The sequence below is a fragment of the Curtobacterium sp. MCLR17_040 genome (assembly GCF_003234735.1).
Taxonomy (GTDB): domain Bacteria; phylum Actinomycetota; class Actinomycetes; order Actinomycetales; family Microbacteriaceae; genus Curtobacterium; species Curtobacterium flaccumfaciens.
In genome coordinates, this window is sequence record NZ_QKTE01000005.1 from 57,335 (window position 1) to 112,676 (window position 55,342).

A 55,342-nucleotide genomic window follows, 5' to 3' on the forward strand; every position below is an offset into this window, starting at 1 on the left:
CTCGGGCCGCATCGCCTCGCGCAGCTTGCCCATGACGCGGGCCCGCAGGTCGTCTTCGGCGTAGCCGTCCGTCGCGCCGACCGGGGAGAACCCGAGCGCTCCCGAGCGGGAGGCGAGGAACTCCGCGCCGATGTTCGACGTCATGATGACGACCGTGTTCCGGAAGTCGACCGTCCGCCCCTGCCCGTCAGTGAGCCGGCCGTCGTCGAGCACCTGCAGCAGCAGGTTGAAGACGTCCGGGTGGGCCTTCTCGACCTCGTCGAGCAGGATCACCGAGTACGGGTTGCGGCGGACACGCTCGGTGAGCTGGCCGGCCTCGTCGTAGCCGACGTACCCGGGAGGGGCACCGACCAGGCGGGACACGGTGTGGCGTTCGCCGAACTCGCTCATGTCGAAGCGGAGCATGGCGGACTCGTCACCGAACAGCGACGACGCCAGGGCCTTCGCGAGTTCGGTCTTGCCGACACCCGTCGGGCCGAGGAACAGGAAACTGCCCACCGGACGACGCGGGTCGCCCATGCCGGTCCGGCTGCGCCGTACCGCCTTCGCGATCGCCCGCACGGCGTCGTCCTGGCCGACGACTCGGTCGTGCAGCTCGGACTCGAGCGCGGCGAGCCGCGTCTTGTCGGCCGAGCCGAGGCGGGTCACCGGGATCCCGGTGGCGCGGGACACCACGGCGGCGATGTCGGCCTCCGTGATCGACGTGTCCGCGGATTCCGGACTGGAGGGGCGGCTGGCGTCCGCCGACGAGGCGGCGGTGATCCGGGCCTCCAGTCCGACGATCTCGTCGCGCAGGTCGGACGCTTCCTCGTAGTGCTCCTCGGCGACCGCGCGGTCCTTGCGGGCCGTCAGGTCGGCGACCTGGGCACGCAGTGCCTCGACGTCGACGTCGCCCGACAGGGCGAGGCGGCGGCGTGCACCGGCCTGGTCGATGAGGTCGATGGCCTTGTCCGGCAGGTGCCGGTCGGTCACGTAGCGGTGCGAGAGCTCGACGGCGGCGCGGAGTGCCTCGGGCGTGTAGCCGACGCCGTGGTGCTCCTCGTAGCGCGGGGCGAGGCCGGTCAGGATCGCGACGGCGTCCTCGACGTTCGGCTCCCCCACCGTGACGGGCTGGAACCGGCGCTCGAGCGCGGCGTCCTTCTCGATCCGGCGGTACTCGTTGAGTGTCGTCGCGCCGACCAGGTGCAGGTCGCCGCGGGCGAGTCGGGGCTTGAGGATGTTGCCGGCGTCCATCGAGCCGCCCTCGCCGCCGCCACCGGCGCCGACGACGGTGTGGAGCTCGTCGACGAAGACGATGAGCTCGTCGGCGTGCGCCGCGATCTCGTCCATCGCCGTGGTGAGGCGCTCCTCGAAGTCGCCGCGGTAGCGGGTGCCGGAGAGCATGCCGGGCAGGTCGAGCGCGACGACCCGCTTGCCCTGCAGCAGGGCGGGGACGTCACCGTCGACGATGCGCTGGGCGAGGCCCTCGACGATCGCGGTCTTGCCGACGCCGGGCTCACCGATCAGCACCGGGTTGTTCTTGGTGCGACGGAGCAGGATCTCGACGGTCTGCTCGATCTCGTCGGCGCGGCCGATCACCGGGTCGACGTGTCCGTCACGGGCGCGCCCGGTGAGGTCGGTGCCGAACTGATCGAGCGTCGGGGTGTCGCTGTCGGAACCGGACTCGGCCGTTCCGATCGTCGCACCGGTTCCTGGCATGGGGAGCCCCTCTCGTGCTGCTGCCGCGGCCTGCTGGGCGTAGTCCTGCATGACCTGCGGGGTGATCCCGGCGCTGGCGAGCAGCTGGCCGGTCACGGTCTCCTGGTCCATCACGAGCGCGAAGAAGACGTGCTCGGGGTCGGTGTAGGTGCTGCCGAAGCCCCGCGCGGCCTGCGTCGCCTCGACGAGGATGCGCTGGGCGGTGCCGGTCAGTGCCGGGCGGCCGGTCTGCTCGGCCAGCGGCTCGTGCGCCATCGGCAGGCGCTGCTCGATCTCCTCGGCGAGTCGCTGGGGGTCGACCCCGGCGGAACGCACGACGGCGTCGAACGGTTCGGTGCGGACGAGCACGTGCAGGATGTGCAGTGCGTCGATCTCGCGCTGCCCCTGCGCGACCGCGTACTCGGCGGTGTGCTGGAGCAGCTCGTGGGTCCGGCGGCTGAGCAGCCGGGTGATGTCGACCGGTCGACCGAACGCGCGGACGCGCTGCTGGTCACCGGTGCGCTGTGCCGCGAGCAGGCGGGCGAGGAACTCGTCGAACGAGTCGTTGCTACCGGTCGGGCCGAACGTCTCTGGCAAAGGGACCTCCTGGGGAACTTGAGTGCCTTCGACTCAATGCAACGCAGGAGGGTCCGGGTCATTCCCGGGTGCCGAAAAAACTTGCGGCGACTCGACTCAGGTCCGCGCGATGGGTGCGGCGACCGCCTCGGTGATCCGTGCGAGGTCGGTCGGTGCCACCTCGACGTCGAATCCGCGACGTCCGCCGGACACGAAGATGCTCGCGTACGACAGCGCCGACTCGTCGAGCACGGTGCGGAGCCGGGTCTTCTGGCCGACCGGGCTGATCCCGCCGACCACGTAGCCCGTGCGCTTCTCGGCGAGGGCGGGATCGGCCAGCGTCGCCTTCTTGCCCCCGACGGCTGCGGCGATCGCCTTGAGGTCGAGCCGGTTCGCCACCGGCACGATCGCGACGGCGAGGGTGCCGTCGACGGAGACGACGAGGGTCTTGAAGACCTGCTCCTCGCGCAGCCCGAGGGCGGCGGCCGCCTCTTCTCCGAAGTTGGTGGCGCTCTCGTGGTGCTCGTACACGTGTGGCGTGTACGAGACCCCGGCCGCCTCGAGCGCGACGGTCGCTGGGGTGCTCGGCGAACCTGCGGTCATGCCGTGATCCTCCCCCGCCGCACCTTCCGGTCCTCGACGGCACGCGGGCGTTACGCTGAACGGACCATGACCGCCGTCCTGCTGCTGCTCCGCGCCACCGCCGCGCTGGTGCTCGGCGACCCGGCCGCCGGGGTGCTGCCCCTGCTGGCCGTGGCGGCACTCGGGCTGACCGCGGTCGCCGTGACCGTCGTCGTCGCCCGGCTGCTCGTCGCGGTGCTGGCAGCCGTCCTCGGGGTCGGATCGGCGTCCGTGTCGGACCGGTCGGCGGTACCCGACCTGGTCACCCGGATCGGGTGGAGCCACCCCGACGCCGACGGCCACGTCCGCTCACGGGCACCGGGGGTCGCGACCCCGGCCTGACCACCGACCGGTGGCCGGGCCGCTCGCGCACCTCGCTGACCCACCACCGATCGGAACCGTCATGGACCTGTCCACCCTGCCCCTCGTCGGCCCGCTGCTGCACGGCGGCGCGGACCTCGTCACCGCCCTCACCGCGGCGCTCTCCCCCGTCGCCGGCTCGTTCGCCGCGGCGATCGCCGTCGTGCTCCTCACCCTGGCCGTCCGCCTGGTGCTCGTCCCGCTGTCCGTGCTGCAGGTGCGGGCCGAGCGGGACCGCCGGCGCCTCGCACCACAGCTCGCGGCGCTCCGGAAGCGCCACGGCCGCGACACCCAGCGGCTGCAGCGAGCAGTGCAGCAGCTGTACACCGACGAGAAGGTCTCGCCGCTGGCCGGCTGCCTGCCCGTCCTGGCGCAGGCACCCGTCGTGTCGCTCGTCTCCGCCCTGTTCACGCACGCCTCGATCGGCGGCACCACGAACGCCCTGCTGGAGGCGACGCTCGTCGGGGTCCCGCTCGGCCACTCGCTCGTCGTCACCCTGACGTCGCCGCTGTGGGTGCACGCCTGGGTGGTGCTGGTCCTGCTGGCGGTGCTCGCGGTCGTCGTCGAGCTCAGCCGCCGGTCGAACGCGCACTGGAACCCGGTGCCGGCACCGGAGCCGGGCGTCCACGGCGCCGCCGCGACCGCCGCCGTGGGTCGGTACGTGCCGTTCATCACGGTCGTCTTCGCGGCGATCGCACCGCTCGCCGCCGCGCTCTACGTCGTGACGAGTGCGGCCTGGACGTACGGCGAACGCGCCGTGCTGCGCCGGGTGGTCCGTTAGCCGCCCTGGCCCTCCTGCTGCGGTCCCTGGTCGACCGGGTCGTACTCGGTGCCGCGGCCCTGCTCCTCGTCGGCGGTCGGCACGTGGCGTTCCGTGCCGGCACCGCCGGGGCTGGTCGCGACGTAGTCGGCCTCGCCGGACTGGGTGTCGTGGCTCAGCGGCTCGAGGGTCTCGGCGTCGGCGTCGTGCTGCGGCATGGGGTCGGTGCTCATGCACCACGCCTACTCCCTCGTTCTGGGTGCGCGCGCACGGCTGTGCGGTGCCACGATGGACCTGTCCACGCGACCGGCAGAGCGGGAGTGCGCATGGCCCACGACGACGTGGCAGCGGAACGGGCACGGCTCGAGGCCGTCGCCTGGGGAGCAGGATCGAGCCCGGCGGACGCGGCGCGCGCCCGGATCGCACTGCAGGACCTGGAACGCGGACGACGGCCCCGCACACGTGCGGTCGCGACGGCACGGGATCCGCTGCCGGGAGGCCCGGGTCCAGTCCGGACGTCCGTCCCGTCCGTGACGCGGTCGGGTCCAGGGCCCGTGCCCGTTGACGCGGTGCCCGTGTCCTTCCCCGCCAGCGCGGCGGCGGTGCCTGCCGGAGCCGACGTGTCGGAGGTGACCGACGGCGGTGGAGGCGACCACGCCGACGACGCGCGGGGCGGCGGCGGGGACGAGCCGGGCCTCCAGGCCGAGCCGACCGGACGGACCCGGTGGCGGCGGTGGTTGTGGACGGAGCGACCACGCGCCTGGATCGCGGGCGGCGCGGCTGCGGCGGTGGGCGTCGCGTTCGCCACCGGGACGCTCGTCGGGACCGCGCGACCGGACGTCGCCGCAGCGCCGAGCGTCACGCCGACAGCGGGGACGATCACGCTCGAACAGCTGCTCGACGTCCCGCAGACGTACGCCGACCAGTTGCCGGGGCCGGTCGCTGCGCCGGTGAGCCTGCACACGACGCGACTGGTCTTCACGAACCGGGCGCTCGACGGCGGGACCGCCGAGACCCCCTGGAACGTCTGGGCCGGGATCGGGACGGACCGGTCGACGATCTGCCTGGTGGCGACGGCGGACCGCATCGAGTCGTCGACGGCGTGCTTCCCGCGGCAGGCGGCGCTGCACGGATCGGTGTCCATGTCGGCGCAGTCCAGGAGCGGCACGTTGACGATCGAGCTGCGCGGCGGCGGGGTCCAGGGCCGGGTGACGAACGAGTACTGAGCGGGCGATCAGTACCTGAGTGTTTCGTTGGAGCGCTCCGATGTATTTGCTGGATGCCCTCGCGAGAGTCGTTCCATCGTGCAACACTGGATGAGCGCACTCGTCGTGGAGTCGTACCCACATCATCCACATCCGCCAGCGAGCGCGCCCCGCAGACCCTCCCGGTCACCGCCGTCAGAACGATCGGCATCGTCGCGCGCTCCACCGTGCCTCGGAGGAGGTCAGCAGCGTGTCCACCAACACCACCACCTCGGCCGTGTCGACCCACACGCGGCCGATCACCGTCACCAGCCAGTCGATCGTCGGCATCGCCGTGCTCGGACTGGCCACGTTCTTCGCCATCACCACCGAGCTCATGCCCGTCGGGCTGCTCGGCACGATGAGCGCCGACCTCGGCGTGACCGAGGCCACCATGGGCATCGTCATCACCGTGTACGCCGCGGCCGTCGCGCTCCTCGCGCTGCCGCTCACCGCGTTCACCGCGAAGCTGCCCCGCAAGACCGTGCTCGTCGCCACGCTCGTCGGCTACACCGTGTCGAACCTGATGGTCGCGCTCGCGCCGTCGTTCGCCGTGGTCTGCGCCGGACGCGTCGTCGGCGGCATCGCGCACGCACTGTTCTTCTCGGTCGCCTCGGCGTACGCCACCCGGATCGTCCCGCCGCGGCTGGCGGGACGGGCGATCGCGTTCGTGTACTCGGGCAGCTCGCTCGGGTTCGTGCTCGGTGTGCCCGTCGCGACCTGGGTGGCGCAGCACATCGGCTGGCGCCAGGCCGTGTTCTCCGTCGGTGTCGCCGCAGCGGCACTCGCGGTCGTCGCCCTGTTGTTCCTGCCCGCCGTCCGCGGTGCCTCGTCGCCGCACATCGGGTCGCCGAAGGCCTGGGCGCGCACCGGGCTGCTGTCCGTCGTGATCGCCGACATGCTGTTGTTCGGCGGGCACTACGTCGTCTACACCTACATCGGGCCGTACGCGATCGACGCCGGGCTCGACGCCGGCATGGTCAGCGGGGCGCTGCTCGTGCTCGGTGGCACCGGTGTCGTCGGGCTCTGGCTCGCCGGCATGTTCGTCGACCGTGCGCCCCGGCAGACGCTGATCGCCTCGGTCGCCGTGATGGCCGTGGCCTTCGCGACGATGCCGTTCGTGCACGGCTCCCTGATCGGGACGATGGTCGTCGCCGGGGTCTGGATGGCCGCGAACGGCACGACCGGCACGCTCTTCATGGCCGCGGCGATCCGTGCCGGTGGCGTCTCCCCCGACATCGCCGGCGCGCTGGTCAACGGCGCGTCGAACATCGGCATCGCCGGTGGCGCGGCGTTCGGCGGGCAGGCGCTCGGGATCGTCGGGCTGCAGTACCTGCCGTTCGCCGGTGCCGCGGTGCTGGTCGGGGCGCTCGGGGTCGTCGTGCTGGCGCGCCGCGGGTTCCCGGTGCACTCGCACACGCAGGAGCACCTGTCGACCTCGTCCATCGAGGCGATCACGTCGTCGCTCGCGGTCGTCACCACGTCGGTGCCGGTCGTCGGGCGGGCGATCCAGACGGTCACGGGGTCGATCGGTGTCGTCACGGGTTCGGTGCGGCGGCCGCGGACGCGGTAGGGGCGGGCGCGGGGCGGGGCCGCGGGGGCTTGGCCCCGAGTGGTCACGACATGCCGTTGGTGGGGCGTCGGGGTCGCTCGAACTGTCGTCTGGCGGGTCGGCGGGCGACGGTTTCTGACCCCTCGGCGGACGCGGGCGGCGTGTTGTGCGACTGCCGCGGAGGCGGAAAGCCCGGCCTCGAGTGGTCACGACATGCCGTTGGTCGGGCGTCGAGGTCGCACGAACTGTCGTCTGACGGGTCGGCGGGCGACGGTTCGTGGCCCCTCGGCTGACGCGTGCGACGTGTCGTGCGGCTGCGGGGACGCGCGCGGTGCCCGGGCCTCGAGTGGTCACGACATGCCGTTGGTGGGGCGTCGGGGTCGCTCGAACTGTCGTCTGACGGGTCGGCGGGCGACGGTTCGTGGCCCCTCGGCGGCCGCGGGCGGCGTGTTGTGCGACCGCGACCGCTGCGGCCGCCACCACCGCGGCCGCAGCCCGGTCAGTCCTGCAAGTGGTCCGTGCGGCGGCGGTTGCGCACCGCGCGGTAGGTCAGCAGCGCCGCACCGAGCAGCACGAGCACCCCGGCGGCGATGAGCCCCGGCCCGAGGTCCGCCCCCGTGTACGCCAACGGTCCACCGTCCCCCGCGTCGCCCTGGCCCGACACCGGTGCCGAGCCTGAGCCGGCAGCGGGGCCGGTCGGAGCCGCCGAAGGAGAGCCACTCGGCGACGGCGACGGCGACGGAGCAGGAGCCGGCGCCGGACCCGCCGCGGCCCGCACCACGAACGCCAGCGGTGTCGCGGCCCCGGACTCCGGGGTGACGACGGTCGCCGTCTCGGCCCCCTCGACGTCGACCGAGACGACGTACTCCGTCGTGGGCTCCAGGCCGGTCAGGTCGAACGCACCGTCGTCGTCCGTGACGACCGACACGGGATCGCCGGACTGCGGGTCGGTCGGAGTCGCGACGACCTCGACGTCCGGAACGGGTTCGCCGTTCGTGTCGACGACCGTGCCCGGCTGGTCGGTCGTGACCTCGGCGGCGGGGGTGGCGGAGGCGAACGGCAGGTCGGACGCAGCACGCTCGCCGGCGACGGCCGTCACACCGGTGTTCGAGGTCGCCCCGGTCGCCCCCGGCTCCGGTCGTTCGGTCCGCACGGTGTACGTGCCGGCCGCGGTGGCGAAGACGTAGCGACCGTCCGCGTCGGTCTCCGTCGATGCGACCACGGCGCCCGTGCCGTCGAGGAGCTCGACCACCGCGCCGGCGGGCACAGGTGCACCGTCGAGCGAGACCACACCCGCGACCGTCGCGACGACGGCGGCCGGCACGTCGATCTCGTCGGGGACTGCCGGTGCCGCGTCGACGTCGCCGGTCGTGATGGTCACGGGCGGCTCGTCGGCGACGGAGACGTCGAGGTCGGTGTCCGCCGGCAGGTCGGAGCCGGTGTAGACGCCGTCGCTGTTCGTCGTGGTGTCGACGAGGACGTCCCCGGAGTCCGGGTCGGTGATGACGACCTCGAGGTTCGAGACCGGTCGGCCGTCCTCGTCGACCACGGTGCCGATGACCGACACGGTGTCCTCCGGCGACGTGAACGCGAAGTCGGCCTGCTGGTCCACGCCGCCCGGTGAGCCTGCCTGGGCGAGGGAGACCCTCGTGGGCTGGTCAGGACCCTCGGCGCCGTCCGGCGGGGTGATCTCGACGCGGTAGTTCGCGATGACCGGCAGCTGCGGGAACGCGTAGGTGCCGTCGGGGTTGGTCGTCGTCGTGTAGACGGTGCCGCGCGGAGCGGTGACGCGGACGATCGCCCCGGGGATGGGTGCTCCGTCGAGGGTCGCTGTGCCGGTGATCGCGGCGGTGCGGTTGGCGAACCAGGTCTGGTACACCGGGAACCCGCTGCGCTGCTGGTACGTGATCGTCAGGCTGGTGAGCGACACGGTCGGCGTGAACCAGGCCGTGGCACCGGCGGTGTCGACCGCACCGGTGTTGCCCGTCAGGGTCCGGGTGGCCGGGTCCCAGGTGGGCCGGTCCTGCCCGGTCGTGCCGTCGGGGTCGGCGGTGCACGACGGCCCTCCGGCGACGGCGGCCGAGCACGAGTTGTAGGAGCTCACGTAGCCGATCTGCTCCGCGGTCGCGGCACCGCCCCCGGAGACGGTGGCCGAGATGGTCGCCCGATCGGCGTCGACGTCGCCGAGCACGAACGACCAGCTCTGGGCACCCGGCGTCGGCTCGGCGAACGTGTAGGTGGTCGTCGAGGCGCCGGTCGTGGGCGAGTCGACGTTCGGCCGCTGGTTCATGTAGGTCTTGCCGCGGCTCGTCCCGTAGACCGCGCCCGACGGGGTCGACGCCGACTGCCAGGTCGATGCCCCGCTGACGACGGTCGACTGCCGGGAGTCCGACGTGAAGGTCGTCTCGGGGAACCCGGCGAGCGTCATCGTGCCGGTGTAGGCCCGGCTCGCTCCGCTGAGGGTGAAGGTCCCCCAGTTGCCGACCGGCTCCGCCGACGCACTCGTCGCGCCGCCGATCGCGAGTCCTGCTCCGAGTGCCAGGGCCGTCAGCCCAGCCGTGACCGCGCGCCAGCGCCGCATGTGTACTCCCCTGCTGTGGCGCCGGAGAACCCGACACCCCCTCAGACTATCCAGCGGGCGCGGCTCGTGTCCGGTGTCCGACACAGCCGAGAAGGTCTCGCCGAGTGGTCACGACCTGCCGCGTGCCGGTCGCCGGGTGGCCGAGAAGTGTCGGCTGGAGGGCCGCCGGACGACAGTTCGTGACCCCTCGATGAAAATGATCGGCGCGTCAGGAACCGCCAGCACCCCAACCGCGCGCCACGAGGGCGTCGAGCGCAGCGACCTGCCCGGCCACCACCAGCTCCCGCGCCTCGTCGAGGCCGACCCACCGCGCGTCGTCCACCTCGGGTACCTCGACGAACCGCCCCGACCCGCGCGGCAGCTCGAGCCGCACGGTGTTGCTGCGCACGGTGTCGACCGAGAACCCCGACGCCCGTGCGGCGAAGACCCGCACCCGCTTGCCCGACGCCTGCCGGAACTCCCCCAGGTCGGTCAGGTCGGCGGCGGTCACCGGGGCGGGCACGCCGATCTCCTCGGCGAACTCGCGCAGCGCGGTGCCGAGCGGCTCCTCGCTCGCCTCGACCAGCCCCTTCGGGATCGACCAGGCACGCGGCCGGCTCCGCCAGAACGGCCCGCCCATGTGCGCGAGGAAGACCTCGGGCCCGGACGGACCGGTCCGGTGCAGCAACAGTCCGGCGCTCACGACCACGTCCCGAGGCTACGCAGACCCGGCCGGGAGGCCCGGATCACCACACACACGCCGCGCACCACCCGACGTGCCCGGTTCCACCGCCGGTTCCCCACGTCCGCGCCGGGAGTACCCTGTGGCGCACGGAGCGCCGTGTGACGCCCCCGGAGGACCTGCGATGGAGGAGGCCGATCGGGATGGACGAACGATGGACGACGGTGACGCTGGCCGCGGACGCCGCGATGCCGCACGACGAGGCGCTGCGGTGGATCGCCGCCCGCGCGGACAGCGGGATCGAGCGGATCCGGATCATCGGTGCCGACCCGGCGATCGAGGGCCCCGGACCGGTCGCCGACCGCCTGGCCGAGGCCGCTCGTGCCGCCCTGCCCGGAGTGACCGTCGAGGTGCACCGGCACGCGGGGCCGTTCGCCACCGCCCTGGTCGAGGAGTCCGACGGCGGTGACCTCCTGGTGATCGGGACCTTCCGGAGCCGACGGGGTTCGACCGCCGGCGGCGACCCGGCGCGGGTCGCGGTCCGCGCGGCCGTGCCGACCGTGATCGTCCCCGAGGGTCCGCACCCGATCGACGGCGACGTGGTGCTGGCCGTCGAGGAACCCATCGACGAACGGGCCGTCTCGATCGCCGTCGCCGAGGCCGTCCGGCTGCACCGACGACTGACGCTGCTCCGGGCGTGGGAGATGCCCGTGCTGACCCGGACCGGGCTCACCGACTTCGCCGAGGATCCCCTGCGGTGGCGCGCCCGGAACGCCGAACTGCTGCAGCGGGTCACCGAGGACCTGACCGCGCGGTTCCCGGCGGTGCGGATCCGGCCGCTGCTCGTGGAGGGGCACCCGGGGCACGCCATCGCCTCGCGCACCCGGCGGGCGTCGCTCGTGGTGCTCGGACGGGGGCACGTGCGGGTGCTGTCCGGCGCACTGCTCCACGACGTCGTCCGTGAGACGGCGGCTCCGGTGTGCGTCGTCCCTCCGGCGGCGCACACGGACAGCGCGGGGTCCGGACGGGTCAGCCGGCGAGTTCCCGGATCGCGTCGGCCATCTGGTCGGTGAGGTACGCGACACCGCGGCCGTTCGGGTGCAGGGCGCCGGCCGCGAGGTCGATGCGTCGCAGGTCGCTCGAGCCGGTCAGGCTGACGCCGGCGACGTAGCGCTCGTCCGCCGGGGCGCAGGCCGAGTGGGCCTCGGTTCGTTCGAGGACGTCGACGAACCGCACCCCGGCGGCGTCGGCGGCGGATGCGGACACGGCGTCGAGCTCCTCCTGGACGCCGTGGAGGTACGCCACGTCGTCGTCGGTGAAGGGGAAGGTGTCGGAGGGGAACGATCCCGCGAGCGTGCCGAGGTCGAGCGCCGAGCGGAAGCAGCCCTTCGCCGGGGTGTGCTCAGCGTCCGGGAAGATCGCCGGGTACCCGAGGAACACGACGACGGCGTTCGGGGCGGCCCGTTGCACCGCTGCGAGGGTGTCGGCGATCCCGAGCGCGACCCGCGACTGGATCTTGACGCTGAGCTGGTCCTCACCGTCCTGCACGAGCGTGCTCTCGCACGACGGCGCGTCACGTCCGGAGAACACCGGGCCGTCGGCCGAGATCGCCAGGCACGACGCGGCGGTGCCGAACAGGTCCGCGTCGTTGCCGCCGATCGTCAGGGTCACGAGCCGGGTGCGCGACGACAGCGACTCGATCTGCGGGGGGACGCCCGTGAACTGGTGTCCGGTCGTGACGTCCTCGCTGGTGGCGCCCGCGCACGTGACGTCGGTCAGGTCGAGGCCGAACCGCGCCGCGAGCCGGTGCGGGTAGTCACGGGCCGACTGCACGCACGCGCTCGTGGGCAGCCGGGTCCGATCGCCGAGGCCGTAGCCGGCGGAGTACGAGTCACCGAGGGCGACGTACTCGCTGCCGGGCGGGAGGTCGGCGAGCGATTCGGTGGGGTCGTCCGGCACCGGGTAGGGCTGCGGGACGGGCCACATCGGCGCGGCCGACGCGGGTTCCACCGGCCCCGGTGCCGCGACCCCGGCCACCACCAGCCCGACGACTGCGACCGCCGCCAGGGCGGCGAGCAGCGTCGTACGGGCGGTGCGGAGCAGTTGCGGCCTCCGGGCGGGTGCGGCGGATCGGTCGGTCGGGTGCGGTCGGTCGGGTGGGGTCGGTCGGGTGGGGCGGGACGGGCTCAGCGGCGTCCGAGTCGGCGTTCGCCACCGCTGCCGGTGCGGTACTCCAGCCCGTAGTGCTGGAACAGCTCGGGCTCGGTCGCGGCGTCGAGCTCGCCGTCGGTCGAGATCGACGGGGCGTCCTTGACGAGCTTCTTCGGGAACGTCACGCGCAGGTGCTTCGGGGCGACGGTGGCGCCGAACAGCGGGACGAAGACGAGCTTCTGGAACCCGACCATGCCGGTGGTCAGGGCACCGAACGCCGGCTCGGACGTGGCGGTGTCGTAGTAGATGCTCTCGAGCGTGCCGACCTTGTCGTCGGCCTCGTCGACGACCGGCAGACCGATCCAGTCACGGATGTTCGCGGCTTCGAACACGAAGGACTCCCTCCGAGCATCCGGCAGGTCCGGGTGGCTCTCGGTCGACGCTACCGCCCGGCTGCCTGAGCGGTCACCCGGAGCCGGTCCACCGCGCCGAGCACGTCGTCCGCGGTCACGGCCAGGATCGCCGGGTCCGGGTCCTCGGCGAAGACGTCGCCGCGACGGACCGAGGCGTCGGTGAGCACGATGTGCGGACCGGTCGACGGCGGGCCCCACGCCTCGGGCGGGGCCGGGCCGAACAGCACGACCGACGGCACCCCGTACGCGGTCGCCAGGTGCGCAGCGCCGGTGTCCACCGTGACGACGAGCCGCGCCGCGGCGATCACCGCGGCGAAGGCCTGCAGGTCCAGGGTGCCGGCCAGGACCGCCTCCGGCGCCAGGCCGGCCGCGTCGGCGACGGCACGGGCGCGCACGACGTCGTCCGAGCCTCCTGTCAGGACCACGTCGGCACCGCGCGCACGCAGTCCGCGCACCACGTGGGCGAAGCGGTCCGTCGGCCAGTGCCGCGCACCGTGGAAGGCACCCACGTGCACGACGGCCGCGTCGGCGACCACCGGCGGCTCGGCGGGGCGGTCGATGTGCACCTCGGTGGCGTCCGCCTGGATGCCGTGCCACGTGAGCAGGTCCGCCCAGCGGTCGCGCTCGTGCACGTCGTCCGGCCACTCCGGGCCCTCGTAGTCGTGGGTCGGGTCGGCGTGCCCGATGACCCGGCGCGGGGCGAGCGCGGCGACGAGGTCCGAGGACTCCGGGCCGGCGCCGTGCAGGTTGACGGCGATGTCGACGGCACCGTGCGGCACCGCGATCGGGTGGTCGAGACCGTGCTGGGCCAGGTGGACGTCCACCGCCGGCACGAGTTCGACGACCGGCGCCAGCCACGCCGTGGTGGCCAGGGTGATGCGGTGGTCGGGGAACGCGCGGCGGAGCGCGTGCAGTGCGGGGACGGCGACGAGCAGGTCGCCGAGCTTGATGGCACGGAGGACGAGCAGTTCCGGGCGTCCGTCGGGGTCGGGCAGGTTCTCGAGGGCGGTCACCGCCGCGACGGTAGACCCGACACGCTGACGGTCCTGCCGGGACCGCGCTCCGCGGCTCTTCCTGGGGCGGTCCCCGGCCGTGGACCGGTAGTCACGGAGCATGGCCCTCGCACCGGACCGCGTCATCCGCGGCCTGCTCCTCGACCGCGACGACACCCTCGTGGTGGACGTCCCGTACAACGCCGACCCGCACCTGGTCGTCCCCGTCCCCGGTGCCCGCCGCGCCGTCGACCGGGCGCGTGCCGCCGGGTTGCAGCTCGGCGTCGTCACGAACCAGTCGGTGATCGCGAAGGGCATGGCCACGCGCGAACAGGTCGACGCCACCAACGCCCGGGTCGACGAGCTCGTCGGCCCGTTCGACGTGTGGTGCGTCTGCCCGCACGACGCCGGCGACGACTGCGCCTGCCGGAAGCCCCGGCCCGGGATGGTCCTCGACGCCGCCGAGCGGCTCGGCATCCCGCCGGAGTCGATCGTCGTCGTCGGTGACATCGGCGCCGACGTGCAGGCCGCGCGGAACGCCGGCGCGCAGGGGATCCTCGTGCCCACCCCGCGCACCCGCCGTCAGGAGATCGACGAGGCCGACACCGTCGCCGCGGACCTGGACGAGGCCGTCACCCTGGTGCTCGAGCACGTCGGCAGCGTGGCGGACCGGGCGTGAACGCCGGTCGGCGCGTCCTCGTCGCCCGACTCGACTCCTTCGGCGACGTCCTGGTCGCCGGCCCCGCGGTCCGCGCGGTCGCCGCCGGTGCCGCGCACGTGACGATGCTGTGCGGACCGCAGGGGGCGCCGGCCGCCGACCTGCTGCCCGGCATCGACCGGGTGCGGGTGTGGGCGGCACCGTGGGTCACCGAGACCGCACGCCCGATCGACGACGCCCTGCTCGCCGAGTTCCGCGCGCTGGTCGCCGAGGAACAGCCCGACGAGGCCGTCGTCCTGACGTCCTTCCACCAGTCGCCCCTGCCCCTCGCGCTGCTCCTGCGCCTGGCCGGGGTCCCCCGGGTCTCCGGGGCCTCGGTCGACCACCCCGGGTCACTGCTCGACGTGCGGCTGCGCCCCGGCGAGGACCTGCCCGAGGACCTCCCCGAGCCCGAGCGCGCGCTGCGGATCGCCGAGGCGGCCGGGTTCCGGCTGCCGCCGGACGACGACGGGAGGCTCGCGGTGCGCCACGACGCCGTCCCGCCCCCGCCCGTGGCCGGCCTCGACCGCTACGTCGTCGTCCACCCCGGAGCCAGCGTCCCGGCACGGTCGTGGCCGGAGTCCCACCACCGTGCGCTCGTCGCCGCCTACGCCGAGCGCGGCGTCCCCGTCGTCGTCACCGGCTCCCCCGGCGAACGCGCGCTGACCGCCGCCGTGGCGGGCGACACCGGCATCGACCTCGGCGGCCGCACCAGCCCCGCCGAACTCGCGGCCGTCCTCGCCGGAGCCGAGGTCGTCGTCGTCGGGAACACCGGTCCGGCCCACCTCGCCGCGGCCGTCGGGGCACCCATCGTGAGTCTGTTCTCGCCGGTCGTCCCCGCCGTGAAGTGGGCGCCGTACGCCCCGCTCGTCGAACTGCTCGGCGACCAGGCCGCACCGTGCCGGCTCAGCCGCGCTCGCGAGTGCCCGGTCCCCGGCCACCCGTGCCTGTCCGGAGTGCGCATCGCGGACGTCCTGGAGGCCCACGAGCGGCTCCTCGACCGCGTTTCGCGGACTGATCGGAGAAGTCTGCGGGGCGGCCCAGAAGGCGCTGCGTAGCGTGCGCCACTGCTTCTCCTGCTCCTTCTCCTGCTGCTCCGGCGGCGGTGGGGAGCGACCCCATCGACACCGACCGGAAGGCCCTGCATGCGGATCCTCGTGTGGCACGTGCACGGCGGCTGGATGGACGCCTTCGTCCGCGGCCAGCACGAGTACCTCATCCCGACCACCCCGGCGCGCGACGCCTGGGGACTCGGCCGCGGCGGGCGCGCCTGGCCGGACTCCGCGATCGAGATCGACCCGGCCGACGTCGCCGAAGCCGAGGTCGACGTGGTCGTCCTGCAGCGCACCGAGGAGCTCGAGGAAGCCCGTCGTCTGCTCGGTGGCCGTGACGTCCCGATCGTCTTCGTGGAGCACAACTCCCCCCGGGTCGACGTGCCGAACAGCCTGCACCCGATGCGCGACCGCGACGACCTGACGATCGCGCACGTGACGCACTGGAACGCCCTGATGTGGGACTGCGGGACCACCCGGACCACCGTCGTCGAGCACGGCGTCGTCGACCCCGGCCCGCTGTACACCGGTGCGCTCGAACGCCTCGGCGTCGTCATCAACGAACCCGTCCGGCGCAACCGTGTCGTCGGCACCGACCTGCTCCCCCGCTTCGCCGAGGTCGCCCCGGTCGACGTCTGGGGCATCGGCAGCGAACGGCTGCCGGAGCTCGGATTCGGCGACCGCGTGGTCGCGCAGGGCGACGTCAAGGCCGACCCCATGCACGCGGCGCTGGCCGAACGGCGGGCCTACGTGCACCCGAACCGCTGGACCTCGCTCGGCCTGTCGCTCATCGAGTCGATGCACATGGCCATGCCGGTCCTGGTGCTCGCGACGACGGACGCGGCCCGCACGGTCCCGGGTGAGGCCGGGGGGATCGCGACCGACGTCGAGGAGCTGGTGCGGGCCTCCAGGCTGCTGCTGGAGGACCCGGACGAGGCGCGCCGACGGGGGCTCGTGGCGCGTGAGGCCGTGCTCGCACGGCACGCGCTCGGTCGGTTCCTGGCCGACTGGGACGACCTGCTCGACGACGCCGTCGCGCGCGGTGCGCGACGGAACCGTGCGGCGGGAGCCGCGCTCGAAGGGAGCCTGCGATGAAGATCGCCATGGTGTCCGAGCACGCGAGTCCGCTCGCCGTGCTCGGCGGGGTCGACGCCGGTGGGCAGAACGTCCACGTCGCCGAACTGTCCGGTGCACTGGCCGACCGCGGCCACCACGTGACCGTCTACACGCGGCGCGACGACGCGTCGCAGCCCGTCCGCGTGCCCCTGCGCCCCGGTGTGGACGTCGTGCACGTCGACGCCGGTCCCGCGCGTGCCGTGCCGAAGGACGAGCTGTTCCCGTTCATGGGGACGTTCGCGTCGGTGCTCGCCGCCGAGTGGTTCCTCGACCGCCCCGACGTGGTGCACGCGCACTTCTGGATGTCGGGCCACGCCGCCCTCGACGCGGTGACGCAGGTGCAGGCCCGGACCGGTGGGGTGCGGATCCCGGTGGTGCAGACCTTCCACGCCCTGGGTGTCGTGAAGCGCCGGCACCAGGGTGCCGCGGACACCAGCCCGGCCGAGCGCGAGTGGGTCGAACCCGCCGTCGGTCGGAGCGTCGACCAGGTCGTCGCGACCTGCTCGGACGAGGCCTTCGAGCTCAAGGCCCTCGGTGTCCCGCTGCACCGCATCTCGGTGGTGCCGTGCGGCGTCGACGTGTCGCTCTTCCGTCCGGACGGCCCCGTCGAGCAGCGCGACCGTCCGCTCCGGGTGCTCACCGCCTCACGACTCGTGCAGCGGAAGGGCGTCGGGACGACCATCGCCGCACTCGCCGCGCTGGTCGAACAGGGCCGCGACGTCGAACTCGTCGTCGTGGGCGGTGCCGGTGTCGCCGGTGCCGACCTGGTGGACGACCCCGAGTACCAGCGCCTCGACGCACTCGCCCGGTCGCTCGGCGTGCGCGACCACGTGACGTTCCGCGGGCAGCTCGGGCAGCACGACATGCCCGCCGTCTACCGCAGCGCCGACGTCGTCGTCTGCGCTCCCTGGTACGAGCCGTTCGGCATCGTGCCGCTCGAGGCGATGGCCTGCGGCCGCCCGGTGGTCGCGTCGAGCGTCGGCGGGCTCATCGACACCGTCGTCGAGGACGCCACCGGCCTGCACGTGCCGCCGCGCGACGAGACCGCGGTCGCCGAGGCCGTCGGCGCACTGCTCGACGACCCGGAGCGCCGCGAGGCGTACGGCCGAGCCGGTCGACAGCGCGCCGAGTCCCGCTACACGTGGCAGAAGGTCGCGGCCGACAGCGAGCGCGTCTACGAGCGCCTGCTCGCCGGCACGACCTCGTCCGCCAGCACCACCGGGCCCGCTGCCGGCCGCTCGCGCACCACCCACGCCGGCCGGGTCACCCGCGCCGCGCAGTCGACGGAGAGGACCGCACGATGACCATCGACCAGCAGACCGGGATCGAGGACCGCGCCGTCACGGACAGCGCCCGCGTCGTCGTCGACCACGTCGCGGCGTCGGTCCCCGTGATCGCCTCCCTCGTCGACCACCGGGACCACATCGCCGAGTGGGCGGACGACATCGCCGGGCGGCTCGTCGCCGGACGTCGGCTGCTCGCCGCGGGCAACGGCGGCTCGGCTGCCGAGGCGCAGCACCTGACGTCCGAGCTCACCGGCCGCTTCGAGGGCGACCGGCCCGCGTACTCGGCCATCTCGCTGCACGCCGAGACCTCTGCCGTGACCGCCATCGGGAACGACTACGGCTACGACCAGGTGTTCGCACGGCAGGTGTCGGCGCACGCCCGTGCCGGTGACGTCCTCGTGCTGCTGTCGACGAGCGGCAAGAGCCCGAACCTGCTGCGGGCCGCCGAGGCCGCACGTGCCGTGGGCGCCCGCTCCCTCGCGCTGACCGGCTCCGGACCGAACCCGCTCGCCGACCTGGTCGACGACGCGATCTGCATCGAGGGGCCGTCCGCCAACGTGCAGGAGGCGCAGCTCGTCCTGGTGCACGCGCTCTGCAAGGCCATGGAGCCGACGCTGCGTCGCGGGGGCCGTCGATGAGCGGGCTCGCTGCAGTCGCACCGCGTTCCGGTGCCGCCGGTGGCCGTGCCGCCGGACCGCGCTTCCGCATCGCCGTCGTCGGGGACACCCTGCTCGACGTCGACGTGTCCGGCACGAGCGAGCGCCTGAGCCCGGATGCCCCCGTCCCCGTGGTGGACGTCGCCACCGACGACCGCCGTGCCGGTGGTGCCGGGCTCGTCGCGACCATGCTCGCCCGCGACGGCCACGACGTCACCCTGGTCACCGTCCTGAGCGACGACGGCCGTGCCCAGGAGATCCGCGACCTGCTCCCCGACGTCACGATCGTCGCCGGACCCTCCGGCGTCCCCACCCCTGTGAAGACCCGCGTGCGCGTCGTCGACCACGCCCTCGTCCGGATCGACGAGGGCTGCGCGACCCCGCCCGTGCCCGGTGCCACCGACGCGATGACCGCAGCCCTCGACGGCGTCGACGCGATCGTCGTCGCCGACTACGGCCGCGGGGTCGCCGCTGCCCCGGCACTCCGTGACGCCCTCACCCGTGCGGCCGAGCGCCTGCCGGTGGTCTGGGACCCGCACCCCAAGGGCGCCGCCCCCGTCCCCGGCACCACCGTCGCCACCCCGAACGCTGCCGAGGCGCGACGCTTCACCGACGTCGAGGGACACGGTGTGCCCTTCGCGACCGTCGCCGCCGCCCGGCTCGTCGAGCAGTGGCAGGCCGGCGCCGTCGCCGTGACGATGGGTGACCGCGGGGCGCTGCTCGCCGACGCCCAGGGCGACAGCCGCTTCGTGCCGGCTCCGTCCGTCAGCGCCGGGGACCCCTGCGGTGCCGGCGACCGTCTCGCCGCGGGCGTCGCCGTCGCCCTGGCGTCCGGCGCGGACGTCCCCGACGCCGTCTCCGCCGGCGTGGTCGCCGCGTCCGAGTACCTGGCCGCCGGTGGTGTCACCGCGCTCTTCGCCGACGACGGTCCCGCGCCGCTCGCCGTGCCCGGGGCCGACCGGGACGCCATGCGCCTGGTGCACGGCGTCCGGAGCGCCGGCGGCACCGTCGTCGCGACCGGAGGGTGCTTCGACCTGCTGCACGCCGGGCACGCCCGCACCCTGTCGGCCGCCCGTGCGCTCGGCGACTGCCTGGTCGTGTGCCTCAACTCGGACTCGTCGGTGCGCGCTCTGAAGGGCCCCGACCGCCCGATCATGACCCAGGACGACCGGGTCGAGCTGCTCCTGGCACTCGACTGCGTCGACGCCGTCGTGGTGTTCGACGAGTCCACCCCCGACGAGGCCCTGCGCCGCTTCCGCCCGGACGTCTGGGCGAAGGGCGGCGACTACACCGCGAGCGAACTGCCCGAGACGGCGACCCTCGCCGAGTGGGGTGGCCGCGTCGTCACCGTGCCGTTCCACCCGGGCCGCTCGACCACCCGGCTCGCCGCCGCGATCGAACGCGTCGGCTGAGCGTCCGCTCGCCGTCCCACACCAGCTCGACCACTCCCGCTCCACTACGCAAAGGACATCCATGCCCGTCCCCACCACCCCCATCGGCCGCGTCCTCGTCACCGGCGGCGCCTCCGGACTCGGCGCCGCCGTCGTGGCCGCCGTCACCGAGGCCGGCGGCACCCCGATCGTCCTCGACCTGCGGATCGACGCCGTCCCCGAGGGCGTCGACGCCGTCGCCGTGGACGTCTCGGACACCGACGCCGTCGAGCAGGCGGTCCGTGACGCCGCCGAGCGGCACGGCGGCCTCGACGCCGTCGTCACCGCCGCCGGCATCGACACCCCCGCCCCGATCGACGCGATCTCGTCCGGCAAGTGGGAGCAGATCGTCGGCGTCAACCTGATCGGCACCGCCTCGACCGTGCGCGCCGCCCTGCCCGCCCTCGAGGCCACGCACGGCCGCGTCGTCACGATCTCGTCGTCGCTCGCCCTGCGCGGCGTCGGCGACGGCACCGCGTACTCGGCGTCGAAGTTCGGCGTCCGAGGCTTCTCGCAGGCGCTGGCCGCCGAGACCGCCGGTCGCATCGGCGTGACCAACATCATCCCCGCCGGGATGCGGACGAACTTCTTCGCCGACCGGACCGAGCAGTACAAGCCGGGCCCGGACGCGCAGCTCATCGAGCCGGAGTACGTCGCGAACTCGATCATCTTCGCGCTGTCGCAGCCGGCCGGCTGCGAGATCCGCGAGCTGTCGATCATGCCGGCGACGGAGCCGAGCTGGCCGTAGCCGCTCGCCGCTGACGGACGGGAGGCGCGGTGCCGGCTGGCACCGCGCCTCCCGTGTGTCCGCGTGCCGGGTCCCGTGCACGGTGCGCGGTGCGTCGCCTGGTGCAGCGTTGACGGCTGGGTGCGCGCTTGCAGCGCCGCACGCAGCGGGCAACCGCGCACGGGGTGACGGCGTGCGCACGGTGCGGCCGGGAGGCGCGTTGCGGGCTGGCAGCGGGCCTCCCGTCCGGCGTCCGGTCGCGTTCCGTGCACGGTGCGCGATGCGTCGCCTGGTGCAGCGTTGACGGCTGGGTGCGCGCTTGCAGCGCCGCACGCAGCGGTCAACCGCGCACTGGGTGACGGCGTGCGCACGGTGCGGCCGGGAGGCGCGTTGCGGGCTGACAGCGGGCCTCCCGTCCGGCGTCCGGTCGCGTTCCGTGCACGGTGCGCGGTGCGTCGCCTCGTGCAGCGTTGACTGCTGGGTGTGCGCTTGCAGCGCCGCACGCAGCGGTGTACCGCGCACGGGGTGACGGTGCGCGCACGGTGACCGAAGCTCGCACGGTGCGAGGCTCGTCAGAGCGTGCGGAGCAGGTCCTCGACGTCGGCGAGGACGGCCTCCGGCTCGACCTGGTCCACGTAGGACGGGTCGTGCTCGCACCGCTCGGCGGTCCAGCCGACCTGGGTGACGTCGGTGCCGCACACCGGGCACTGCGTCACGAAGGACAGGTGCACGCGGTGCCGACCACGGTCGAACGGCCCGGCGTTGATCACGTTGCCGAACCAGAACACCCCGACGGTCGGGGTGCCGACGGCGACGGCGAGGTGCCGTGGGCCGGAGTCGTCGCCGACCATGACGTCGGCGGCGGCGAGGACGTCGGGGAGTTCGCGCAGCGGCAGTGACCCGGTGAGGTCGTGCACGCGCTCCCGGAGCTCGGGCGGCAGCGACGCGACGATGGCGGACGACGCCGGCACGTCCGAGTCGTCACCCACGAGCACCACGTCGTCCCCCGAGGCGAGCCGGGCACGGGCGACCTCGGCGAAGCGCGAGGGGCTCCAGCGGCGACGCGGGTCGGTGGCGCCGGGGTGGATCGCGACGAGTCGTCCCCGCGCGCCGAGGCGCTGTCGGACCCCGGCCCGCGCGGCCTCGGGGACGTGCAGTCGGGGGTCGAGGGTGACCGGTTCGGCGCCGGCGAGCGAGGCCACCTCGAGCGCCCGGACGACCTCGTGCTGGTAGTAGACGTAGCGGACCCAGCGCTCCAGGACCTCGGCGTCCTCGGTGGCGGTGCCCACGGTGTGACGGGCGCCGAGCCGGAGCAGGAACGGGTTCGAGTTCCGGCCGCCGCCGTGCACCTGCACCGCGAGGTCGAAGCGCCCGTGCAGCCGCTCGAAGAAGTCCTGCTCGGTCGGTGCGCCCTCGCCGGAGTCCCGGACCCCGGGCACGACGGGGAGCTCCTCGTAGGCGTGCACGGCCTCGCTCCGGCCCTCGAGCACCGGCCGCGCTGACGGTGCCCCGAGCAGCGTGATCCGGGCTCCTGGGTACGCGGCGGCCAGGGCCTCGACCGCCGGGAGAGCGAACATCAGGTCGCCCAGTCCCCCGCCGCGGAGCACCGCGATCTCGCTGACCCCGTCGAACCGTTCTCCGCCCACACCGATCTGTTGCACAGCTCCACGTCTACCGGTCGGACCCGTCCGGACGCCCAGCAGCGCCCCCGGATGGACGAGAAGCGCGATGCCGTGACCGCACACAGCGGAGCACGAGCACCGTGTGAGGCCCCGCCCGCCTCCGGAAGGACCCCATGACGATCGCACCCCCCGCCGCCGACGACCTCGTGGTGACCGACCCCGTGAACGGATCGATCGCGTCCACCGTGCGCCGCTCGAGCGAGGACGACGTCCGCAACGCCGTCGCTCGCGCCCGTGCCGCTGCCGGTGCCTGGGCCCGGACCGCGCCGGCCGAGCGCGGTGCCCTGCTGCACGCCGCCGCCGAGCACCTCCGTGCCCACGCGCAGGAGCTGGCGGACCTGAACACCCGCGAGACCGGTAAGGTGCCCGGCGACGCACTCGGTGGGGTCGAGGCCGGCATCGGCACGCTCGTGCAGTACGCCGAGCTCGGGCCGGTGCACCGCGGTGAGGCCCTGCGCGGGCAGTTCGGTGCCGCCGACTGGTCGGTGCCGCACCCGCGTGGCGTGGTGCTCGCCCTGACGCCGTGGAACGACCCGGTCGCCGTGGCGTGCGGGATCCTCGGCGCAGCGATCGTCACGGGCAACACCGTGGTGCACAAGGGCAGCGAACGCTGCCCGGCGACCTTCGCCCGACTCAACGCGCTGCTCGCCGAGGTCCTGCCGGACGGTGTGCTCATCGGGGTCGACGGCGACGCGACCACCGGCGAGCAGCTCCTGGCGCAGGAGGGCATCGACGTCTACGCGCACGTCGGGTCGACCGCGACCGGTGACCGCCTGAGCGAGGTGGCCGCGACCACCCGCGCCCACGTCATCCGCGAGAACGGCGGAAACGACCCGGTCATCGTCGACGCCGACGTCGACCCCGAGTGGGCCGCCGCACAGGTCGCCCTCGGCGCGTTTGCGAACACCGGCCAGATCTGCACCAGCGTCGAGCGGGTGTACGTGCACCAGGACGTCGCCGAGCCCTTCGTCGCCGCGCTCGTCGCCGAGGCGGAGCGCCGCACGGCCGCACCCGCCGCGGAGTTCGGGCCGCTCGTGGACGACCGGCTGCGCGAGCTCGTGCAGCACCACGTCGACGACGCGATCGCCCGCGGCGCTTCGGCCCGAACCGGTGGCGTCACGCCCGGCGGGCTCGGATCGTTCTACCCGGCGACCGTCCTGACCGACTGCACGGACGACATGCTCGTGCTGACCGAGGAGACCTTCGGCCCGATCGCCCCGGTGCGCATCGTGTCGGACTTCGCGGAGGGACTCCGGCTCGCCGCGGCCGACCGATACGGCCTCGCGGCCACGGTGCTGACGAACGACACCGCGCACGCGCTCCGCGCCGCGGCCGAGCTGCCCGTCGGCACCGTCAAGGTGAACGCCGTGTTCGGTGGCGCTCCGGGCGGCAGCGCTCAGCCCCGCGGTGCCTCGGGCGCCGGGTTCGGGTACGGCCCGCACCTGCTCGACGAGATGACGACCACGACGGTGGTGCACCTCGAGGCCGCACCGCCGCGCCGCACCGCCGAGCCGTCGACCGCAGCAGCCGGCAGCACCGCAGCCACCAGCCGCACCACAGCCGACACCGGCGCCGCCGATGGTGCCACCGGCCCCGCAGCCGCTGCCGGCGCCACCGCCGGCAGCGCCGACACCGTGGGAGGCACCCGATGACCGCGGACGTCCGGCTGGTCCGTGACCTCGTCGCCACGGTCGACGACCGCGAACCCCTCGTCGTCGTCATCGGCGACTGCATCCTCGACCGCTGGACCGTCGGCGAGGCCGAGCGGGTCTCCCGCGAGGCCCCGGCCCCCGTCGTCCGCGTCACCGAGACCATCGCGGTGCCGGGCGGTGCGGCGAACACAGCCGTGAACGCCCGCGCCCTCGGCGCCCGGGTCCGCATGGTGGGGCTCATCGGTGACGACGAGGCCGGTGACGTCCTACGCCAGCGGCTCGAGGCTGCCGGCGTCGACACGTCGTTCCTGGTCGAGATCCCCGGTGCCCGCACCACGACGAAGTCGCGCGTGGTCGGCGGTGACCGCGTCGTGGTCCGCGTCGACGAGCTGGCAGCGACCCCGACCGCCGAGCACGGCGAACGTCTCGCCCGCTCGGTGGCCCGTGCCGTCCGGTGCGCCGACGCCGCCGTCGTGTGCGACTACGGTCTGGGCGTCCGCGCCGAGGACGTCGTGCCGATGCTCGACCGTGACCGCCCCGGCGCCGTCGTGGTCGACGCGCACGACCTGACCCGCTGGGCCGCGCTGCACCCCGACCTCGTCACGCCGAACGCCGGTGAGACCGCCGCGCTGCTCGGCACGGAGCTCGGCACCGGCGCGGACCGCGTCGGCACCGTCGTCGCGGCCCGTGCCGACGTGCTCGCCCGCAGTGGCGCCCGTGCCGCGGTGGTCACGCTCGACCGCGACGGCACCGTGCTGCTCGAGCCCGGCTCCGACCAGGGGTTCCGGACGCGTGCGACGCCCGCCTCGGAGCAGCAGGCCTCAGGCGCCGGTGACACCTTCTGCGCCGCCGCGACCGTCGCCCTCGCCGTGCAGGCACCCCTGCGCGATGCCGTCGCGGTCGCCCAGGCCGCTGCCGACGTCGTCGTCCGCGAGGCCGGCACGTCCGTCTGCACCGCCGCCGCCCTGCTCGACTCGGTGACCGCCCCGGCGGCGACCGTCGTCGACCACGACGAGCTCGCCACCGCCGTCGAGGCCGCTCGCCAGGCCGGCCGCCGCGTCGTCTTCACGAACGGCTGCTTCGACGTCGTGCACCGCGGGCACACCACGTACCTGCGGCAGGCCCGTGACCTGGGCGACCTGCTCGTCGTCGCCCTGAACGACGACGACTCGGTGCGCCGGCTGAAGGGCCCGGAGCGGCCGATCAACCCGGCCGAGGACCGCGCCGGCGTGCTCGCTGCACTGGCCTGCGTCGACCTGGTCACGGTGTTCGCGACGGACACCCCCATCCCGCTCATCGAGCGGCTGCGCCCCGAGGTCTACGTCAAGGGCGGGGACTACTCCCCCGAGATGCTGACCGAGACCGAGGTCGTGCGCGGCTACGGCGGCGAGGTCGTCATGGTCGACTACGTGCCCGAGCACTCCACCAGCGCCGTCGTGCGCCGGATCCGCGAAGCCGCTGCGCGGCCCGAACCGGACCCGGCACCGTGACCGCCCGCTGGTCCGGGTCCTGGGCGAAGGCCCCCGATCCAGCGGACACGAGCACGGTCGACGTCGACGTGCTCATCCCGACCGTCGGCCGGCCGGCCGAGCTCGCCACGACGCTCGCCGGCCTCGCCGCCCAGACCGAGGTCGACCTGCGCGTCGTCCTCAGCGACCAGTCCGCGGACGGAGACGCCGCCAGCGCGCCGGCGGTCGCCGCGATGCTCCGCGTCCTGGAGGCGCAGGGCCGGCCCGTCACGCTCCTCACCCACCCGGAACGGCGTGGCCTGGCAGAGCACCGGCAGTTCCTGCTCGACCACGCCGAGGCCGCCGCGGTGCTGTTCCTCGACGACGACGTCTGGCTCGAGCCGGGGTCGATCGCGCGGATGCTCGACGCGCTGCGCACCCTGGGCTGCGGCTTCGTCGGCAGCGCCGTGCAGGGCCTGTCGTACCTGCAGGACCGCCGTCCGCACGAGACCTCGGTGTTCGAACGGTGGGACGGCCCCGTCGTGCCCGAGGTGGTGCGCCGCGGCACCCCCGGCTTCGACCGTTGGTCACTGCACAACGCCGCGAACCCGACGCACGTCGCCGCCGACCTCGACCTGCACCCCGGCGAGTGGGTTCCCTACCGCGTCGCGTGGGTCGGTGCCTGCGCGCTCTACGACCGCCGTGCGCTCGAGGAGGTCGGGGGCTTCCGGTTCTGGGACACCCTGCCGCCCGAGCACGCCGGCGAGGACGTCGTGGCGCAGTGGCGGGTGATGGAACGCTTCGGTGGTGCGGGCATCATGCCCTCGGGGGCCGTGCACCTGGAGGCCCCGACCACCGTCGTCGACCGCCGGGTGGACGCACCCGACGTGGTCTTCGCGGACCGGAACGTCATACCGCGGTAGGGGGTGGTCGAGACCGCCGCGGGATGGCCAGCGCGCGTCGGCTCCGTAGCGTCGTCCTCGTCGACGAGTTCCGTCGGCGGGAGGGAGCACCCCGTGTTCGACCAGATCACCCCGCTCGTCGTCGAGCTGGCCGCGAGCCCGCTCGTCTACGTCGTCCTCTTCGTACTGTGCCTGGTGGACGGCTTCTTCCCGCCGGTGCCGAGCGAGTCCGCCCTGGTCGCGGTCGCCGCGATCGCCGCGACGTCCGGACAACCCGTCCTCGCCGTGGTGCTCGTCGCCGCCGCCCTCGGAGCGATCGCCGGCGACTCGATCGCGTACTGGATCGGACGCCGGATCGGGTTCGCCCGGCTGGCCCGTTCGAAGCGACCACGGATCGCGGCGGCCTTCGCGTTCGCCGAGCGGCAGATGCAGCGCCGCTCCGCCAGCCTCATCCTGACCGGGCGCTTCATCCCCGTCGGCCGGGTCGCGGTCAACATGACCGCCGGAGCGACCGGCCTGCCCTACCGCCGGTTCCTGGCGATCAGCGCGATCGCGGGGCTGGCGTGGTCGGCGGTGTCGATCGGCATCGCCCTGGCCGCGTCGAGCGTGCTGCACGAACCGATCGTCGCGGCCCTGGTGTCGATGGTGGTCGCCGCCGGGCTCGGGATCGCGGTCGACCGGGTGCTCGGTACCATCAGCCGCAGGCGCGAAGCCCGTGACGCCCGCGCCGCAGCCGCAGCCGCAGCCGCAGCCACCACAGCCACACCCGCCACAGCCACCGCCATCGCCCCCGAACCCTGGCTCGCCCGAACCGGAGAGACCGCCCGCCCGTGACCGTCGTCCCGAAGCCCCGACCCACCTGGGTCCGGCCAGCCGTGCAGATCGGCTTCGTCGTCGTCGCGGTGTCCCTGTTCGCCGTCGCCGCACCCGTGACCGCCGTGTTCTACGGCGTCCCCGTGCCGCTCGCGTTGCTCGTGACCGCCGTCCTTTCGGCGAGCATCGGCCTCGCACCGCTCTTCCCCCGCACGGCGTCGGGCGCGCACCTCGTCGCCCTCGCCGGCCTCGGGGTCCTGACGGCACCCGGCACCATCGGGCCCTGGCCGGTCTCGGTCACGAGCATCGTCGGCCTCAGCGTGCTGCTCGTCGTGCTGGGCGTCCGCACCACCTGGCGGCTCACCGCGGTGGTCTGGGTCGCGGCGACACTGCTCACCCTGCTGCTCATCGGCGTGACGCCCGACCGGTGGGGACAGGTCGACGTCTGGGCGACGAGCTTCGTGGTGAGCGCCGGCGACACCCTCGTCGTGGCGGCCGCTGCGGTCGTGATCGGGCAGCGCCGGACCGTGCGCGAGGAACTCGCCGCCGCCCGCCGCGACACCGAGCTCGAGCAGGCCCGACGCCGGACGGTCGAGGAGCGCTCCCGGATCGCCCGCGAGCTCCACGACGTCGTCGCCCACAGCATGTCCGTCGTGCACATGCAGGCCGAGTCCGCCCCGTACCGCGTCGCGGACCTGCCGCCGGACGCCCGCACCGAGTTCGCCGCGATCGCCGAGACCTCGCGCACGGCCCTGCGGGAGATGCGGCAGCTGCTCGGCACCCTGCGTGGCGACGCCGACGCCGAGCGCGCACCGCAGCCGCGGCTCGCCGACCTGTCCGCACTGGTGCAGGCCACCCGCGCGGCCGGTATCCCCGTCGACCTGCGACTCGACGAGCGGCTCGACCCGGACCTCGACGACGTCGACCGGCTCGCACAGCTCACCGTGTACCGGGTCGTGCAGGAGGCGCTCGGCAACGTGGCCCGGCACGCGCCCGGTGCGACCACCGTGGTGACGGTCGGGAGGCACGGGCCGGCCCTCACGGTCGAGGTCGCCAACACCGCGCCACCGGCCGGCAGCGTGCCCGGTGCGCCGCCGGACGACGGCGGCTTCGGTCTGGCGGGCATGCGCGAGCGGGTCGCCGCGCTCCGCGGCACCATCGACCACGGACCGGACCCGGACGGCGGCTTCCGCGTCGCCGTCAGTCTGCCCACCCGGCCCACCGCGACCACGTCGCAGCCGACGGCCGACGGGGCAAGCCGATGACGCGGGTGATGGTGGTCGACGACCAACAGATGTTCCGTGTCGGACTGCGGGCGATCCTCCAGGCCCAGGACGACGTCGAGGTCGTCGGCGAGGCCGCGAACGGTGCCGAGGCGGTCGTCATGGCGATCCGGCTCCGGCCGGACGTGATCCTGATGGACGTCCGGATGCCGGAGCTCGACGGGATCGAGGCGACCCGGCGGATCACCACGGCGCCCGCGGAGTCGCCCGTCCGCGTGGTGATGCTCACGACGTTCGACATCGACGACTACGTGTTCGACGCGCTCCGTGCCGGGGCGAGCGGGTTCCTGCTCAAGGACGCGAGCGCCGAGGAGCTCGTGCAGGCCGTGCGGACCGTCGCGGCCGGTGACTCCCTGCTCGCACCGCGGGTGACCCGGCACCTCGTCGAGGCCTTCGTCGCCGGTCCGCAGCCGACGGCGCCGCGGACCGAGGTGCTCGACGTGCTGACCGACCGGGAGCGTGACGTGTTCCTGCTGATGGCGCGGGGGCGGTCGAACGGCGAGATCGCGGCGGAGTTGTTCATCGCCGAGCAGACCGTCAAGACCCACGTCGGCCGGGTCCTGGCGAAGCTGCAGCTGCGGGACCGGGTGCACGCCGTGGTGCTGGCCTACGAGAGCGGGCTGGTCACGCCGTCCGCGTGAGGTGCGGGCCCGGAGCGCGACCCGAGACGGACGGGAGGCCCGGTGCCAGCTGGCACCGGGCCTCCCGTCAGCGGTGTGGTCGCGACTCAGGCGGCGAGGTGCGCCTGCAGGAACCAGCGGTCCTTGGTCAGCGCGCGCTCGATCTCGATCGCGACGTCCTGGCTGTTGAGGTCGACCTCGTCGAGGCCGTCGACCGCACGGCGGACCTGCAGCAGCGCGGCGTCGATCTGGGCGATCACCTCGGTGATGGTGACGTCGGAGTTCTGGAAGCCCTGCGACAGCGGCGGCAGCGTGGTGTTCGCGGCGACGGTCGCGATGCGCGAGTCGACCGGCAGGCCGAGGGCGACGATGCGCTCCGCAGCCTTGTCCGCGTAGTCCTGCGCGTGCTCGACGATCTCGTCGAGGAGCTCGTGCACGCCGACGAAGTTGCGGCCACGGACGTGCCAGTGGGCCTGCTTGCCGTTGACGACGAGTGCCTCGAGGTCGATGACGACGGGGGCGAGGAACTGGGCGACCCCGGCTGCGAGCTCCGGCGTGGTCGAGAACGGGGACGTGGTGCTCGGGGTGGTGGTGCTGCTCTGCGTGGTCATGGCACAACCATGCCCCCGTCTTTTGCACATTGCAAGGAAGAGCAGGCTGCCCTTACCCGCCGTACTCGACCTGGACCTGCTGGCCGGCGTCGGTGAGTTCGAGCTGCACCATGGACCGAGCGCGCTCGATCCACGGGCTGTCCGCGCACCCGATCCACACCGAGGTGCGGGGCTCGCAGCCCGTCACGCACCACTCGGCGGCCCACCCCGTCAGGGCGTGTGCGAGGGCTTCGCCGTGGTCGGCGAAGACCAGCGGGGCGACGGCCGAGCTGCGGGCGCTCCGGACCAGCCAGGTCACGGTGACGCGCGGCGGGGCCGGCAGGATGCGGATCTGCTCGTCGAGGGCGACCTCGACGAAGACCTGCCCGTACGCGTTCTCGGGGAGTTCCTCGAGCTGGCGGTGGATCTCGACGAGGTCCTCGGCACCGCCCGCGATGAGGATGCGTTCGCTGGGCTGTCGCCGGGTCCGTGCCATGTGGCAACGGTAAGGGAAGCCTTACCTCATCACAAGGGGGAACGACCGGTTCCGGCGATGTCCACAGCCGGCACACCGAGTTCGTGCGACAGGAACCGCCACATCCAGGACAGGGCGACCGTGTTCGTCAGGCCCGGGACGCCCTGGGCGATCTGCGTCGCGACGCCGTCGCTGTACGCGGCGAGCTGCAGCGCGACGGTGTCGGCGTCGACGGGGTCGCCGCCGTCGCTGTAGGTGCCCTGGCGCGTGCCACCGAACACCCCGGCGTCCACCCCGCGCCGGATGACCCGCACGAGGCAGGCCTCCCAGACGCGGATGCGTTCGGCGTACTCGGCGGCCACCTCGGGCCGCCGGACCACCGCGGTCCAGTAGTCGGACCAGATCCGCCAGTGCTGCCGGACCTGCTCGGTGTCGCCGAACAGCGGGGCGACGAGCATCCGCAACCCCACCAGCACGTCGGGTTCGGCGTCGACCGCTGCGACGATGGCGCCGTAGAAGCGCTCCGTCTCGAGCACCACGACCTCGTTGAGGATCTCCGCGACGCTGCCGAAGTGGTACGTCACGGTGCCGACGGAGACGCCTGCCTCGGCCGCGATGTCACGCAGTCCGGTGGCGCCGACGCCGTTCCGGACGATCACCGCGCGGGCGGCCTCGACGATCATCGCGCGCCGGACCTCCGGCCGCTGCCGGACGCGTGCCGCCGCGGTCACGCCGAGGTCCGTGGGACGTCGTCGACGAAGGTCCGCTCGGTGACGAGCACCTCGGGTTCGTCGGGTCCGCCGTCGCGGGCCCAGGCGCGCACGGTGTTGACGACGTGGAAGGTGTCGGCGTCGGCGGTGACCTCGGACGTCGTCTCGAGGCGCGCGGCCCACTCCGGCTTCGTCAGCCCGATCGCCCAGCGGGAACTCGCCCGTGCGCTGGTCGGGTCGTCGGAGCGGATCCGGTACGTCTCGCGGGCGTCCTCGGTGAACACGAGGCCGTCCGGGTAGACGCGTCCGCCGCCGTACCCGGGATCGACGTCGAGCGTCCACTCCCCCGTCTCGACGTCGTGCGTCACCGTGCGCTGCGGCAGCGGGTCGGCCGGCGCGACGCGCTCGATCACGAGGGGCTCGGACCGTTCGGGCTCGGCGAAGGCCACCCCGTCGTCGGTCTCCCGGGTCCAGGTGGGCAGGGTGACGCTCGAGGTGGTCGGGTCGATCGTCACGGTGGCCTCGACGCCGTGCGGCCACACCCACGGCCAGTACGACGAGGAGACCGCGATGCGCAGCCGGTGTCCGGCGGCGAACCGGTGTCCGGTCGAGACCAGGCGCACGGGCAGGTCGGCGGGTGTCCCGGGCACGAGCACGTCGTCGCGGTCCATCCCGTCGCGCTTCGCGGCGTTCAGTACCCCGCGCGTGACGAGCGTCGACGAGCCGTCCGGTGCGACGTCGCAGAGCCGCACGGTCAGGGTGGCCCGGGGCTGGTCGCTCGTGACGGACAGCCGCACGAGCACGTTGCCGAGCAGGTCGAACGCCTTGCCGACGGGCAGGTCGAAGGTGACCGACCGGCCGTCCTCGGCGCGCTGGTCCGTCGGCAGGTCGGTGGCGTTGCCGAACGGGAAGAACCGACCGGCGTCCACCCCGGTGTGCTGCGGCGACCGCACGACGACCGGCCCGAGGTCACCGCCGCGCAGGGCGGCGAGGGGCAGGACACGCTCGTGGGTCGCGGCGGAGGGCCACGCCTCGGCACCGATCCAGCGACCGCGGCGGCCGGCGTAGTAGGGCGCGGGGGCTTCGCCCTCGTTGATCCAGGCCCGCAGTGCGGGGTCGTCCTCGACGCCGGTGTCGACCCCGCGCAGCCAGCGGTCCCACCACCGCAGGGTCTCCTGCAGGAACCCGATCGACGGCCCCGGCGCGAGTCCACGGTCCGGGTACTGGTGCGACCACGGGCCGACGATGCCCTTCACGGGGGCGCTGACGTGGTCGACGAGCCGGAGCACGGCGTCCCGGTAGGGGTCCGCCCACCCGCCGACCGCGAGCACCGCGGCGCGGATGCCGTCGTAGTCCTCGGCCGCGCTGCCGTGCCGCCAGTAGTCGTCGCGCTCCTGGTGCGCGAGCCACACCGGCGTCATCGGGCGGTTCGCCTCGAGACGTTCCCGCCACCGGTCGATCCACCCGGCACCGACGACCTCGGGCCGTGGCGGCCGCGAGTTGAAGGCGAACATCGTCGCGCCCCAGGCCGCCATGTCGATGCCGAGCACGGCGCCGCCGACGTAGTGCACGTCGTTGTCGTACCGGTCGTCCGTCGAGCAGACCGTCACGATGGCCTTGAGGGCGGCGGGTGCCCGGGCTGCGAGCTGCAGCGCGTTGAAGCCGCCCCACGAGATGCCGAACATGCCGACGGCACCGGTCGACCACGGCTGCTCGGCGAGCCAGGCGATCACGGCTTCGCCGTCGAGCAGCTCCTGCTCGCTGTACTCGTCGTCGAAGAACCCGTCGGACGACCCGGTGCCGCGGATGTCGACCCGCACCGAGGCGTACCCGTGCTGGGCGTACCAGGGGTGCCGCTCCGAGTCGCGCGGTGCGGTCCAGTCGTCGAGCCGGTACGGCAGGTACTCGAGCAGCACCGGCGTCGGGTCGCTGGGCGCACCCGATTGCGTCGGCGGCTGCGACGGTGCCCAGATCCGGGCGTGCAGCCGGACACCGTCGGGCATCGGGATCCACTCGTCGCGGACCGTCACGCCCGCGGGCAGCGAGCCGGGGTCGCCGATGGCGGTGAAGGTGGTGGCGGCGGTGCCGTGGTCGGTGCCGTCGTCGGTGGTCATGCGTCCTCCCAGTTGCGGGTGCGGTGTCCGTCGCCGTGGTCGGTCCAGCCGTCAGCGTGCCGCCAGCGCGGCACCCCGTCACCGACGTCGGGCAGGGTCGTGCTGCCGGGTTCGAGCGTCGCCGCGAGCAGCGTCGACGTGTACGGGTGGTTCGGGCCGGTGAACACCCGCTCGGTCGGTCCGATCTCGACGATCCGGCCACCGGTCATCACCGCGACCCGGTCCGCCACACCCCGCACCACGGCGAGGTCGTGGCTGATGAACAGGCAGGCGAGGCCCCGCTCGCGCTGCAGGTCGGCCAGCAGCGCGAGGATCCCCGCCTGCACCTGCACGTCGAGCGCGGTGGTGATCTCGTCGGCGATCACGAGCGACGGCTCCGCTGCCAGTGCACGCGCGATCCCGACGCGCTGCCGCTGCCCACCTGAGAGCTGCGCGGGCAGGCGGTCGGCGAACTCCGGCCTGAGCCCGACCTGGCTGAGCAGTGCCCCGACGCGATCGCGCGAGGACGAGCCGCTGAACAACCGGAGCGGCCGCGCGACGGCTGCACCCACGGTGCGCCGCGGGTTGAGCGACGTGTCCGCGTTCTGGAACACGAGCTGCACGGCACGCCGCAGGGCGGGCGCGCGGCCGGCGATCGGCTCGCGCAGGTCGCCGCTCGTCGTGCCGTCGTCGTACGTGAACGTCCCCGACTCGGCCGGTACCAGGCCGGCCAGCGCCGTCGCGAGCGTCGACTTGCCGCTGCCGGACTCGCCCACGACGGCGAGCGTCTCGTGCGCGGCGATCGTGAACGAGACACCGTCGACGGCGGCCGGCAGGCCGCGGCCGTAGCGGATCACCAGGTCGTCCGCGGTCACCACGGGGCGGGCGGCGCGCTCGGGAGGCGCGGTGCCGGTGGCCGTGGAGCCGACCGTCCCGGGGACGGTCGCGTCCAGGGCGTCGCGATCCGCCCCTCTCCCCATCGGCACGGCCGACTCGCCGCTGGCGCGTCGATCCGGAACCGGCGACGTGGGCCCAGGCCGTCGCCCGTCCGGCACCGCGGCCAGCAGGGCGCGCGTGTACTCGTGCTGCGGCGCGGCGAAGAGCGCCGCGGTGGCGGCGTGCTCGACGACCTCGCCGTCGCGCATCACGGCGATCTCGTCCGCCATGGCGGACACCACCCCGAGGTCGTGGCTCACGAGCAGGACGGCCATGCCGAGCTGCCGACCGAGGTCGGCGACCAGGTCGAGGACCGCGGCCTGGGTGACGACGTCGAGGGCGGTGGTCGGTTCGTCGAGGACGAGCACGCGCGGCCGGGCCGCGACGGCCATCGCGATCGCGATGCGCTGCTGCTGCCCGCCGGACAACTGGTGCGGGTACCGGCGGACGATCGCGTCGGGGTCCGGCAGCCGGACCAGCCGCACCAGCTCGGCGACGCGTTCGGGGCCGTCGGGCTCGCCGTGGGCGCGGAGGGCCTCGCGGATCTGCTCGCCGACGCGCATCGACGGGGTGAGTGCCTGTCCGGCGTTCTGGGCGACGACCGAGGCGGTGCCGCCGCGGAGCGCCCGGCGACCGGCCGGCGACAGGGCGAACACGTCGGCGCCGTCGACGCGGACCGTCCCGCCGTCGATCGCCGACCCGGCGCGCAGGTGTGCGAGGAGCGTCCGCGCGACGGTGGACTTGCCGCTGCCGGACTCGCCGACCAGGCCGAGGGTGCGACCGGCCTCGATCGTGAACGAGACACCCCGGACGACGGGGACGCGCCGTTTGCCGGCGGCGTACGAGATGGACAGGTCGTCCACGCGGACGATCGCGTCGGGCACGGTCGCCGTCGCGGCGGGCGTCGTGCCGGTGTCGGTTCGGGTCATGCGCTGACTCCCTGCTTGGCGCGGTCGACGCCGAGCGACTTGCTCAGGCCGTCGGCCGCGAGGTTCAGTCCGATCACCAGCGTGGCGAGCGCCACGATCGGGGCGAGCGTGCCGAGCGGCACCACGGTGAGCGCGGTGCGGTTCTCCTGCACCATCAGGCCCCAGTCCGGGGTCGGCGGGTTCGCGCCGAAGCCCAGGAAGGACAGCGACGCGACGAGCAGCACGATCCACGAGGCCCGCATCGCGTACTCGACGAGCACGACGTCGAGCACGTTCGGCAGGATCTCGCGGAACACGATCGACAGCGGCCGCTCGCCCCGGGCGCGGGCCGCCGTGACGTAGTCCTGGGTGATCACGGTGCGGGCGGCGCCACGGACGACCCGGGTCACCGCGGGGGCGTAGACGACCGTGACGGCGAGGACGATGACCCAGAGGCCGGCGTCGAAGACCGTCACGACGACCAGGAGCGCGAGGATCGACGGCACGCTGAGCAGGGCGTCGACGACGCGCATGACGACCTCGTCGAACCAGTTGTCGGCGTAGGCCGTGACGCAGCCGAGCACGGTGCCGACCGCGACGGCGATCGTGGTGGCGAGGAAGGTCACGGACAGCGCGTACCGGCCGCCGTTCAGCGTGCGGGAGAGGACGTCACGCCCGTACTGGTCGGTGCCGAGCCAGTGCGTCCACGTCGGACCGGCGAGCACGTCGCCGGCGTTCGTGGCGACCGGATCGTGCCCGGCGATGACCGGCGCGAGCAGGGCGAGGACGACGTGCAGGGCGATGAGGCCGAGGCCGATGCTCAGCGCCGTCGACCCGCGCAGGGGTGCGAGCGCGCCGGCGAGCACGTCGCGTCCGACGCGGCGGCGGGGTGCGGTGGCGGTCATGCGGCGGCCTTCCTGGTGCTGCGGGCGCTGCGGGTGCGCGTGCGCGGTCGTCGCTGGCGGGTCCGCAGCTTCGGGTCGAGTGCGAGCGCGACGAGGTCGGCGGCCAGGTTGCACACGACGTAGATCAGGGCGCTCAGCAGGGCGATCGCCTCGATGGTGGGCAGGTCGCGGTTGAACACCGACTCGAGCATGAGCTTGCCCATCCCCGGGTAGTTGAAGACGTTCTCGACCACCACGACACCGCCGAGCAGCCACGCGACGTTGAGCGCGACGACGTTCAAGGTCGGGAGCAGGGCGCTCGGGACCGCGTGCTTCCAGACCACCCGGAGCATCGTCAGCCCCTTGAGCTCGGCCGTCGTGACGAACTCCGACGCCATCACGTCGATGGTCGACGAGCGAGCCGTCCGCACGATGTAGGCGGCCATCGCGAGCGTCAGCACGATGATCGGCAGCCAGATGGTGGGCAGCAGCTCGGCGACGGTGGCGTCACTCCCCCGCAGCACGACGGCGGGGAACACCGGCAGGCCGATCGCGAACAGCAGCACCAGGACGGTGGCGACCATGAACTCCGGCACGCTCATCACGACCAGGCTGACGATCGAGATCACCTTGTCGCTCGGACGACCGCGGCGGACACCGGCGACGACACCGAGCGTCAGGGACACCGTGACGCCGACGAGCATCGCGGGCACGGCGATGAGCATGCTGTTCCGGAAGGCCGTGAACAGCGTCGGGGCGACCGGTTCCCCGCTGACGAGCGAGGTGCCGAAGTCGCCGTGCACGGCGCCGCCGAGCCACTGCAGGTAGCGGAGCCAGACGTTCTGGTCGAGGCCGAGGGTCTCGCGCAGCTGCTTGACGGCGTCGGGGGTGGCGTTCTGCCCGAGCAGCTGCTGGGCGACGTCACCGGGGAGCGCCTGCACCGCGAGGAACACGAAGAGCGAGGCGAGCACCACCGTCAGCACGGCGATGCCGACGCGGCGGAGGACGGGGACGAGGACGTCCGACGGCGTGTTCGTGGTCGTCATCGGCGCAGTCCGATCCGCAGGTAGTCGAACTCGAAGCCGTACTCCGAGTAGTTCACGACGTCGCGGGACAACCCCACGAGCCGGTCGCCGAACATCGGCGTCATGTCGGCACCGTCCTCGACGACGAGCCGCTGGGCGTCCTGGTACAGGGTGAGCCGCTTGGCGTCGTCCATCTCGGCGCGGGCGTCGTCGAGCAGCCCGTCGAAGGTCTCGTTCGACCAGGCGCTCTCGTTGTACGACGACCCCGAGCGGAAGATCTGGTTGAGCAGCTGGTCGATCGGCCGCCCCGTGAACCAGTAGCTCACCATGAGCGGCTTCTGCATCCAGATCTGCGTGTAGTACGAGTCCGAGCTCGCGTTGCGGACGGTCAGACGGATCCCCGCGTCGGCGACGGCGTCGCGGTAGGCGACGGCCATCGGGGTGAACACCGACTCGTAGCTCGACGTGTAGATCGCGGCGCGGAAGTCCTCGCGCCCGGCCTGCTTGAGCAGCGCCCGGGCCTTGTCCGGGTCGTACTCGCGGTGGTCGTCGACGAACGCGGCGAGTTGCGGCGGCACGGGGTTGTCCCAACCTGCCGAACCGGTGCCCTGCAGGGCGGTGTCGACGATCTTCCGGGGGTCGTAGGCGAGCTTCATCGCCTGGCGCACCCGCGGGTCGCTGAACTCGTCGCTCGTGGCCAGCATCGGGATCGTGTACCACTGGGCGTTCTTCGACCGGGCGACGGTGGCGCGGTCGGACGCCGAGACCACCCGGGCGGTGGCGAAGTCCAGGTTGGTCTGCGAGATGAGGTCGATCTGTCCGGCGAGCAGGGCGTTCACCCGCGCGGTGGTGTCCTGGATCGAGTAGAAGTCGATGCCGTCGAGCGCCGGGCGGCCGGCGAAGTGGTCCGGGAACGCCTCGACGCTGCCGGCACCGGCGGGGGTGAACGACGACAGCCGGAACGGCCCCGTCCCGATCCCGGTGCGGCCGATGTCGGCGATGGCGTCGGCCGGCACGATGTAGCACTGGTAGGCGGTGAGCAGCGACGGGAACTCGGCGTTCGGCTTCGTCAGCGAGAAGCGCAGCGTGTACGGGTCGACGGCGCGCATCGAGTCGGCGTCCATGACCTCGCCGAGCACCCCGGCCTGCGGGCTGCCGGTCTTCTCGTCGAGGATGTGCTGGATGCTCGCGATGGCGTCGTCGGCGGTGAACCGAGAGCCGTCGTGGAAGGTCACGCCCCGGCGGAGCGCGAAGGTCCACTCGGTGCCGTCGGCGTTCGCGGACCACTCCTCGGCCAGGTCCGGTACCGGGGTGCCCTGCTGGTCGAGCTTGACGAGCCGGTTGTACAGCGCGCCGAGGTACTCGTAGGCCGACAGCGAGCTCGCGGAGTCGAGGGTCTCGGCGGCGGACGCGGCGGGTCGCGCGATGCGCAGGCGTCCGCCTCGACGGGCGACGCCGGTGGCCGCGGCCTCGGGGATCGTGGGGGTGCCGGCGGTCGCACCGGAGCTGCATCCGGCGAGCGTGAGCAGGCCGAGGCCGGCCAGACCGGCGGCGCCGGTGATGAGCGCCCGACGGCTCGGACCGTGGGCATTCCGGGGTTCGGGGACGATGGGCTGCATTCGGGGTGACCCCTCCTGTAATCGTTCCGGTGAACGATAGAGGTCCTCGGCCGATCCCCCAAGCCCGCTCCTGACGCGTGGGTCACCACCGCGCCCGACCCGATCGGCGAGCCCGCGCGGATCCACCGCCGCGCACGACCGTTCCGTCCACGGGTGGAACGTTTACCAACCCGTTACACGGCACCGCCCGGCACACGGCATGATCAGGAACGCACCGACGTCCCCGAGGAGGACCATGGCCACGTTCACCCGCGGGTTCGGCGGTCGCCGCGACGACCGCGACGACACTCGCATCCCGCCCGGTCAGACCCTGGTCCGCGACTGGCCCGTCTTGTCCGCCGGGGCGACGCCCGACATCGAGCCGACCGACTGGGCCTTCTCGATCCGCACCGAGTCCGGCCTGCACCAGTGGACCTGGGACGAGGTGCACGCACTCGGCGTCGAGGACGTCACCGTCGACATCCACTGCGTCACGCACTGGACCAAGCTCGACATGCCGTGGCGGGGTGTCTCGCTCGACCGCCTGTTCGAGGACGTCGAGACCGAACTCGACTACTGCATGGTGCACAGCCACGGCGGCTACACGACCAACGTCCCGCTCGACGAGCTGCTCGACGGGAAGTCCTGGATCGCCTTCGAGGCCGACGGCGAGCCCCTGACGCCCGAGCACGGTGGGCCCGCCCGCCTGCTGGTCCCCCACCTGTACTTCTGGAAGAGCGCCAAGTGGGTGCGCGGCATCGTCATGCAGTCCGACGACGAGCCCGGCTTCTGGGAGAACGCGGGCTACAACCTGCACGGCGACCCGTGGAAGGAAGAGCGGTACTGGTGACGCTCCCCGACACCGGCCTGGAGGCACGGATCACCCCCGTCGCTCGTCCCGCCACCCGCAGGCGGCCGGCCTGGCACGCCGCCACCGTCGCGTCCGTCGGCCGCGAGACGACGAACGCGCGCCGCATCGTCCTCGACGTCCCCACCTGGCCGGGCAACGACCCCGGGCAGCACCTGGACCTGCGACTGACCGCCGAGGACGGCTACCAGGCACAGCGCTCGTACTCGATCGCGTCGGCCGGCCCCGCGACCGACGTCGTGCTCGCGGTCGACCGGGTGGACGGCGGCGAGGTCTCGCCGTTCCTCGTCGACGCCGTCGAGGTCGGCGACGCGCTCGAGGTCCACGGACCCCTGGGCGGCTGGTTCGTCTGGCGGCCGGGCGAGTCCACCCGTCCGGTGCAGCTCATCGCCGGCGGCTCCGGCATCGTGCCGCTCGTCGCGATGGTGACCGCGCACGCCGAGGCGGACGACCCGGCGCCCTTCCGGCTCCTCGCGGCCGTCCGCACACCGGACGACGTGTTCTTCCGTGCGGAACTCGACCAGGCGCTCGCGAGCCGGGCACCGCTCGAGGTGACCCACGTGTACAGCCGCACCGCGCCTCCAGGCTCGACCGTGCCGGCCGGACGGCTGACGCGGGACACGCTCGCTGCCGCGGTGTTCCCGCCGGACGCGGGCGCCCTGGTCTACGTGTGCGGGTCGACGCCGTTCGTCGAGCAGGTGCTGCGCTGGCTCACCGAGCTCGGACACGACACCAGCGACGTGCGCGCCGAACGGTTCGGGGGCAACTGATGGTCGTCGTGGACGGCAACGCGCTGGCGGGGACGTTGGCCGACAGTCTGGGGCCCGAGCCGACCGTGGTCGCCCTGCGCTGCGCCGGGTGCGGGTCGCTCGGGGTGCTCGGGCAGACCACCGTCTACCGCACCGCGATGGGGTCGGTGGCGCGCTGCCGCGGGTGTGACACGGTGCTCGTCACGGTCGTCGAGTCCGGGGCCCGACGGTGGGTGGGGTTGCCCGGCGCCCGCACGATGTCGGCCTCTGTACCGGACGGCATCGAGTAGCACAAGGCTTGCGCGGCAGGTCGTGCGGGTTTTTTGCGGGTTCCCGCAACCGTGGATCCGGTTCCCACCCGAACGGGGGACGGCTCCGGATACATCCTCGGAACTGCGCCGGGCCACCCACCCGGCGCGTGCCAGTGGGGGCAGGGTCGCCTCCGCGCCCGGTGGGCGCGGGAACCCGAAGCCTGCGCCCGCTGGGCCCCCACGCCTTCGGTGCCGCGACGCCCCGCAACGACGGAACCCCCGCCGCTCTTCCGAGCGACGGGGGTTCCGGTCTTCCTGTTCTGAGCGGATGACGAGATTCGAACTCGCGACCCTCACCTTGGCAAGGTGATGCGCTACCACTGCGCCACATCCGCATTCACACGCCGTCCTGGCCGTGCGGAGATGACTCTACCCGATGACGGGCGGCATCAGCGGTTCCGGTGAAGGTTCCGGGCGTGTCCGGCGCGGCGCGGGCGGTCCGTCAGGTCGACGGAGTTCGATCGGACCATGAGCTACGTGCACGACAATCCCGGCGGGACCGAGGCCCACGGCGTCGACCTGGTCGACGGCGACGCCCCCGCGATCCGGATCCTGGTGCACGGCGACCTGCCGACCACGATCGAGCACGAGGGTCGCACCTGGCTCGCGACGGGCGACGCCCACGACGCGGGCGACGACGACACCCCGCCGATCGCGATCTACCGCCCGGTCTGAGCCGACCCAGGGCGGCCCGGTCAGTGACCGCGGACGTCACCCGTCAGGATCGCGTGCTCGACACCCGCTGACAGCTCGTCGTGCAGGGCGTCCGCGAAGAACTCGCCGGCACCCAGGCTGATGAGGTGCGCGACCGCAGCCTCCGCGGCCGGGAACCCGGGCTCCCACTCGTCGTGCAGGAACGCGCGGACGTGTCCGGACTCGTGCACGACGACCACGCCGATGTGCTCGTGCCGGGTGCCGTCCTCGAGCACGGCGTCGAAGACGATCGGCTCGGTTTCCTCGCCGAGTTCCTCGAGCAGGACGGTGCCGGTGCCCGGCCACTCCGTCCGGTACGGCGGCAGGTCGGGTGCGTGCAGGTGCCCAGCGAGCTCGTCCGACGCCGACTCGATGTGTCCGGTGGACAGGTACTCGTCGACGACGTCGTGGATGCGGGCGTGCAGGTCCGGCTCGTACTGCCACCAACGCTGGTGCACGGTGCGGAGCCACTCCTGGGTCGCGGCGTCGGCCGAGGCCGAGATCCCCACGAGCTGCGGTGCGGTGCCGGGCGAACCGACGACCTCGAGCTGTTCGTCGTGCGTCTCGACCGTGATCGACCCGGTGGTCTCGTCCGGGTGCACGCCGTGGACGTCCTCGGGCGCGGCGGCCCAGATGCTGGCGGGGAGCTTCGGCGGCAGGTCGAACGGCACCGCGATCGCGGGTTGCGTCATCGCGTGGTCGATCGCGTCGCCGAGGTGCACCTCGTCCGCCCGGGACCCCATCACGATGCCACCGGCCGGCGGCACGAGCGACAGGTGTTCCAGGTCGTCCGGCGCGGCGTTCATCGAGGTGAGCACCGCGGTGTCGGCCCACTGCACGAACCCGCCGGCGGACCGGTCGTCCTCGCCGAACGGCACGTCCCACACCGTCGGGTCCGTGAGCACCCACGATGCGGTGCGACCGGCCGGTCCGTGGCGGACGGCGTCGACGATCGCCGGCACCAGTCCGGGCAGCCCCCGGTACGCGGGACGGACCGTGAGCCGGTCGACGGCGAGCAGGTCGGGCTTGCCGAGCATCTCGGCGGCGTGGGTCTGCAACGAGAAGAACGTCTCCCCCGTCGCGTCCTGCGCGGCGACGGCGGACGCGAAGGACCCCGCGACGTCGGAGACCTGGTAGCCGAGCACCAGGGCCTCGAGCGACTCCGGTGCACGGCTCGTGAAGGCGGTGACCTCGGCGACGGAGACCGCCTCGGTCTCGTCGTCGGTGATCGGGACGCGGACGTCGATCACCCACCGGTCGACGTCCTGCCCGGGGTAGGCGTCACCGTCCTCGTCCGAGATCGTGATGTGCACCAGGCGCAGGGAACCGTCCCAGGCGTCGTGGACGTGCTGGGCGATGGCGGCATCGGGGTCGTCGTTCACGGACGCAACGGTACCGGTGCGGAGGACCCCGACCGGAGCCGCGTGCCCGAGGAGGCGTAGGCGGAGCACGACGGGCACCGCGTCAGCAGGTCGTGGGTGCAGTCGATCACGTGCTCGAGGAACCGCTCGGCGTCGGCCAACTGGTCACGCTGCGCCCGGATCTGACGGAGACGCTCGGTGATCACGCCGGACCGGTCGGGTGCACTGCGTCGGAGCACCAGCCGGATCTCCGCCAGGCTCATGCCGACGCCCTGGCAGGCCCGGACGACCTGCAGGCGACGGACGTGTTCCTCGGAGTACTCCCGGTGGCCCGACGGCGCTCGATCGGGGACGACGCCTCCCGTGTCGTGCCAGTGCCGCAGCACGTGAACCTCGACGCCGATCCGCCGAGCTGCTGCACCGATCCGCACCGCGCCCCGTTCGTTCCTCTTGACCTCAGGTCGACCTGAGGTCCTAGCGTGCGACCATGCTGCCACGCCGAGCGCCCCTCCCCGTCCCCGTCCACCTCCCCGCTCCGGTCCCGGTCGTCGTGGACCGCACGACCATCGCCACGAGGGTCCTCGAGCCGGCAGGACCGGCACGCGGAGACGTCGTCCTGTGCCACGGCACCCCCTGGTCGTCGGCGGTCTGGGCCGAGGTCGGCCCGGCGCTCGCGCAGGACCACCGGGTGTTCCTCTGGGACATGCCCGGGTACGGCGACGCGGACCGCGGGCCGACCGTGGACACCACGCTCCGAGCGCAGGCGATCCGTCTCGGCGCGCTCCTCGACCGGTGGGGCCTCGACCGACCCCACCTGGTCGCACACGACGTGGGCGGCGCCGTGGCGCTCCGGGCGCACCTGCTGCACGGTGCCGAGTACGCGAGCCTGTTCCTCTGGGACGCCGTCGTGCTCGACCCCTGGGGGTCTCCGTTCTTCCGGCTGGTGGCGGAGCACCGTGACGTCTTCGACCGACTCCCCGGCGACCTGCACGCCGCCCTGGTGCGGCAGTACATCGACGGTGCCTCGGCGCGGGGCTTCTCGCCGGTGGACCTCGAGGCCCTGGCGCGGCCGTGGGCCGGCCCCGAGGGGCAGGTCGCGTTCTCACTCCAGATCGCCGCGCTGACCCCCGACGACACCCGCGCGGTCGCCGAGCTGTTGGGCTCCGTGCGGTGCCGGACCCGGATCGGGTGGGGGCGGCAGGACCCCTGGATCCCCCTGCACCAGGCCTTCGACCTGCAGACGGCGCTGCCCGGGCACCCCGAGGTCGTCGTGCTCGACGACGTCGGGCACCTCGCGCCGTGGGAGGACCCCGTCGCGGTCACGGCCGCACTCCGGCAGTGGGTACACCGTCCGGTGGGCTCGGAGTGACCCGCACGGCGCCGTTCAGATCAGGGCGCGGGCGGCGAGCACGACGGCCGCTCCCCCGACGGTCAGCGCCGCGAGCACCGACAGCACCACCGCGACGGTGTCCCGCCGGGCCGGGGCACTCGCGCGGACGGCACCGGCGACGAGCTGCTGGGCCGCCGCCAGGGACGCCGCGCTCCCGAGCGGGCGGTCGTCCTGGTCGAACGCCAGGAACCGCTCACGCACGTGCAGCACGAGCCCCAGGCTGGTCCCGTGGTCGCGCGCCACCCACGACTTCGGTCCCTGTTGCTCCCAGCGGACGGCGAGCATCAGGGGCCGGGGACCGGCAGGCCGGCCCGCTCCCCGTCCGGATGCGGCCAGCTGAACGCGACGACGAGCTGGACGACACCGAACACGATGAGCACGCTCCCCACCGCGGCCACCGTCACCAGCGCGCCGAGGCCCGGCAGGTTCATCACCAGGATGCCGCTCAGCACACTGAGCACGGCGAGCACCACGGTCAGCGCACGGCGGCCCACCCACGGTGCGTAGATGAGTGCGATGCCCTCGAGGATCCAGGCGAACCCGAGCAGCAGCGCCACCCACCGCGCCCCGATCGGCGGGAACACGATCGCGACGACACCGCCGGCGACCACCAGTGCCCCGAGGGCCACCAGCCCGACCTGACGCCACCAGACCCGAGGGTGCACCTGGAGTCCCCGGACGACCAGCGCCGCTCCCGACACGACCAGGTAGATCCCGAAGACCCACGACACCGCGAACAGCGTCGCGTGGGGCAGGACGATCGCAGCCAGTCCGGCGAGCACGCCCACCGCGCCGACGATCCCGAACGCCACCCGGATCCCGTCGCCGCCCTGCGGAAGCGAGCCCGTCCGCTGGCCGACGTCACGTTCGTCACGCATGTCCGTCCGACCTCCCTGCAGGTCCCGACTGGTGCTGTGGTGCTGGTGGGTGCTGGCGACCTGTGACCGCCCGTGCGGTGCGTCCTGCGCACAGGACTACACCCGAAGGTGAGCACCTGTCCATGTCCCATGCGTGCGCATGAGGCCATCCCCCCGGCGCGGCCATGTCCCCGGCGACGCCGCGTGCGCGACGAGCGCTCCGTGGGCGGTAGCCTGACGCGCCGGACGACCGAACGCCGACGCCCGCGACGGCTGACCAGACGGAGGACCACGGTGCCAGCACTCGGAGACGGCCGCGCCGACGGCGTGTGGTGCGCGCTCGGCGAACCCCGCACCACCGCCCAGATCGCCCAGAACGGGTTCGCCTGGCTCGGTCTCGACGCCCAGCACGGCGCCTTCGACGACGCCACACTCCTGGCGACGATGCCGGCGCTCGCCGCGGTCGCACCGCAGGTCCCCGTTGCCATTCGCGTCGCCGAGGGCTCGGACGCCGCGATCGGCCGTGCGCTCGACCTCGGCGCCGACATCGTGATCGTCCCGATGATCGAGACCGTCGAGCAGGCCGAGCACGCCGTCCGTGCCGCGCACTACCCACCGCGGGGCCGACGGAGCTGGGGGCCGATGGCGGGTCTCTGGGGCGGCGCGGCACCATCCGCCGCCGCTGCCGACCCCGAGGTGTGGGTGATGCTCGAGACACCCGAGGGCCTCCGTGCGGCCGAGCAGATCCTGGCGGTCCCGAGCGTCTCGGCGGTGTTCGTCGGCCCCTTCGACCTGTCGATCGGGCTCGGCGTGGATCTGCGCGAGCTGCTCGACGCCGACAGCGCCACGGACCCCCTCCCCGCGATCGTCGCCGCAGCCCGCCGCGCGGGCAAGCACACCGGCGCCTTCGCCGGTGACCTGGCCCGCGCCGAACGGCTCCGCGCGCTCGGGTTCGACCGCGTCGCCGTCGTCACCGACGGGACCCTGCTCGCGCACGGTGCGGCCGCGGTGCTCGGCGCAGCAGCCACCGGTCGCACCTCGTACTGACGGGCCGTCAGCGGCGAAGTACTGACGGGTCGTCAGCGGCGGCCGCACCGGCGACCGGTCCTCGTCCGCGCCCTCGACGCCGCTGAGAGGGCGTGCCCGCGCCCCGGTCCACACTCGGTCGGGAACCCGAGCCGACCGCGACCGCAGAGAGGACGAGACATGACCGACGTCTCCAGCCAACCGCCCGCCGAGGGCGACGACCGCCGCATCCTGACGAACCGCCAGGGCCACCCCGTCTCCGACAACCAGAACCAGCGCACCGTCGGGGCCCGTGGCCCGGCGACGCTCGAGAACTACCAGTTCCTCGAGAAGATCAGCCACTTCGACCGCGAACGGATCCCGGAGCGGGTCGTGCACGCCCGCGGTGCCGTCGCGTTCGGGTACTTCGAGGCCACCGGCACGTGGGGTGACGAACCCATCGCCCAGTACACCCGCGCGAAGCTGTTCCAGGAGCCGGGCAAGCGCACCGACCTGGCGATCCGGTTCTCCACCGTGATCGGCGGCCGAGACTCCTCCGAGGCTGCCCGCGACCCGCGCGGCTTCGCCGTGAAGTTCTACACCGAGGACGGCAACTGGGACCTCGTCGGCAACAACCTCGGCGTCTTCTTCATCCGCGACGCCATCAAGTTCCCCGACGTGATCCACTCCCTCAAGCCCGACCCCGTGACCTTCCGGCAGGAGCCGGCGCGCATCTTCGACTTCATGTCGCAGACCCCCGAGTCGATGCACATGCTCGTCAACCTGTTCAGCCCGCGCGGCATCCCCGCGAACTACCGCACCCAGCAGGGCTTCGGCGTGAACACCTACAAGTGGGTGAACGCGGACGGTGACACCAAGCTCGTCAAGTACCACTGGATCCCGTCGGTGGGCGTGTCCTCGATGACCGAGGCCGACGCCGCCGCCGTGCAGGCCGGCGACCTCGGGCACGCGTCGAAGGACCTGTACGAGGCGATCGAGCGTGGTGAGTACCCCGAGTGGGAGCTCCGTGTGCAGCTCATGGACGACCACGAGCACCCGGAGCTCGACTTCGACCCGCTCGACGACACGAAGGTGTGGCCGGAGAACGAGTTCCCGCCGAAGCCCGTCGGCAAGATGGTCCTGGACCGCAACGTCACGAACCACTTCGCCGAGAACGAGCAGCTGTCCTTCGGCACGGGCGTGCTCGTCGACGGCCTGGACTTCTCCGACGACAAGATGCTCGTCGGCCGCACGTTCTCGTACTCGGACACGCAGCGCTACCGCGTCGGCCCGAACTACCTGCAGCTGCCGGTGAACGCCCCGAAGAACGGCGCCGTCGCGACCAACCAGCGCGACGGACAGATGGCGTACCACCAGGACCACGGCGGCGAGAACCCGCACGTCAACTACGAGCCGTCGATCACCGGCGGCCTGCGCGAGGCGGAGTACCCGACCCACGACGACCAGGGGCCGGAGATCGTCGGGCGTCTCACCCGCAAGCGGATCCCCCGGACGAACGACTACACCCAGGCCGGCCAGCGGTACCTGCTCCTGCAGGACTGGGAGCGCGACGACCTCGTCGCGAACTTCGTCGACCTCATCTCGCAGGCGGCCCGTCCGGTGCAGGAGCGCATGCTCTGGCACTTCTACATGGTCGAGGACGACCTGGGTCGTCGCGTGGGCGAGGGGCTCGGCATCACCCTCGACGAGGTCAAGGACCTGCCCCCGCTGCAGTTACAGACGCTCAGCGACGACGAGCTCGCCCGCCTGGCGAACCTCGGCCACAACGGCTCCCGCGACGTCGAGGGCCTGATGATGACGCACTGCGTTCCAGACGAACGCGCCGTGCGCGTCTGAGACGCGACCCCGGGACGGACGGGAGGCCCGGTGCCAGCTGGCACCGGGCCTCCCGTCCGTCTCACTGCCGTCACCTGCCGCAGCGCATCACGGACAACCCGGGACGGCGCCAGGGAGGCCACGCTCACCGTGGATCGACAGGAGCGACTCCGCGACCCCGACCGGCACGATCGCGCGGTCGTCGCTCCCGTCCCGTTGATCCGCACCGATGCGACTCAAGGAGGCCGCGATGGAACACACGAATCCCCGGCGGTGTGGCGCGAACGCGTCCGCTGCCCACCGACTCCTCGCCAGGACACCACGATGAGGGCCCGGAACCTCGCCGCCGCTGCGATGGTCACGGCTGCCGTCGGCATCGTCGTCTCGCGCCGCCGACGCGGCGCACCCGGGCCCGTACGGAAGGTGCTGGCCGAACCGCGTTCCGGCTGGCACGCGGTCACGGTGAACCGCGGGCAGGACGCGGTGCTGCCAGGCGGGCGGATCCCCGCGCCGCTCACGGTGTTCGGGCAGGACGTCGAGGTGGAGGCCCGTCCCGCGCCCGGCGATCGTGGCACCGAGCTCCGTGCCCGGTTCCGAGGCGGCGGCCCGGATTCACGGGGTCGGCTGCGGGCCGCTCTTCGTGAGGCAAAGCAACTCATCGAGGTCGGCGAGGTGCTCCGGGTGGATCCGGTCCCCCACGGCCGACGGAAGGCCACACCCACCGGCGCGTTGGTGGACGTGGCGACGAAACGGAGCAACGAGGAGGGTGTGCTGTGAAGGCGCTCTGTTGGACCGGGGTCAACGAGACCGCGGTGGAGACGGTGGAGGACCCGAAGATCCTCAATGATCACGACGTGATCCTGAAGGTGCATCTGAGCACCACCTGCGGCTCGGACCTGCACCTGCTCGGCGGGTACATCCCGACCATGCGATCCGGTGACGTCCTGGGACACGAGTTCATGGGAGAAGTCGTCGAGACGGGATCCGCCGTCACGAAGCACAAGGTGGGCGACCGGGTCGTCGTCTGCTCGTTCATCGCCTGCGGGCAGTGCTGGTACTGCACCCACGGACAGTTCTCACTCTGCGACAACGGCAACCCGAACCCGGGCTTGACCGAGGCGATGTGGGGGTCGTCGATCGGCGGCTGCTTCGCCTACAGCCACGCGCTCGGCGGGTTCGCAGGCAGCCACGCCGAGTACGTCCGCGTGCCCTACGCCGATCAGGGGGCGTTCACGGTCCCCGACGGCGTGTCCGACACGGCCGCCCTGTTCGCCTCCGATGCCGCACCCACCGGGTGGACCGGAGCCGACCTGGCCGGGATCACACCGGGTGACACCGTCGCAGTGTGGGGCGCCGGTGGTGTGGGCCAGATGGCCGCTCGTGCAGCGATGCTCCTCGGCGCCGAGCAGGTGATCGTGATCGACCGTCTGCCCGAACGGCTGCGACAGGTGCGCGAGCACATCGGTGCTGAGACGCTCGACTACACGAGCGACGCCGTGCTCCCGGAACTCAAGGAACGCACCGGCGGTCGGGGTCCCGACGTGTGCATCGAGGCCGTCGGCATGGAAGCGCACGGCACCGGACCGCTGTACCTGTACGACCAGGCCAAGCAGCAGCTGCGGTTGCAGACCGACCGGCCGACCGCCCTGCGCGAGGCGATCTACGCCTGCCGGAAGGGCGGCAGCCTGTTCTCGCTCGGGGTCTTCGGTGGGCTCGTCGACAAGTTCCCGTTCGGCGCGATCATGAACAAGGGCATGACGGTCCGCGGCGCCCAGCAGCACGGGCACCGCTACATCCCGATGATCCTCGACCGCATCGCCGCGGGAGAGATCAGCACCGAGCACCTCGCCACGCACGTGATGCCACTGTCGCAAGGGCCGCGCGGGTACGAGATGTTCAAGAACAAGGACGACGGCTGCGTCCGCGCCGTCTTCACCCCTGGCGTGTGACGACCGACCACGCAGCGGACAGGGGGAAGGAACGATCGTGAAGGCACGACGATGAACGATCGGATACTCTCCACGCGCCGGGCGCTCCTCATCGTGGGGATCGGGGTCCTGGTCGGGGTCGCGTTGACCTTCACCGGGGCTCCGTCCCTCGGGCCGCTCGCGGCCTGGTGCACGGCCGGCCTGATCGCGCTGGTCCAGGTCTGGCACAAGTGCTGGCGCCAGGACGCCGACGGCACCGAGCGTCTCGCACGCGAGGAGTCCGAGACACGGGTCAGTGACAACGCGCTCATCGTGGCCTGTTTCGCGAGTCTCGCCGCCGTCGTCCTGGCGCTGAGCGAAGCCAGCCAGGCGCGAGATCCGGCCTCGGTCGCGGCGGTCATGCTGGGTGTGCTCGGCACGATGGTGGCATGGGCGTTGGTCAACACGGTCTACGCCTTGAAGTACGCCCGGATGTTCTTCCTCGACCACCGGGGCGGCGGGTTCGACGTCAAGCAGGACGGGCGGCCGACCTACAGCGACTTCGCCTACTTCGCCTTCACGATCGGCATGTCGTACGCGGCACCAGAGATCGAGCCGGATGACAGTGAGACCCGGCGGAAGGCGTTGCCGCACGCGCTGCTGTCGTACTTCTTGGGGACGGTGCTGATCGCGGTCGCCATCAACCTGGTGACGAATCTCGGTCAGGGGTGAGCAGAGGGATCCTCGTCGACCCTAGGCTGGCCGACGTGACCGACCTCGCTCCTGACCAGTCCGCGCCGAGCGCCGCCGGATCCCCCGCGTCGGCAGCCGTGCCGGTACCGCCCCTCAGCCTGCTCGCGGTGGTGGCGATCGCCCTCGCGTTCGTGGCACCGATCGGCGGTCTCGTCGTCGGGTTCATCGCGCGGCGCGACGTGCGGCTGACCGGTGAGCGGGGCGACGGCATCGCGTTCGCAGCGATCCTGATCGGGGCGACGCTGACGATGTTCGGGGTCATCGTGCCGCTGTTCCTCGGCGGTGCGGGGTTCTTCGACCTGGACCTCCAGCTCTGAGCATCGGACGCCGGTCGCTACCCTGACCGAGTGGGGAACGATGACGACGTCTCGACGCTGATCCGGCCGGCGGCGCCCGCCGATGCGGATGCGATCGCCCACGTGCACACGGTGTCGTGGCGAGAGACGTACGGCCGGTTCGTCGACGACCCGGACACGAGCCCGTGGTTCGACGCGGGTCGCCGGGTCGACATGTGGCGGTCGACGCTCGAGAGTCCCGACGTCCGAGAAGCCGTCCAGGTCACCCTCGACAGCACCGGCGTCGTGGGCTTCGCCGCGGCGCAGACGACCCCCGAGGAGCTGACGACGCTCTACGTCCTGGCACGTGCGCACGGAACCGGAGCCGGCCAGGCACTCCTCGACACCGTGCTCGCCGATCGTCCGGCGTCGCTGTGGGTGGCCGCGGACAACCCGCGGGCGCACGCCTTCTACCGGCGGAACGGCTTCACGCCCGACGGTGCCGAGTCGGCGTTCGGACCCATCCCCCGGACCGTGCGTCTGGTGCGCTGAACGTCAGTCCCCCGCCGGCGCGGAGATGTCCCACACGGTGGTCTCCTCGTACTGCTCGGACCAGCCGCGGCGCATCCGGGCGGCGGCACGGTCGAACGCGTCGACGACGTCGGTGTCCGGCGTCAGCAGCGCCTGCAGGCGGATGCCGTCGTAGAGGGCGAGCAGCTGCTGTGCCCCGCGGATCGGGTCCATCGTCGCCGGTTCGCGGCCGGTGCGGACGTCCTCCTGGAGCGCGGTGCGGACGGTCTCGCGGAACTGCAGGTACGCGGACCGGTAGTAGTCGGCGCCGTCCGTCGACGGGTCGGTCGAGATGGCCAGCGTCGCGGCGATCAGGCGCATGAGGGACGGGTCCTCGGCGTGGGCGGAGAGCAGCGCGTGCAGGAACGCCACCGTGCCCTTCTCACCGGCGAGCGGCAGCAGCGGTGCCGACACCGCGCGGGTCCACCGCATCACCGCGGCGGCCAGCAGTGCGTGCTCGGAGGGGAAGAGCTCGAGGATCTCGGCCTGCCGCATCCCCGACCGGGACGCGACGCCCTCGAGCGAGAAGCGTGACAGTCCCCCGTCGTGGATGACCGCGATCGCACCGTTGATCGCCCGGGTGCGCGGGACTTCCTCGTCGGCGGCGTTCTGGTTCGTCAGTGGTGCCAGCGGGTGCTTCCGGAACCAGTCCAGGAGTGCGCGAGCCCGGGAGGCCCCGAACGCAGGATCAGTCGGGCGACCCGGGCTGAACAGGTCGCTGAACCCCGGCACGTCGTGCATCAGCGGGTCGAGGGACTGGAACGCCATCGACCAGTCCGGGAACGAGCGCTGGGCGATCGGCTCGTCGAGCAGCACCCGGACGTTCGTGTGTCGCGGGTCGGCCCGGACCTGGTCGAAGCGTTCCCGGACGACGTCGTCCTCGCCCTCGATGATCCCGATGCAGTTGTCGTCGCGGTGCGCGAGCATGCCGGTGACGCCGAGCCGGGTGTTCTTCTCGCGACCGACCGCCAGGATCTGGGCGAGTTCGGAATCCGTGATCGGACGGGTCTGGGTGCTGGTGTAGACGAGCGATCGCATGGTGCTGCTTCCTGGTCGGACGGTCCCCCGGTGTGTGGGAGGCGCCGCCGTGTCGAACCCGAATCGACTCGACGGCACCTCGTGGTCACCGTAACCAGCGGCGACCACCTTCACTGCGACGCAAGACGGTCCGTGGCTGTTCGGCACCCGGAGGATGCCGACCTCTGAATGGAACCATCTGGCCGAGTCCGGCGGTACCCCCACAATGGGGAACGGGCGTTCTCCGGCTGTTCCTGGGGGTTCACTTCAGTTCGCGCGGTCGCCCGACGGGGGCGTCTCGAAGATGCGCTCGCCCGTCGTCGGGTCCCACCCGATGGTGCGGGGTTCCGCTGATCGCGGGCGTCGTTCGTCCCGCGGGAAGAACGGACGGGCGCTGGGCAGGTAGCTGAGCACCGCGGCGACGACGACGCAGACGGCGTCGATGAAGCTCCAGTCCACGCCGTCGGTGGCGATGGCGAACACTGTGCTGCAGGCACTCAGCCCGGCGATGATCGCGAGCCAGAGACGCGCGTTCCCGGAGCCTCGTCCCATCCGCGTTGCCAGCCACACGAACAGTGCCGACCAGGCGAGGACGATGACGAGCCCGAGCGACGCCCCGATGATCGCGCCGCCGGCTTCGCGCATGGACACGACCATGCCGGGCGCGGCGGCCACGAGGCTGATGATGACGGACGCCCACCAGAGCGCCACGGCGATCGTGACGACCCGCGGTCGCGTGCGCTGTTCGGTGTGCTGTTCCATCAGGTGCTCCCCCGTCGTTCCGCTGGATGCGGCTCGACGATCCTACGGTCACGGGGCGGAACGACGGTCTCGTTGCCTAGGGGCGGTAGTCCTCGCGACGCGGCAAGAGCTCCGCCGCGTGGGAATCGATGTACGGCTTCGCGCCCAGCATCCCGCCCATCGTCTTGGCGACCGTCGTGAGCAACGCTCCGAGTCCCCGTGCCACGATGCTCAAGATCTTCATGGTGCCCCCTCGTCGGACCGACCTGCGGTGTCGGCCTCGTCCCGTCACACCGTACGCGGAGGGCCGGATTCCCGCCAGGGACGGCGGACTCTCGGTCCCGTCGTCGATCGACGTCGCGCATAGGCTGGACGCCCGACCGGGGAGGAGTCGCGATGCCGGTGGTCCGTGAGCGAGTGCCGTTGTGGCGCACACCCTGGTGGCACCCTCGCCGCTGGGAGGCGCGGATGTGGGGGCTGCTCGTTGCGGCTGCTGCTGGCGGCGTCCTCCGCGAAGTGGCGCATCCGTTCTACGACGACGGGGTGCGGGCGGTCGCGAACTGGCTCGCCCTCTGCATCCCAGGATGTGTGATCGCGTACGTCGTGGTCGGTCGGTGGAAGAAGGGCCTCACCACGCTGTGGAAGCCGTCGTGGCGCGAGCTCCGACGGATCCTGGTGGCAGCACCGCTCGGAGTGCTGGCCCTGCGGCTGCTCATCGAGGACGACGACGGGTGGTTGTGGCTGCTCGCCGGGGTGTCCGCCGCGCTGCTCGCGCTCGCGGTGGCTCGCTGGGTCGCTGCGCGCCGCGATCGTCGACGTCGGACGAATGCCTACGGGACGGTGTCCGCTGACCCGTACGCGTAGCGCCCGATGGGGTTCGTCTGTGCCCTACGCGTCCCGTGCGGCGGCCGTCTTCGACGGTAACCGCGATGCCACGAGCGTCCCGACGAGCGCCACCACCGCGAAGGCCGCGAACCCGAACGGCAGCCCGATCGCACTGCCGACACCACCGACGACGAGTGGTCCGACGGCGTCCCCGGTCTCACGCCCGAGCTCCGCTGAACCCATGGTGCGACCGAGCCGATCCGGCGGAGTCGTCCCGGCGAGGTGCGCGAACGCGACGGGTGTCAGCGTGGCGACACCGGCCCCGGCGAGCAGGGCCGCGATGAAGACGGCCACCGCCGAGGGTGCGACGGCGACCACCAGGAACGCAGCGGCCACCGCGGCCGTCCCGGCCACCCCCGCGACCCCGGTGCCGAGACGCCCGGCGTCGTGCAGCCGCCCGGCGACGGGCTGCACGAGCGACGACGTCACGGCGAGGACGGCGACCGCGAGCGTCGACACCAGGAGCGGGATGCCGACCTCGGTGCCGAGCGCCGGGAGCATCCCGGTCAGCGCGCCGATCGCAGCGCTGCCGACGGCCAGGACGACGACCGGGATGAGGAACTGGCGGTCCGTGGCAGCTCGGACCATCACGGCGAGCGTGGCGCGCTGCCGGGGCAGGGGCACGATCGGCTCGACGGCGACGAGCACCGCCACCGCCGTCACGATGGCCATCACGACGAGGATCCCGAAGAGCCACTGCGTGCTGCCGAACTGCACCACGAGTGCACCGATGACCGGTCCCCCGGCGTAGCCGAGACCCTTCCACGAGCCGTACCGACCGAAGTACGTCCCGCGGCGGTGCGCCGGCACGAGGCGGGCAACTGCGGCGGACGATGCGGGCGAGAACGCGGAGGCGCCGGCACCCTGCAGCAGACGGGCGAGCCCGAGCCAGAACGGCCCGGTCCCGAAGACGCCGATGAGTGAAGCTGCCGCGAAGACGACGAGTCCGCCGACGATCACCGGTCGCGGGCCGATGCGGTCGGACAGTGCGCCGAAGACCGGCTTGAGGACGAGTTCGGCGACGTCGTAGAGCGCCAGGAAGAGCCCCAGCCACGCGAGCGTCAGACCCAGTTCGAGGTGCTCGCCGCCGACCGCCGCGGCGATGCCGTTCGCCCCGAAGGCGGTCACGAACCCCGCGGCGTACAGCGGAGCGAGCCGAGGGGGCGTGGTCGTCGACAGGGCGGTCACGTGCCCACCCTGGCTGACCACGGGCCGCACCGCCAACGTCGGGCGTGTCCGACCCTCCGATGGCCCCGTGTGCTGGCTCGTGGCAGCGGCTAGCGTCCGAGGTCATGGACGCTGCTGCCTGCGACCCGGGCGAGCCGAGGGTGGCGGTGCAGCTCACCCCCGCACGGTCGCGGGTGACCGGCCTGCACGGCGCACCGGAACCGTGCCGCATACGCTTGCAACCGTGCTCTCCACCACGAGGAACCTGACGGTCCGCGACCTGCTGCAGTTCCACGAACCGGCGGTCGCCGACTGGGTGGAGACCTGCACCGACGAGGAGTTCGTCCGCGTCTGCGACGTCGCCGACTTCCTCAGCTTGTTCGGTCCGACGTCGGGGTCGGGCGCTTCGATGATGCTGTCGAAGTGCATCGCCCTCGCCGCTGTCTACGTGCACGACGGCGCTCCCCGGGATCTCGTTCGATCGAGGCGTGACCTGAAGGCCGTCATCCCTCCGGTCGACGAGGACAGCCCCGGCACGGTCTGGGCGATCCAGCAGCTGCGCCCGCAGTTCTTCGCCGTCGGCGACGACGCCATCGCCTACTGGGCCGAGGACCCCGACCGGGTCCGAGCCCGGCGGGACTCCTCCGCCGCAGGGTACGCGCGGCGGGGTGACGTGAGCGGTGACCAGCTCACGGGTGGTGGCTGAGCCGAAAGCAGACGAACCGCCTGTGTGCAGGAGGACCCGAACACGGAACGAGCGCTGCCGACCAGCAGACCGGAACGAAG

Annotated in this window: 57 protein-coding genes and 1 tRNA gene (1 of these 58 only partly in view); 32 read left to right on the forward strand and 26 right to left on the reverse strand. The window is 73.0% G+C overall.

Annotated features, from left to right (window positions below; translation table 11 throughout):
* On the reverse strand, positions 1-2,274 hold the 5' portion of the coding sequence (locus tag DEJ01_RS06460; protein WP_111092526.1) for an ATP-dependent Clp protease ATP-binding subunit. It extends 336 nt beyond the left edge of the window; only the first 2,274 of its 2,610 coding nucleotides appear in the window; it begins with the start codon at positions 2,272-2,274; its stop codon lies off the left edge, out of view.
* A 96-nt stretch (positions 2,275-2,370) separates the two neighbouring features.
* On the reverse strand, positions 2,371-2,856 hold the full coding sequence (gene ybaK, locus DEJ01_RS06465) for a Cys-tRNA(Pro) deacylase (protein WP_111030089.1): 486 nt from the start codon (positions 2,854-2,856) through the stop codon (positions 2,371-2,373).
* 66 nt (positions 2,857-2,922) lie between these two features.
* On the opposite strand from ybaK, the gene DEJ01_RS06470 reads away from it, so the two are divergent.
* Both DEJ01_RS06470 and DEJ01_RS06475 read left to right on the forward strand, forming a co-directional pair.
* On the forward strand, positions 2,923-3,216 hold the full coding sequence (locus DEJ01_RS06470) for a hypothetical protein (protein WP_110863747.1): 294 nt from the start codon (positions 2,923-2,925) through the stop codon (positions 3,214-3,216).
* A 61-nt stretch (positions 3,217-3,277) separates the two neighbouring features.
* Positions 3,278-4,015 (forward strand): membrane protein insertase YidC, encoded by a 738-nt coding sequence (locus DEJ01_RS06475; protein ID WP_111092527.1) that lies wholly within the window; start codon positions 3,278-3,280, stop codon positions 4,013-4,015.
* Here the strand turns inward: DEJ01_RS06475 and DEJ01_RS06480 are convergent.
* On the reverse strand, positions 4,012-4,227 hold the full coding sequence (locus tag DEJ01_RS06480) for a hypothetical protein (protein ID WP_027465592.1): 216 nt from the start codon (positions 4,225-4,227) through the stop codon (positions 4,012-4,014). The two genes, DEJ01_RS06475 and DEJ01_RS06480, sit on opposite strands and share 4 nt — an antisense overlap.
* 342 nt (positions 4,228-4,569) lie before the next feature.
* Between DEJ01_RS06480 and DEJ01_RS06485 the strand changes: the two genes are divergently transcribed.
* Together DEJ01_RS06485 and DEJ01_RS06490 are read left to right on the forward strand one after the other, a co-directional pair.
* A complete protein-coding gene (locus DEJ01_RS06485; protein WP_146247568.1) occupies positions 4,570-5,220 on the forward strand; it encodes a hypothetical protein in 651 nt (216 codons plus the stop codon).
* Positions 5,221-5,449: 229 nt separating this feature from the next.
* A complete protein-coding gene (locus tag DEJ01_RS06490; RefSeq protein ID WP_111092529.1) occupies positions 5,450-6,811 on the forward strand; it encodes an MFS transporter in 1,362 nt (453 codons plus the stop codon).
* A gap of 478 nt (positions 6,812-7,289) precedes the next feature.
* Here DEJ01_RS06490 and DEJ01_RS06495 read toward each other — a convergent pair whose 3' ends face one another.
* Complete coding sequence (locus tag DEJ01_RS06495) at positions 7,290-9,371, reverse strand: collagen binding domain-containing protein (protein ID WP_111092530.1); 2,082 nt, start codon at positions 9,369-9,371, stop codon at positions 7,290-7,292.
* Positions 9,372-9,579: 208 nt separating this feature from the next.
* A complete protein-coding gene (locus tag DEJ01_RS06500; protein WP_111092531.1) occupies positions 9,580-10,059 on the reverse strand; it encodes an NUDIX domain-containing protein in 480 nt (159 codons plus the stop codon).
* Between the two features lie 176 nt (positions 10,060-10,235).
* Between DEJ01_RS06500 and DEJ01_RS06505 the strand changes: the two genes are divergently transcribed.
* Complete coding sequence (locus tag DEJ01_RS06505) at positions 10,236-11,105, forward strand: universal stress protein (RefSeq protein WP_111030082.1); 870 nt, start codon at positions 10,236-10,238, stop codon at positions 11,103-11,105.
* On the opposite strand, the gene DEJ01_RS06510 is transcribed toward DEJ01_RS06505, so the two are convergent.
* The 3 genes from DEJ01_RS06510 to DEJ01_RS06520 all read right to left on the reverse strand — a co-directional run bounded on the left by DEJ01_RS06510 (position 11,062) and on the right by DEJ01_RS06520 (position 13,609).
* Positions 11,062-12,018, reverse strand: a complete 957-nt coding sequence (locus tag DEJ01_RS06510; RefSeq protein WP_181438373.1) for an SGNH/GDSL hydrolase family protein — start codon at positions 12,016-12,018, stop codon at positions 11,062-11,064. The genes DEJ01_RS06505 and DEJ01_RS06510 overlap by 44 nt on opposite strands.
* A gap of 200 nt (positions 12,019-12,218) precedes the next feature.
* Entirely contained in the window at positions 12,219-12,575 is a 357-nt protein-coding gene (locus DEJ01_RS06515; RefSeq protein WP_027465587.1) for a PRC-barrel domain-containing protein, read from the reverse strand.
* Between the two features lie 50 nt (positions 12,576-12,625).
* On the reverse strand, positions 12,626-13,609 hold the full coding sequence (locus tag DEJ01_RS06520; protein WP_111092533.1) for a glycosyltransferase family 9 protein: 984 nt from the start codon (positions 13,607-13,609) through the stop codon (positions 12,626-12,628).
* A gap of 100 nt (positions 13,610-13,709) precedes the next feature.
* Between DEJ01_RS06520 and DEJ01_RS06525 the strand changes: the two genes are divergently transcribed.
* From DEJ01_RS06525 to DEJ01_RS06555, 7 genes are all read left to right on the forward strand, one after another.
* Positions 13,710-14,267: an HAD-IIIA family hydrolase gene (locus DEJ01_RS06525; protein ID WP_111039325.1), complete on the forward strand. Its 558-nt coding sequence runs from the start codon at positions 13,710-13,712 to the stop codon at positions 14,265-14,267.
* Positions 14,264-15,343, forward strand: coding sequence for a glycosyltransferase family 9 protein (locus DEJ01_RS06530; RefSeq protein WP_111092534.1), 1,080 nt, complete (start codon positions 14,264-14,266; stop codon positions 15,341-15,343). Before DEJ01_RS06525 ends, DEJ01_RS06530 begins: the two co-directional genes overlap by 4 nt.
* Before the next feature lie 87 nt (positions 15,344-15,430).
* Complete coding sequence (locus DEJ01_RS06535) at positions 15,431-16,432, forward strand: glycosyltransferase (protein ID WP_111092535.1); 1,002 nt, start codon at positions 15,431-15,433, stop codon at positions 16,430-16,432.
* Positions 16,429-17,757: a glycosyltransferase gene (locus DEJ01_RS06540; RefSeq protein WP_111022893.1), complete on the forward strand. Its 1,329-nt coding sequence runs from the start codon at positions 16,429-16,431 to the stop codon at positions 17,755-17,757. The genes DEJ01_RS06535 and DEJ01_RS06540 overlap by 4 nt, the downstream gene beginning before the upstream one ends.
* A complete protein-coding gene (locus DEJ01_RS06545) occupies positions 17,754-18,377 on the forward strand; it encodes an SIS domain-containing protein (RefSeq protein WP_110863760.1) in 624 nt (207 codons plus the stop codon). The genes DEJ01_RS06540 and DEJ01_RS06545 overlap by 4 nt, the downstream gene beginning before the upstream one ends.
* Positions 18,374-19,807: a PfkB family carbohydrate kinase gene (locus DEJ01_RS06550; protein ID WP_258375655.1), complete on the forward strand. Its 1,434-nt coding sequence runs from the start codon at positions 18,374-18,376 to the stop codon at positions 19,805-19,807. Before DEJ01_RS06545 ends, DEJ01_RS06550 begins: the two co-directional genes overlap by 4 nt.
* Before the next feature lie 61 nt (positions 19,808-19,868).
* Positions 19,869-20,573, forward strand: coding sequence for an SDR family oxidoreductase (locus DEJ01_RS06555; RefSeq protein WP_027465581.1), 705 nt, complete (start codon positions 19,869-19,871; stop codon positions 20,571-20,573).
* A gap of 551 nt (positions 20,574-21,124) precedes the next feature.
* On the opposite strand, the gene DEJ01_RS06560 is transcribed toward DEJ01_RS06555, so the two are convergent.
* Complete coding sequence (locus DEJ01_RS06560; RefSeq protein ID WP_111092536.1) at positions 21,125-22,213, reverse strand: glycosyltransferase family 9 protein; 1,089 nt, start codon at positions 22,211-22,213, stop codon at positions 21,125-21,127.
* Positions 22,214-22,347: 134 nt separating this feature from the next.
* Here DEJ01_RS06560 and DEJ01_RS06565 point away from each other — a divergent pair, with 134 nt between their 5' ends.
* The 6 genes from DEJ01_RS06565 to DEJ01_RS06590 all read left to right on the forward strand — a co-directional run bounded on the left by DEJ01_RS06565 (position 22,348) and on the right by DEJ01_RS06590 (position 28,973).
* On the forward strand, positions 22,348-23,886 hold the full coding sequence (locus DEJ01_RS06565; protein ID WP_111092537.1) for an aldehyde dehydrogenase: 1,539 nt from the start codon (positions 22,348-22,350) through the stop codon (positions 23,884-23,886).
* Positions 23,883-25,376: a D-glycero-beta-D-manno-heptose 1-phosphate adenylyltransferase gene (gene rfaE2, locus DEJ01_RS06570; protein WP_111092538.1), complete on the forward strand. Its 1,494-nt coding sequence runs from the start codon at positions 23,883-23,885 to the stop codon at positions 25,374-25,376. Before DEJ01_RS06565 ends, rfaE2 begins: the two co-directional genes overlap by 4 nt.
* On the forward strand, positions 25,373-26,257 hold the full coding sequence (locus DEJ01_RS06575) for a glycosyltransferase family 2 protein (RefSeq protein ID WP_111092539.1): 885 nt from the start codon (positions 25,373-25,375) through the stop codon (positions 26,255-26,257). Before rfaE2 ends, DEJ01_RS06575 begins: the two co-directional genes overlap by 4 nt.
* Positions 26,258-26,350: 93 nt before the next feature.
* On the forward strand, positions 26,351-27,070 hold the full coding sequence (locus DEJ01_RS06580; RefSeq protein ID WP_111092540.1) for a DedA family protein: 720 nt from the start codon (positions 26,351-26,353) through the stop codon (positions 27,068-27,070).
* Positions 27,067-28,314, forward strand: a complete 1,248-nt coding sequence (locus DEJ01_RS06585) for a sensor histidine kinase (RefSeq protein ID WP_181438374.1) — start codon at positions 27,067-27,069, stop codon at positions 28,312-28,314. Before DEJ01_RS06580 ends, DEJ01_RS06585 begins: the two co-directional genes overlap by 4 nt.
* Positions 28,311-28,973 (forward strand): response regulator transcription factor, encoded by a 663-nt coding sequence (locus DEJ01_RS06590; protein ID WP_111092542.1) that lies wholly within the window; start codon positions 28,311-28,313, stop codon positions 28,971-28,973. Before DEJ01_RS06585 ends, DEJ01_RS06590 begins: the two co-directional genes overlap by 4 nt.
* Positions 28,974-29,059: 86 nt before the next feature.
* Here the strand turns inward: DEJ01_RS06590 and DEJ01_RS06595 are convergent, their stop codons facing one another.
* From DEJ01_RS06595 to DEJ01_RS06630, 8 genes are read right to left on the reverse strand one after another with little or no spacing between them, the layout of a single operon-like run.
* Complete coding sequence (locus DEJ01_RS06595; protein WP_071244661.1) at positions 29,060-29,563, reverse strand: Dps family protein; 504 nt, start codon at positions 29,561-29,563, stop codon at positions 29,060-29,062.
* A 52-nt stretch (positions 29,564-29,615) separates the two neighbouring features.
* Positions 29,616-30,038, reverse strand: coding sequence for an SIP domain-containing protein (locus tag DEJ01_RS06600; RefSeq protein ID WP_071244660.1), 423 nt, complete (start codon positions 30,036-30,038; stop codon positions 29,616-29,618).
* A gap of 29 nt (positions 30,039-30,067) precedes the next feature.
* Positions 30,068-30,748, reverse strand: coding sequence for a TetR/AcrR family transcriptional regulator (locus DEJ01_RS06605; RefSeq protein ID WP_111092543.1), 681 nt, complete (start codon positions 30,746-30,748; stop codon positions 30,068-30,070).
* The gene (locus DEJ01_RS06610) at positions 30,745-32,841 is read right to left on the reverse strand and encodes a CocE/NonD family hydrolase (RefSeq protein ID WP_111092544.1); all 2,097 of its coding nucleotides are present in this window, start codon (positions 32,839-32,841) and stop codon (positions 30,745-30,747) included. The genes DEJ01_RS06605 and DEJ01_RS06610 overlap by 4 nt, the downstream gene beginning before the upstream one ends.
* Positions 32,838-34,685: an ABC transporter ATP-binding protein gene (locus DEJ01_RS06615; RefSeq protein ID WP_111092545.1), complete on the reverse strand. Its 1,848-nt coding sequence runs from the start codon at positions 34,683-34,685 to the stop codon at positions 32,838-32,840. The genes DEJ01_RS06610 and DEJ01_RS06615 overlap by 4 nt, the downstream gene beginning before the upstream one ends.
* Positions 34,682-35,569 carry an ABC transporter permease gene (locus DEJ01_RS06620; RefSeq protein ID WP_071244656.1) on the reverse strand — a complete coding sequence of 296 codons (888 nt, stop codon included), beginning with the start codon at positions 35,567-35,569 and terminating at the stop codon, positions 34,682-34,684. The genes DEJ01_RS06615 and DEJ01_RS06620 overlap by 4 nt, the downstream gene beginning before the upstream one ends.
* Entirely contained in the window at positions 35,566-36,594 is a 1,029-nt protein-coding gene (locus DEJ01_RS06625; protein ID WP_111092546.1) for an ABC transporter permease, read from the reverse strand. Before DEJ01_RS06625 ends, DEJ01_RS06620 begins: the two co-directional genes overlap by 4 nt.
* The gene (locus tag DEJ01_RS06630; RefSeq protein WP_111092547.1) at positions 36,591-38,192 is read right to left on the reverse strand and encodes an ABC transporter substrate-binding protein; all 1,602 of its coding nucleotides are present in this window, start codon (positions 38,190-38,192) and stop codon (positions 36,591-36,593) included. Before DEJ01_RS06630 ends, DEJ01_RS06625 begins: the two co-directional genes overlap by 4 nt.
* Before the next feature lie 235 nt (positions 38,193-38,427).
* Here DEJ01_RS06630 and DEJ01_RS06635 point away from each other — a divergent pair, with 235 nt between their 5' ends.
* From DEJ01_RS06635 to DEJ01_RS06645, 3 genes are read left to right on the forward strand one after another with little or no spacing between them, the layout of a single operon-like run.
* Complete coding sequence (locus DEJ01_RS06635) at positions 38,428-39,021, forward strand: molybdopterin-dependent oxidoreductase (RefSeq protein ID WP_111092548.1); 594 nt, start codon at positions 38,428-38,430, stop codon at positions 39,019-39,021.
* The gene (locus tag DEJ01_RS06640) at positions 39,018-39,809 is read left to right on the forward strand and encodes a ferredoxin reductase (RefSeq protein ID WP_111092549.1); all 792 of its coding nucleotides are present in this window, start codon (positions 39,018-39,020) and stop codon (positions 39,807-39,809) included. Before DEJ01_RS06635 ends, DEJ01_RS06640 begins: the two co-directional genes overlap by 4 nt.
* Positions 39,809-40,078 (forward strand): DUF6510 family protein, encoded by a 270-nt coding sequence (locus DEJ01_RS06645; protein ID WP_111092550.1) that lies wholly within the window; start codon positions 39,809-39,811, stop codon positions 40,076-40,078. The genes DEJ01_RS06640 and DEJ01_RS06645 overlap by 1 nt, the downstream gene beginning before the upstream one ends.
* Positions 40,079-40,362: 284 nt before the next feature.
* Here the strand turns inward: DEJ01_RS06645 and DEJ01_RS06650 are convergent.
* Positions 40,363-40,434 (reverse strand) — tRNA-Gly (locus DEJ01_RS06650).
* A 133-nt stretch (positions 40,435-40,567) separates the two neighbouring features.
* Here DEJ01_RS06650 and DEJ01_RS06655 point away from each other — a divergent pair.
* The gene (locus DEJ01_RS06655) at positions 40,568-40,774 is read left to right on the forward strand and encodes a hypothetical protein (protein WP_027465565.1); all 207 of its coding nucleotides are present in this window, start codon (positions 40,568-40,570) and stop codon (positions 40,772-40,774) included.
* Between the two features lie 20 nt (positions 40,775-40,794).
* Here the strand turns inward: DEJ01_RS06655 and DEJ01_RS06660 are convergent, their stop codons facing one another.
* Positions 40,795-42,174 (reverse strand): hypothetical protein, encoded by a 1,380-nt coding sequence (locus DEJ01_RS06660; RefSeq protein WP_111092551.1) that lies wholly within the window; start codon positions 42,172-42,174, stop codon positions 40,795-40,797.
* On the reverse strand, positions 42,171-42,584 hold the full coding sequence (locus DEJ01_RS06665) for a MerR family transcriptional regulator (protein ID WP_111092552.1): 414 nt from the start codon (positions 42,582-42,584) through the stop codon (positions 42,171-42,173). Before DEJ01_RS06665 ends, DEJ01_RS06660 begins: the two co-directional genes overlap by 4 nt.
* Positions 42,585-42,640: 56 nt before the next feature.
* Here DEJ01_RS06665 and DEJ01_RS06670 point away from each other — a divergent pair, with 56 nt between their 5' ends.
* Positions 42,641-43,522: an alpha/beta fold hydrolase gene (locus DEJ01_RS06670; protein WP_111092553.1), complete on the forward strand. Its 882-nt coding sequence runs from the start codon at positions 42,641-42,643 to the stop codon at positions 43,520-43,522.
* Between the two features lie 15 nt (positions 43,523-43,537).
* Here DEJ01_RS06670 and DEJ01_RS06675 read toward each other — a convergent pair whose 3' ends face one another.
* Both DEJ01_RS06675 and DEJ01_RS06680 read right to left on the reverse strand, forming a co-directional pair.
* Entirely contained in the window at positions 43,538-43,753 is a 216-nt protein-coding gene (locus tag DEJ01_RS06675) for a hypothetical protein (RefSeq protein WP_181435763.1), read from the reverse strand.
* 74 nt (positions 43,754-43,827) lie between these two features.
* Positions 43,828-44,421: an HdeD family acid-resistance protein gene (locus DEJ01_RS06680; RefSeq protein ID WP_111092554.1), complete on the reverse strand. Its 594-nt coding sequence runs from the start codon at positions 44,419-44,421 to the stop codon at positions 43,828-43,830.
* 273 nt (positions 44,422-44,694) lie between these two features.
* Here DEJ01_RS06680 and DEJ01_RS06685 point away from each other — a divergent pair, with 273 nt between their 5' ends.
* The 7 genes from DEJ01_RS06685 (at position 44,695) to DEJ01_RS06715 (ending at position 50,728) form a co-directional block, all read left to right on the forward strand.
* Positions 44,695-45,447 carry an HpcH/HpaI aldolase/citrate lyase family protein gene (locus tag DEJ01_RS06685; protein WP_181438375.1) on the forward strand — a complete coding sequence of 251 codons (753 nt, stop codon included), beginning with the start codon at positions 44,695-44,697 and terminating at the stop codon, positions 45,445-45,447.
* A 159-nt stretch (positions 45,448-45,606) separates the two neighbouring features.
* Entirely contained in the window at positions 45,607-47,262 is a 1,656-nt protein-coding gene (locus tag DEJ01_RS06690) for a catalase (RefSeq protein ID WP_111092556.1), read from the forward strand.
* Positions 47,263-47,565: 303 nt separating this feature from the next.
* Complete coding sequence (locus DEJ01_RS06695) at positions 47,566-48,018, forward strand: hypothetical protein (RefSeq protein ID WP_146247570.1); 453 nt, start codon at positions 47,566-47,568, stop codon at positions 48,016-48,018.
* A complete protein-coding gene (locus DEJ01_RS06700; protein ID WP_111092558.1) occupies positions 48,015-49,190 on the forward strand; it encodes a zinc-dependent alcohol dehydrogenase in 1,176 nt (391 codons plus the stop codon). The genes DEJ01_RS06695 and DEJ01_RS06700 overlap by 4 nt, the downstream gene beginning before the upstream one ends.
* Before the next feature lie 51 nt (positions 49,191-49,241).
* Positions 49,242-49,880 (forward strand): DUF1345 domain-containing protein, encoded by a 639-nt coding sequence (locus DEJ01_RS06705; RefSeq protein WP_111092559.1) that lies wholly within the window; start codon positions 49,242-49,244, stop codon positions 49,878-49,880.
* 35 nt (positions 49,881-49,915) lie between these two features.
* Positions 49,916-50,218 carry a DUF4190 domain-containing protein gene (locus DEJ01_RS06710; RefSeq protein WP_111092560.1) on the forward strand — a complete coding sequence of 101 codons (303 nt, stop codon included), beginning with the start codon at positions 49,916-49,918 and terminating at the stop codon, positions 50,216-50,218.
* A 30-nt stretch (positions 50,219-50,248) separates the two neighbouring features.
* Complete coding sequence (locus tag DEJ01_RS06715) at positions 50,249-50,728, forward strand: N-acetyltransferase (protein ID WP_258375656.1); 480 nt, start codon at positions 50,249-50,251, stop codon at positions 50,726-50,728.
* A 3-nt stretch (positions 50,729-50,731) separates the two neighbouring features.
* Here DEJ01_RS06715 and DEJ01_RS06720 read toward each other — a convergent pair whose 3' ends face one another.
* From DEJ01_RS06720 to DEJ01_RS18085, 3 genes are all read right to left on the reverse strand, one after another.
* Positions 50,732-51,784 carry a BLUF domain-containing protein gene (locus DEJ01_RS06720; protein ID WP_111092561.1) on the reverse strand — a complete coding sequence of 351 codons (1,053 nt, stop codon included), beginning with the start codon at positions 51,782-51,784 and terminating at the stop codon, positions 50,732-50,734.
* A gap of 246 nt (positions 51,785-52,030) precedes the next feature.
* A complete protein-coding gene (locus DEJ01_RS06725) occupies positions 52,031-52,525 on the reverse strand; it encodes a hypothetical protein (RefSeq protein WP_111092562.1) in 495 nt (164 codons plus the stop codon).
* A 76-nt stretch (positions 52,526-52,601) separates the two neighbouring features.
* Positions 52,602-52,748 (reverse strand): hypothetical protein, encoded by a 147-nt coding sequence (locus DEJ01_RS18085; protein WP_181436845.1) that lies wholly within the window; start codon positions 52,746-52,748, stop codon positions 52,602-52,604.
* 224 nt (positions 52,749-52,972) lie between these two features.
* Here DEJ01_RS18085 and DEJ01_RS06730 point away from each other — a divergent pair, with 224 nt between their 5' ends.
* On the forward strand, positions 52,973-53,368 hold the full coding sequence (locus DEJ01_RS06730) for a hypothetical protein (RefSeq protein ID WP_111088041.1): 396 nt from the start codon (positions 52,973-52,975) through the stop codon (positions 53,366-53,368).
* 24 nt (positions 53,369-53,392) lie between these two features.
* Here the strand turns inward: DEJ01_RS06730 and DEJ01_RS06735 are convergent, their stop codons facing one another.
* A complete protein-coding gene (locus DEJ01_RS06735) occupies positions 53,393-54,577 on the reverse strand; it encodes an MFS transporter (RefSeq protein WP_258375657.1) in 1,185 nt (394 codons plus the stop codon).
* A gap of 223 nt (positions 54,578-54,800) precedes the next feature.
* On the opposite strand from DEJ01_RS06735, the gene DEJ01_RS06740 reads away from it, so the two are divergent.
* The gene (locus DEJ01_RS06740) at positions 54,801-55,262 is read left to right on the forward strand and encodes a hypothetical protein (RefSeq protein ID WP_111092564.1); all 462 of its coding nucleotides are present in this window, start codon (positions 54,801-54,803) and stop codon (positions 55,260-55,262) included.
* The last annotated feature ends 80 nt before the right edge of the window (positions 55,263-55,342 follow it).

Coding starts and splice junctions, on each gene's coding strand:
- ybaK (WP_111030089.1), bottom strand. CDS start 2,856: ATGACCGCAGGTTCGCCGAGCACCCCAGCGACCGTCGCGCTCGAGGCG.
- DEJ01_RS06470 (WP_110863747.1), top strand. CDS start 2,923: ATGACCGCCGTCCTGCTGCTGCTCCGCGCCACCGCCGCGCTGGTGCTC.
- DEJ01_RS06475 (WP_111092527.1), top strand. CDS start 3,278: ATGGACCTGTCCACCCTGCCCCTCGTCGGCCCGCTGCTGCACGGCGGC.
- DEJ01_RS06480 (WP_027465592.1), bottom strand. CDS start 4,227: ATGAGCACCGACCCCATGCCGCAGCACGACGCCGACGCCGAGACCCTC.
- DEJ01_RS06495 (WP_111092530.1), bottom strand. CDS start 9,371: ATGCGGCGCTGGCGCGCGGTCACGGCTGGGCTGACGGCCCTGGCACTC.
- DEJ01_RS06505 (WP_111030082.1), top strand. CDS start 10,236: ATGGACGAACGATGGACGACGGTGACGCTGGCCGCGGACGCCGCGATG.
- DEJ01_RS06510 (WP_181438373.1), bottom strand. CDS start 12,018: ATGTGGCCCGTCCCGCAGCCCTACCCGGTGCCGGACGACCCCACCGAA.
- DEJ01_RS06525 (WP_111039325.1), top strand. CDS start 13,710: ATGGCCCTCGCACCGGACCGCGTCATCCGCGGCCTGCTCCTCGACCGC.
- DEJ01_RS06535 (WP_111092535.1), top strand. CDS start 15,431: ATGCGGATCCTCGTGTGGCACGTGCACGGCGGCTGGATGGACGCCTTC.
- DEJ01_RS06540 (WP_111022893.1), top strand. CDS start 16,429: ATGAAGATCGCCATGGTGTCCGAGCACGCGAGTCCGCTCGCCGTGCTC.
- DEJ01_RS06545 (WP_110863760.1), top strand. CDS start 17,754: ATGACCATCGACCAGCAGACCGGGATCGAGGACCGCGCCGTCACGGAC.
- DEJ01_RS06550 (WP_258375655.1), top strand. CDS start 18,374: ATGAGCGGGCTCGCTGCAGTCGCACCGCGTTCCGGTGCCGCCGGTGGC.
- DEJ01_RS06555 (WP_027465581.1), top strand. CDS start 19,869: ATGCCCGTCCCCACCACCCCCATCGGCCGCGTCCTCGTCACCGGCGGC.
- DEJ01_RS06565 (WP_111092537.1), top strand. CDS start 22,348: ATGACGATCGCACCCCCCGCCGCCGACGACCTCGTGGTGACCGACCCC.
- rfaE2 (WP_111092538.1), top strand. CDS start 23,883: ATGACCGCGGACGTCCGGCTGGTCCGTGACCTCGTCGCCACGGTCGAC.
- DEJ01_RS06590 (WP_111092542.1), top strand. CDS start 28,311: ATGACGCGGGTGATGGTGGTCGACGACCAACAGATGTTCCGTGTCGGA.
- DEJ01_RS06595 (WP_071244661.1), bottom strand. CDS start 29,563: ATGACCACGCAGAGCAGCACCACCACCCCGAGCACCACGTCCCCGTTC.
- DEJ01_RS06600 (WP_071244660.1), bottom strand. CDS start 30,038: ATGGCACGGACCCGGCGACAGCCCAGCGAACGCATCCTCATCGCGGGC.
- DEJ01_RS06610 (WP_111092544.1), bottom strand. CDS start 32,841: ATGACCACCGACGACGGCACCGACCACGGCACCGCCGCCACCACCTTC.
- DEJ01_RS06615 (WP_111092545.1), bottom strand. CDS start 34,685: ATGACCCGAACCGACACCGGCACGACGCCCGCCGCGACGGCGACCGTG.
- DEJ01_RS06620 (WP_071244656.1), bottom strand. CDS start 35,569: ATGACCGCCACCGCACCCCGCCGCCGCGTCGGACGCGACGTGCTCGCC.
- DEJ01_RS06625 (WP_111092546.1), bottom strand. CDS start 36,594: ATGACGACCACGAACACGCCGTCGGACGTCCTCGTCCCCGTCCTCCGC.
- DEJ01_RS06630 (WP_111092547.1), bottom strand. CDS start 38,192: ATGCAGCCCATCGTCCCCGAACCCCGGAATGCCCACGGTCCGAGCCGT.
- DEJ01_RS06635 (WP_111092548.1), top strand. CDS start 38,428: ATGGCCACGTTCACCCGCGGGTTCGGCGGTCGCCGCGACGACCGCGAC.
- DEJ01_RS06645 (WP_111092550.1), top strand. CDS start 39,809: ATGGTCGTCGTGGACGGCAACGCGCTGGCGGGGACGTTGGCCGACAGT.
- DEJ01_RS06655 (WP_027465565.1), top strand. CDS start 40,568: ATGAGCTACGTGCACGACAATCCCGGCGGGACCGAGGCCCACGGCGTC.
- DEJ01_RS06670 (WP_111092553.1), top strand. CDS start 42,641: ATGCTGCCACGCCGAGCGCCCCTCCCCGTCCCCGTCCACCTCCCCGCT.
- DEJ01_RS06680 (WP_111092554.1), bottom strand. CDS start 44,421: ATGCGTGACGAACGTGACGTCGGCCAGCGGACGGGCTCGCTTCCGCAG.
- DEJ01_RS06690 (WP_111092556.1), top strand. CDS start 45,607: ATGACCGACGTCTCCAGCCAACCGCCCGCCGAGGGCGACGACCGCCGC.
- DEJ01_RS06695 (WP_146247570.1), top strand. CDS start 47,566: ATGAGGGCCCGGAACCTCGCCGCCGCTGCGATGGTCACGGCTGCCGTC.
- DEJ01_RS06705 (WP_111092559.1), top strand. CDS start 49,242: ATGAACGATCGGATACTCTCCACGCGCCGGGCGCTCCTCATCGTGGGG.
- DEJ01_RS06720 (WP_111092561.1), bottom strand. CDS start 51,784: ATGCGATCGCTCGTCTACACCAGCACCCAGACCCGTCCGATCACGGAT.
- DEJ01_RS06725 (WP_111092562.1), bottom strand. CDS start 52,525: ATGGAACAGCACACCGAACAGCGCACGCGACCGCGGGTCGTCACGATC.
- DEJ01_RS18085 (WP_181436845.1), bottom strand. CDS start 52,748: ATGAAGATCTTGAGCATCGTGGCACGGGGACTCGGAGCGTTGCTCACG.
- DEJ01_RS06730 (WP_111088041.1), top strand. CDS start 52,973: ATGTGGGGGCTGCTCGTTGCGGCTGCTGCTGGCGGCGTCCTCCGCGAA.